Below are 56615 nucleotides of genomic sequence, written 5' to 3' on the forward strand. Positions count from 1 at the left end.
GGGCATTTCGACCGGGCTCAGGCCTATCAGTTGCGGATCAATTGGGCTGGCGCCGAGCAGACCAGCGAAGACCCCTACAGCTTTGGCCAACTGCTCGGCGAGATGGACCTTTACCTGTTCGCCGAAGGCAACCACCGCGACCTGAGCGCCTGCCTTGGCGCGCAATTGAAGACCGTGGACGGCGTCGACGGCGTGCGCTTTGCAGTGTGGGCACCGAATGCCCGGCGGGTGTCGGTGGTGGGTGACTTCAACGTCTGGGACGGTCGTCGGCATCCCATGCGCTTGCGCCATTCCTCAGGTGTGTGGGAATTGTTTATCCCGCGCCTGCAGGCAGGCGAGGCCTACAAGTACGAAATTCTTGGTGCGGACGGGATTCTGCCGCTCAAGGCCGACCCTATGGCGCTGGCGACTCAGCTGCCGCCGGACACCGCGTCGAAAGTCGCTTCCCCGCTGAAGATCGACTGGCAAGACAACGACTGGATGCAGGCCCGAGGCGAGCGCCAGCGACCGGATGCACCGCTGTCGATCTATGAGCTGCATGCCGGCTCCTGGCAGTGCGAAGTCGACGACCTGGGTGAGGTCTCGCGCCAATATAACTGGCATGAGCTGGCCGAACGTGTGATTCCTTATGTGAAGAGTCTTGGGTTCACCCATATCGAACTGATGCCGATCATGGAGCATCCGTTCGGTGGCTCCTGGGGCTATCAGCCGTTGTCGCAGTTTGCCCCGAGTGCTCGTTACGGCTCGGCAGATGATTTCGCCGCCTTCGTCAACGCCTGCCATCAGGCGGATATCGGCGTGATTCTCGATTGGGTGCCGGCGCATTTCCCTACCGACGCCCATGGTCTGGCGCAGTTCGACGGCACGGCGCTGTATGAGTATGGCAACCCGCTGGAAGGCTTCCATCAGGACTGGGACACGCTGATCTACAACCTGGGTCGCACCGAGGTTCACGGATTCATGCTGGCTTCGGCGCTGCACTGGCTCAAGCATTACCATGTCGACGGTCTGCGCGTGGATGCGGTGGCCTCGATGCTCTACCGCGACTACTCACGCAATGCGGGCGAGTGGGTGCCCAATCGTCATGGTGGTCGCGAGAACCTGGAAGCCATCGATTTTGTTCGCCACCTGAACGACGTGATTGCCCTGGAGGCACCGGGTGCACTGATGATTGCCGAGGAGTCCACGGCCTGGCCTGGTGTGAGTCAGGGCACTCAGCAGGGTGGGCTGGGTTTCGCGTACAAATGGAACATGGGCTGGATGCACGACTCGCTGCACTACATTCAGCAGGATCCGGTGTACCGCGCTCACCATCACAACGAGTTGAGCTTCGGCCTGGTTTACGCTTGGTCCGAGCGTTTCATCCTGCCGATTTCCCATGACGAAGTGGTGCACGGCAAGCATTCGCTGATCGACAAAATGCCCGGTGATCGCTGGCAGAAATTCGCCAACCTGCGGGCTTACCTGACGTTCATGTGGACGCATCCGGGCAAGAAGCTGCTGTTCATGGGGTGCGAGTTCGGCCAATGGCGGGAGTGGAATCACGATCAGCAGCTTGATTGGTATTTGCTGCAGTACCCGGAGCACAGAGGTGTGCAGAAACTGGTGACAGACCTCAACCGGCTGTACCGCGAGGAGCCGGCACTGCACGATCAGGACGATGCGCCGCAGGGTTTCCAGTGGTTGATCGGTGATGACGCGATCAACAGCGTCTACGCCTGGTTGCGCTGGAGCAAGCAAGGGCGCCCGGTGCTGGTGGTGGCCAACTTCACGCCGGTGCCTCGTCAGGCCTATCGGATCGGTGTGCCCTTTGCCGGGCGCTGGAGCGAGGTGCTCAACAGCGATGCCGACACCTATGCCGGCTCCAACTATGGCAACGGTGGCGGCGTTATCACCGAGGAGGAGCCCAGCCATGGTCAGGAGTTGTCGTTGGTGTTGAATCTGCCGCCGTTGGCGGTGTTGATCTTGCGGCCGGAGGGTTGAGCGGGCGATAGCGGCCGCTGTGTAATCATTCGCGGGCAATTGTGGCGAAGGGCAAGCCCCCTCGCCACAGGTTTGACGCTTGTCGCGGCAAACCCTCACCAACGCATCTGCACACCCAGGACGCCGATCAAGCCGTTGAGGGCATTGGTGTCGACGTCGCTGCTGTAATCGGCGCTCATATAAAGGTTCACAGTGGGCGAGACCTTGGCTATCAGGCCAAGGCCCAGTTCAACGGTGGAGGAGTTGCGGCTATTGCTGATCTTGTCGACCTGGCCGAGAGTCAGCGTGTCAGTGCTGTTTACCGTGTGCCACAAGTCGGTCCGCACGTAGGGTTCGATCGGCAGCCCGCTAATCTGGTAGTTACCTTTCAAGCGCGCACCAACCCGGCCACTCCAGGAGGTCAAGTCGCTGGACGAGTAGTTGCCACTTCCGGCATTCGGGGTGTCCAGGCTAATTCGTTGGTTGATCAACTGCGCCTGGGGTTCGACTACCCAGTTTTCGTTGATGCCGATGGGAAATCCGCCTTCGACCGACAGCGTCACCGCGCTACCTTCGGTCGCTTGCCGTGCGCCCTGATCGGTGCGGTTGTAGCCGTTGACCCGGCCACCGCTTGCGGTCAAATCCACATGCCAGCCCTGCGAACCGGTCAGGCTCCAGTAGGCGCCGAGGCTCGAGCCTTGTAGATCGAGGCTATCGTTACGGGGGGCGGCCATGGCGCGGGTAATCACAATGCCATTGCTGTTGGTCTGGAACTGGCTCTGACCACCCAGCAAGCCGACACGTTGGGTGTGCCCGCTATCGTTTTGCACGGTGTAGAGCGCTGGTCCCTTGAGAAGGCCATCGACGTTGCCGGAAGACTGGGAGGTGAGGTAGTCGGTTTCAGCCTGTCTGGAGGCTTGACCATACACGCGCTCCCATGCAGCGGGCGCGGCCTCGTAAACAGTCAACGGGTGAGTGTCGAGGGTGGGGTTTGTAGTGTAACGGCCAGTGAACATCGAGTCAGGTGTTGGCAAGGTAAACGCTGGAACGTCCTGGCGATACCAGGGGATCGACTCATCATCGGCGGAGGCTGCCTGAACCTCCATGGCAGAGCACAGCAGCAGTGAAGTCGAAACGGTGTAAATAGTGATTTTGATCTCTTGTGAGGTGATGGAAATTTTCATGGAGGTCTACCTTGCAATGGCATGCCTTATCTCGCTTTGGCGTCTCTCCTACCCCGAATGAGGGGCGACCGAATTTATTGGGGCAAAGCCCTGTCGGCCTGCTTGCGCGGGCGTTTGGAGGCTTGCCCCTGATGGTATTTCCGGGGGTAGTAAGGTGAAGCTAAGAAGACCCTTGACGTTGCGTCAAGAAATTGGACGATGGGCGGTATGGTTAATTTAGAGTCGTCAAATTATTGATATTTATACATTCTCTAAGCTCTTGTTTGTACGTCAAATCATTTTCCAGGACGCTGGCTAGAGCCTTTTGTCGGGTAGCTATTAGACTACCGGACTACCCTGACACCCGGATCGCCGACGGTGCCGACTCGGCTAAAATGATCGGCTTCGGGTTGTTAGAAGTGCACTTCAACTGCCAATGGCAAGTGATCGGAAAGATGTGTCCACGGCCTGTGACTGAGAATCTTCGGCTCGTGGCTGCTGGCGTTGCGCAAGTAAATACGGTCCAGACGCAGCAGTGGCCAGCGTGCCGGATAGGTCTTGGCCGGGCGCCCGAGATGGCGCTCGAAGGCTTCATGCAGATAGTCGCGCCGGGCGAGGGTGGCGTTGCCTTGCAACTGCCAATCGTTGAAGTCGCCAGCGATGATGACCGGCGCATCGTCGGGTAGCGATTCGAGCAGTTGGCAGAGCAGGGCCAGCTGCAACTGACGATGGCTTTCCAGCAAACTCAAATGCACGCAGATCGCATGAACTTCGTTATGCCCCGGCACTTCCAGCACACAATGCAGCAGCCCGCGACGTTCGGGGCCGGTGATGGATACGTCGAGATTGCGGTGTTGCCTGATTGGGTATTTCGACAACAGGGCGTTGCCGTGATGGCCGTCCGGATAGACCGCGTTGCGTCCATAGGCAAAGTCCTTCCACATGCTGTCAGCGAGAAACTCGTACTGTGACTGCTGCGGCCAATTGAAGTAGCGCGAGGCGTGGCGGTCGTGCTCGCCCAGCACCTCTTGCAAAAACACCAGGTCCGCCGAGGTGCTGCGAACCGCTTCGCGCAATTCTGGCAGGATGAAGCGCCGGTTGAAGGCCGTGAAGCCCTTGTGGGTGTTGACCGTCAGAACTCTCAGGCGATGAATCACCGATGGGTTGCTGGTTGATGCCGGGCTGACGGGGCGCCTGTCTGATTCGTTGCTCACGGTCGCTCCTCTGATTCAGGGCTGATGACTTATGCGACTGATGCTTTGCCCGACAGTTCAGCGTTTACCGGTGTATTGATCCGCGCTTGCATCGATTACACAAACACGATCTCGTATGGCAGGCGCATGCGCTCCAGGATGACCCGCGGCAGCATCGGTGCGATACCGATAGCGGGCTCGCCATCCAGTTGGCTGGCGTAGGCATGGGTCGCATGGCTTTTTCGGGCCACGGTCCAGGTGTTCAGACGAATCTTACGCGCCCGTTGCCAGGGAATCAGGCCTTGTTCGCGGACCGGCCAGTGCCAGGCCCAGACCGGTACTTCATGAAAGTGCGCGTCGACCATCGCCGCGGCCTTGGCGCTGGCCCGGCCAACGGTGTCATGGTCGACATCGCCATCTTCACGCCAGGTGCTGAAGACCACATCACCAGGTCGCAAATAGCGCGCTATGAACTGGGTCAGCTGATGCTCGCATTCGCCCAGGGCGTTGTCGGTGAAGCCGCCGCGGATCCACTTCAGGCTGTGCATCGGCAGCCCCAGACGCCGGAGGGCTTCGACGCTTTCCTGCGGGCGGAATACGCTCAGGCGCTTGGCCGACCATAGGTTCGAGCCCGGATGACTGGCACTGCCGTCGGTGATCGAGATCAGTTGCAAGGGGTGGCCCAGACTGGCCAATAGCTGTAACAGACCACCGCAGGTCACCACCTCGTCGCCGGGGTGAGGAGCGATCACGACCGCGCGAGCGCCTGGCGGGACCAGCATGCTGGTACTGATGACCGGGATATTTTCCAGCTCGAGCGCACTGTTCCATATCTGCGCAGGGAGGGTGCTGTCGGGGAGGGAGACAGGTTTCATCGGCGTCACGTCCTTGTTTTGATACCGCAGCCAGTCTTGAACGGTGGCTTGTGGTCAATCCTCTGCACGCCGGTGATGACGTGTCGATAGAGGTTTGCTGGCGCTCCGAGTCCTGGATCGCCGCGAGCTGAGTATTGCTCATACTCCGGGTTAAGTCTCCCTTGTATGAAGAACCGGTCGCAGTTTTTTTATACCGGCAGGATCAATGCCTTCAACGGAGATTTCAATCTTCTTCCTCATGCTGCAGCTCGAACAGCAGTAGCGAGCGGCCGGTTACCGAGTATTGGTGATCGAAGTCCAGGCGCTCCTGGCCTCGAATCGACGGTTGGTTGGTGTCCACCATACAGGTCCAGAAACCGCCGTCAGGCACTTGCGGGAGACGAAAATTGACCACGTCGTGATGGGCGTTGACCACCAGTAACAAGGTCGCGTCTGCGCCCGGGCGGCGAATGCCGGTCTCCTGGGCGCGGCCGTCGAGCAACATGCCCAGGCAGCGGCCGTGGCTCTCTTCCCATTGTTCGGTGGTCATTTCACCACCGTGCGGCGCGAGCCAGGTGACGTCCTTGACGCCGATGTCCTCGTTGTAATTGCCCACCAGAAAGCGTCCGCGACGCAGGACCGGATAGGCCAGGCGCAGCTTTATCAGGCGTTTGACGAACTTGAGCAACGACTTGCCGTCTTCGTCCAGGTCCCAGTTGACCCAGCCGATTTCGCTGTCCTGGCAGTAGGCGTTGTTGTTGCCGTGCTGGGTGCGGGCGAATTCGTCGCCGGCCACCAGCATCGGTGTGCCTTGGGACAGCAACAGGGTGGCAACCAAGTTGCGCATCTGGCGCGCGCGCAGAGCGTTGATTTCAGGGTCGTCAGTCGGGCCTTCCACGCCGTGGTTCCAGGACAGGTTGTTGTTGCTGCCGTCCTGATTGTTCTCGTCGTTGGCCTCGTTGTGTTTGTCGTTGTAGGACACCAGGTCGTACAGGGTGAAACCATCGTGGGCGGTGATGAAATTGAGCGACGTATAAGGCCGACGGCCGCGCTGATTGAACAATTCGCCGGAGGCGGTCATGCGTGCGGCGAAGTCTGCGAGCTGGCCGTCGTCGCCTTTCCAGAACGCCCGGACGGTATCGCGAAAGCGGTCGTTCCACTCGACCCAACCCGGAGGGAAACGACCGACCTGATAACCACCGGGACCGATGTCCCAAGGCTCGGCGATCATTTTTACCTGACGTAGCACCGGATCCTGGCGGCAGGCAACGAGGAAGCTGTGGCGTTCGTTGAAGCCATTGTGATAACGCCCGAGAATGGTCGCCAGGTCAAAACGAAAGCCGTCCACGTGCATCTCCGTGGCCCAGTAGCGCAGTGAGTCGGTGACCATCTGCAGCACGCAAGGGTGACTCAGGTCCAGGGTGTTGCCAGTCCCGGAATCATTGATGTAGAAGCGTTTGTCGTCCGGATTCAAGCGGTAGTAAGAGGCGTTGTCGATGCCACGCATGGACAGGGTCGGGCCTTGCTCGTTGCCTTCGGCCGTGTGGTTGTAGACTACGTCGAGAATCACTTCCAGATTGGCTTCGTGCAGGTGCGCAACCATTTCCTTGAGCTCGGCGATCTTGCCACTGGCCAGGTACCGCGGGTCCGGGGCGAAGAAAGCGATGCTGTTGTAGCCCCAGTAATTGGTCATGCCCTTGTGCAGCAGATGCTGGTCGTTGACGAAGGCATGGATCGGCATCAATTCGACCGACGACACACCGAGTTTGCGGATATGTTCCACAACGTCGTCGACCATCAGCCCGGCGAACGTGCCGCGCAGGTTCTCGGGGACGCCAGGGTGTCTCATGGTCATGCCGCGCACGTGAGCTTCGTAAATGATCGTCCGGTCCCACGGTACACTGATGCGATGATCGTGCCCCCAGGTGTGGGCCGGGTCGATGACCTTGCACTTGGGCACGAACGGCGCGCTGTCACGTTCGTCGAAACTCAGGTCAGCGTCAGGGTGGCCGATAGTAAAGCCGAATAATGCCTCGGACCATTTCAACCTGCCCACCAGTTGCTTGGCGTACGGGTCAATCAGCAGCTTGTTGTGGTTGAAACGATGACCGTTTTGCGGATCGTAGGCGCCGTAGACGCGGTAGCCGTAAATCAGGCCGGGATGGGCATCGGGCAGATAGCCGTGGAAAATTTCGTCGGTGTATTCCGGCAGCTCGATGCGTTCAAGCTCTACTTCGCCGGTGTCGTCGAACAGGCACAGTTCGACCCTGGTTGCGTTGGCGGAGAACAGCGCAAAGTTGACCCCAAGGCCATCCCAGGTGGCGCCCAGCGGAAAGGGCAAGCCTTCACGGATACGTGAAGCCACTGCGTGAAGCTCGGGCGCGGCTTTATGTGGCTTGGCCATAGGTGCTCCTGCAAATGAGTTCGATGTTCCGCTCTGGCGTTTTTTGCAGGGAGAACGAACCCATCGTGGCGAGCCAGCTCGCCACACAAAAATGCATGGATAGCATGGGCTGTTATGACGTCACTTGACTGCTGGTTTACGCGGTGCTCGTGGTTTTTTCACGGTAGCCGGTTTCTCACCCGCTGGCACCACTACCGGCGCAGCAGCGGAGGGCGTGGCTTTGGGTTTGGCCTTGGTCGTACTGGTTTTAGGTGGTTTGCTCGGGACCAGGGCTTCGGCTTCTGCCAGCTTGCACGCCATCTCCCAATGGCGGGCTTCCTGGCCATCAGGTTTACCTTCGGACTCCCAGATTTGATAGGCAAATTCACGGACGCGTTTTTCGTCGGTACTCATCGTAATGCTCCTGAACTGAACTCAAGTTTGTATAAAGAGATTGACCGGAAAGTCCCTCAGCGCGGCACTGATCATTAACTCCTTGTGGAGTGTGACTGCGCACGTTGAAAAAAGTCCTTTCAGGTTTTGCCCGGACGCGGCGACCGGAAGTCTTACCCGGGTATCGCCCCAAACCGGAGCGTCTAACAGCGGTTTGGCGCCAATTTCCAGCAAGTTGGCCGCAAGCCTTGGAACAATTACTACGGCCCGCTGACCATCGATTTCGCGCATGAACGCCAGCACGTGTCCGGCCTGGCTACCGAGCACTTCCAGTGCCTGATAGCGGCCCCGGCGAAACAGCTCCGGATGCTCGGCGCGCCGGGTCAGTGCCTGGGCAATCAACGCTTGTTTGACATGCCCGTCACGCCAGCTCACTAGTAGCTGCGAGATATCGCAAGACGTGTCCAAAGCGTGCTGCCGAAGGCTGAAATCCACGGGCCGTCGGTTGTCCGGATCCACCAGGCTGAAGTCCCAGAACTCATTGCCCTGATAGAGATCAGGGACGCCAGGTACGGTAAGACGCAGCAAGGTTTGAGCCAAACCATTCAAGGCGCCGGCAGGGGCGATCACGTGCGCGGCCTCGCCGATGGCAGAGCGCAACTCCAGCCCTTCGGGGGACAACAACAGGCGCTCAAGGAATCCATGAACGGCTTGTTCATATGCCTCGTTAGGTGCGCTCCAGCTGCTCTGGAGTTTGGCCTCGCGCAATGCTTTTTGCTGCCATTGCCAGAAACGTTGAGCGAAGTCCTGCAGGGCTGTTTCGTCGCTGCGCAGTTCCAGCGGCCAACTGCCGAGCAGTGTCTGATAGAGGATCAGCTCATCACCGGCTGAAGGCACTGCGGGATCGATTCGCAGCGGTGCGGCCAGCGCTCGCCAGTGCTCGACCTGCTCGACATACCAGGCGCTGCGTTCGCTGAGCACGGCCAGCCTGGCGCGGGTGTCTTCACCGCGTTTGTGGTCATGGGTGGCCGTCGTCAGCAGGTTGTCCGGGTAGGTTGCCAGGCGCTGGCTGCAGGCTTGGTGAAAGTCGGCGACAGGGGCGCTGAACTGCCCGGTATTGAAGCCGACATCGTTGCGTGACAGCAGCACCGCCGAGCGATAGAGCGCGGTGTCTTCCACGGCCTTGGCCGCCGTCGGGGACGTCAGCTGTTGAAAACGCACACAGGCATGCTTGAGGATCTTGCGATGCCTGCCCACGGGGCGCTTGCGCCATGGCTCGCCGCCGAGCCAGCGTTCGAGGTAGTCGAGCACCGGCCAGTCAGTTTCGCCCAGCGTGCTACGGGCACCGGTCATGGCTTGCTGAAAAAACATCTCGTCTTGCGCTGACCGGCCACAGGAACTGATGTAGGTGCGGTATACCGCAAAGTGCACGATCAGTGCCTGCAACGCCCGGCGAATTGCACCCAGGGTCAAGTCGCGGCTCATCAGGTCATCGCGGGCAATCTGTAACAGCGCCTGGGCGACGCTTTCGAAATCCCCCGCAAGAGAGCCGTTGAGCATCTGCTGACGGGCCAGCAGTGCCTCTTGAACGAAGTCGGCGGGGCGTTCGCTGTGAGTCGTCCACAGCCAGGCAAGGGTGTCGGCGCCTTGCGGGTCATGTTGCAACAGCGACACCTGATCCATGAACTCATAGCCGGTGCTGCCGTCCACCTGCCAGTCGCGGTGCAGCGTTTCGCCCTGGCCAAGAATTTTCTCGACGTAGATCGGGAAGTGCCGCGAAGGCGACAAGGCATCGACCCGACGTCGCAGTTTGCGGCAATACCCCCGCGGATCAGCAAGACCGTCGATATGGTCAATACGCAACCCGTCCACCAGGCCGTCGCGGATCAGCTGGAAAATTTTTGCGTGGGTGGCCTCGAACACTATTGGCCGTTCGATCCGCAGACCGGCGAGCTCATTGACGTCGAAGAAGCGCCGCCAATTGATATCGTCGGCCGCCGTGCGCCAACTGGCCAGGCGATAACTCTGCCGCTCCAGCAGGTTGTGCAGGCGGGCGAGGCCTTCAGGTTGGCGGGAATCGTACAGGCTCAGGGTGTGTTCAATGGCTTGTCGGATGACCGATTGCCGGGCCAGTTCGAGCAATTTCTGTTGCAGCGGCAACGCCAGGCAATGGGCATCAGGCAGGTAGCGAAGGGTGGTGAAACGATCAGCCAGGGACTTGAGCGGTTGCGCGTGTTCGGGATCCAGCTGATCGTCGGGTTTGAGCAGTTCACCGTAATCGGTGGGACAGATCGGGAAATGGTGCTCATAGTGCTCGACATAAAAGACCCCGCGTGCGGCATCGAAGCGCAAGGGAATCGTCCCGTCCTGTAATGCCACGCCATAGTCAGTGTCGAGAAATGGCAGCAGTAACTGGCCTTCAAGCAAAGGGTCGGGGGAGTGCCACTGGATATCGAAGAACTCACCGTAGGGGCTGAGCCGACCCCACTCCAGTAAATCCAGCCACCAGGGATTGTCGGCACCGCCTACAGCCATATGGTTGGAGACGATATCGAGGATCAGGCCCATGCGTTGTTGGCGCAGGGCGTGGACCAGATGATGCAAGGCTGCTTCGCCGCCCAGCTCGGGATTGACCGTGGTCGGGTCGACCACGTCATAACCGTGCATGGAGCCGGCACGGGCGCTGAGCAGTGGCGAAGCGTAGATGTGGCTGATGCCCAGGCTGGCGAAGTACGGCAGCAAAGGCACCGCGTCATTGAGCGTGAAGCCCTTGTGAAATTGCAGGCGCACGGTTGCCCGCAGCGGGTGGCTGAGTGTGGCATTCATCGGTCACGCTCAAAGGCCTGTTGTCGTGCGCAGGCGAGCATTTCCAGGCGCCGTGCGGCATCTGGGTCATCGAGCAGTGCTTCGCTGTCGCTGGCGAATCGACGGCGCCAGTTGGGGTGGCTGTCGGTGGTACCGGGCAAGTTGGCCTGTTCCTCGATACCCAAGGCGTCCTCAAGTGGCAGCAATACCAGTGGCGCGCGGGTGTGGCCGAGGAAGCGCACACTGGCATCGAGCACTTGATCGGTCTCGTGGGACTCTTCGCGAAAATTCTGCGGGTCCTGGCTCAAGGCCCGGCGCAACCCGTCACGTTCGCGCTGTCGATGTGCTCGCCAATGGGTCTGGGCGCTGGTGTCGGCCAGCCCGAGACGCGCGTTCCACTCGATGTCGCGGCCATGCCACCAGCCGTTGAGCGTTGGCAGGTCATGCGTGCTGGTGGTGGCCAAGGCGTTGTCCGGCCAGTCGAGGATCGGCTTGAAATGCGCGTTGTCTTGCTCAAAGAGCAGCACGCGCGTGCCCAGCATCGAGCGGGCGATGAGCTTTTCCCGCAGGCCGTCAGGCACGGTACCGAGGTCTTCGCCGAGCACGATGGTCTGATGCCGGAACGATTCCAGTGCCAGCAGCCGCAGCAGGTCGTCCACCGGGTAATACAGATAGGCACCATCGCTCGGTGGCGCGCCGAGCGGGATCACCCATAGACGCTGCAGGCCCATCACATGGTCGATTCGCAGCCCGCCGGCGTGGGCGAAGTTGGCCCTGAGCATTTCGATGAACGCCCGAAAGCCGTTGCGCACCAGCCCCTCAGGACTGAACGCCGAAATGCCCCAGCTTTGTCCGGTGCGATTGAGGATATCCGGTGGTGCACCGACCGTCAGAGCAGCGAGTAACTCGTCCTGGCGACTCCAGGCCTGGCTACCACCGCCGTCCGCCCCCACCGCCAGATCGGCGATCAGGCCGATGCCCATGCCGCTGCTGCGTGCCGCCGTTTGCACACGCTCCAGACAGCGGGCGATCAACCATTGGCAGAAGGCGAAGAAACCGATGTGTCCGGCGTTTTGCTCGGCGAATTCGGCCAGTGCCGCGCTGCGTGGGTCGCGCCATTGTTCTGGCCATTGGCGCCAGTCAAGGCTTTCGCCGCGGGATGCGCGCTCGGCTTGAACCGCCTCGAATCGGCAATGGTTCTCCAGCGCTTCGCCACCGCAATGACGAAAACTGCTGAAGTCCTCTTGCAGTGGATGATCACCGTGACAAAAGCCTTCATACAGCGCCCGTAACAGGCGCTGTTTGGCGTCTGCGGCGGCGGGCCAGTCGATCAGTGTTTGTTGCTCCAGTCGGTGCTGCACCTCGGCAAGGCCGGTGGCGTCTATCGCTGTGCGCAACGCACGCTCACCCAGAATCTCTCCAGGCGAGGCGTACAGGCTGTTGAGAAACAGGCGGCTGGAGGGCGAGTAGGGGCTGTAGCGCTGGGTGTCGCTGCTGAACATCGCGTGCAGCGGGCTGATGGCCAAGGCATCGGCACCGCGCTCGCCGGCGACCCTGGCGAGGTTCTCCAGCGCCTGGGTGTCGCCGAAGCCGCCATCGCCCGGGCGTCGCAGGGCATACAGCTGCACGCTCAGGCCCCAGGCGCGCGGTGTCGTGCTGTCGAGTGCATCGGCCATGCTATAGCAATGCTGGGGCGCCACCGCGAGAGTGAAGTGCTGCCCGGCGATACTGACACCTTGATAGCCGACCGGAATCAGCCCCGGAAGTACAGCCTCGGCGTCCAGTTTCAGGTTGAGGATGGCGCCGTCTTCCAGATGAATCTCACAGGGCGTTCCCGGGGCAAAGTAATGTGCCAGGTCCAGCCCTTTGCCGACGTCGGCAGTCAACAGCGGTGGCAGTTTTTTGTTCTGTTGGACGTGTTGCAGTTCGAGCAGGCTGGCATCGATTTCCTGTTTCGTGGAGGCGGGGTGACCCAGCCCGCTCAGTACGGCACGCAGCACGGCGGGGGTGACTTTTTGCGGCTGTCCGTTGGCATCGATCCAGTCGACCGCCAGCCCCGCACGTCTGGCGAGTGTTTCCAGTTGCGCATCGTTCATGGGCGCTCTCCAGTCAGGGGTGGCGCCGTCAGGCTGACAAGCGCGCAGTATGGGGCGAGTGTGCCCTGTTGCAGAAGGCTGAATGCCTCTTGCGGGTATTCGAAAAGCTGTTGTGCCTGAACCTGCGGTGCCGGGTCCGGTGATGAATGGGCCACCGGTTGCGCGCTGAGGTTCAGGTCAATTCGCAGCAGGCTGCCGTCACCCAGTCGCCAGCGCGCGCTGAGCGCACCCTCGGCCAGAACGTCGGCGCCCAATGCCTGGGCACCGGGCAAGCGCGCAGTGATCTTGCGGTGGCGGATCTCCAGCAGCTGCCGATACAGCTCCTGAGTCGCGCGTTGCGCATCCGTATTGGCTTGTGTCAGCACCGGTCGTGAGGCGTGAAAGGTTTCTGGTGCATTGGGGTCAGGAATCAGCTCACGTTTGCGCGGATCGGCGAAGGCGCTGAAGGCGGCAAACTCATTGCGCCGCCCCTCACGAACAGCGTCGGCCAGCTCACCGCGGTGACTGGTGAAAAACAGAAAAGGCTCGCTGACAGCACCTTCATCGCCCATGAACAATAAGGGGATCATCGGCGATAGCAGCAACAGCACGGTGGCGGCATGCAGCGCTTGAGGCGCAGCCAGGTGGTTCAGTCGTTCACCCAAGGCGCGGTTGCCGATCTGGTCGTGGTTCTGCAGGAACAGTATGAAAGCGCTGGGCGGCAAATGTCCGCTGGGTTCACCACGCGGTGTGCCGTGGCGGGTGGTATGGCCCTGGTAGGCAAAGCCCTGACTCAGGCAGCGGGCGAGTTTTGCGGTCGGCTGGTCAGCGAAGTCGGCGTAATAAGCGTCGGTTTCGCCCGTCAACAACACGTGCAACGCGTTATGGCCGTCATCGTTCCATTGTGCGTCGAAGCCTTGTTCCAGAAGGCTGGCCTGATTGAACTCGTTTTCCAGCGTGAGCCAGACATGCCTTGAGGCGGGGATTTGTTGTCGCACGCGGTGCGCCAGTTCTTGCAGGAAATCCGGATCATCGATGGCGTGCACGGCGTCCAGGCGAAGACCGTCGAAGCGATACTCTAGAATCCACATCAATGCATTGTCGATAAAGAAGTCGCGCACTTCGCGGTGGCGCAAGTCAATGGCGGCTCCCCAAGGGGTGTGTTTGTCTTCGCGAAAGAAGCTTTTAGCGTAGCGATGCAGGTAGTTGCCGTCCGGGCCGAAGTGGTTGTAGACCACGTCGAGAATCACCGCCAGACCATAACCGTGGGCACTGTCGATCAGCTGTTTGAGTTGCTCGGGCGAACCATAGGAGGCTTGCGGTGCATATGGAAAAACCCCGTCGTAACCCCAGTTGCGTTCGCCGGGGAATTGCCCGAGAGGCATCAGTTCGATCGCCGTGATGCCCAATGCGGCCAGGCGCGGCAAGTGTTTTACGACTTCGGCATAACCACCCAGTACGCCGACATGCAGCTCATAGATCACCGCTTCATGCCAGGGGCGGCCTTGCCAAGTGGTGTGTTGCCAGTGGTAGGCGAGAGGGTCGACTACCACGCTGTGAGCGTCCACGTCGCCATCCTGAGCCCTGGCGGCGGGATCAGGTACATCCAGTTCGCCATCGATGCTGTAGCGATAGCGGGTACCGGCGGGGCAGCGGGTTTGAATCACGAACCAGCCGTCGGTCTGCGGCAACAGCGGCAGCGACTGGCGGTTTTCCAGTTCGACACTCACATAAAACGCATCTGGCGCCCACAAGGCAAAGCGGGTGTGCTCCGCATCCAGCATGATTGCGCCGTGGGGCCAGGCTTCCAGAGTCCGTAAAGGCATCTATTATGAAGACCTCTTACTGTTTGCCCGATTTACCCGGCGCTTTAGCGACCAATTGCTCATAAAGCTCGGCGTAGGGTTCGACTGCCTTGCACCAGATGAAGGGCACCGCCATGGCCCTGCAGCGCATGGCGTGGAGCAGATCAGGGTAGGCGAATACCTTGAACGCCCGCTGCAGCGCTTCTTGATAGCTGGGCACTGTGGACTCATCGAACAGAAAGCCGGTTACGCCGTTTTCGATGGTGTCGGCCAGGCCGCCGGTATTACGGGCCACTGGCAACGAGCCATAACGCTGGGCATACATCTGGCTCAAGCCGCAGGGCTCGTACCTTGAAGGCATCAACAGGAAATCGCTGCCGGCGAACATGCGTCGGGCATCGGTTTCGTTAAAGCCGATATGTACACCAATCTGCCCGGGGAAACGCAGGGCCAGCGCGCGCATGGCTTGTTCTTCTTCCGGCTCGCCACGCCCGATGATCGCGATCTGACCGCCCGAGGCAACGATGAACTCGGCCACGCCTTCGGTCAGGTCCAGTCCTTTTTGATAGACCAGGCGCGAGACCACGGCGAACAACGGACCTTCAGACGCCCGCAGACCAAATAGCTCGCGTACATGAGCGGCGTTGACCGCTTTGCCTTGCCAGTCGCCGATGCTGAACGGGCAGACCAGATGCGGATCGGTAGCCGCTTCCCAGCTGTCATCGATGCCATTGGGGATGCCGCTGAGCAGACCTTGCTGGGTCTTGCTGGCCAAAAAGCCATCGAGACCACAGCCGAAAGCCGGTGTAGTGATTTCCTGCGCGTAGGTCGCGCTGACCGTGGTGATATGGCTCGAATACGCCATCCCGGCCTTGAGAAAAGACAGTTTTCCGTAAAACTCCATGCCTTCCTGTTGCAGGGCATGCACTGGAATGCCCAGCTCCGGACAGCAGGCCAGGCTGACCACGCCCTGATAGGCGAGGTTATGGATAGTGAACAGGGTTGGTGTGCGCTGACCGCGCCAATGCATATAGGCCGGTGCCAGGCCGGCAGGCCAGTCGTGGGCGTGCACCAGATCAGGGCACCAATGAATTTGCGCCAGATTGGCGGCGATGTCGGCAGCGGCCAGACCGAGGCGGGCGAAGCGGATATGGTTGTCCGGCCAGTCGCGACCGTTATTGGCGCCGTAGGGCGTGCCCTCGCGCTCGTACAGCTCAGGGCAGATCAATACATAAATGACCAGGCCGTCGGGCATGTCCATGCGGCCGATCTTGCAGGGCGGTAGCGCAGCATGGCCGCCCAGCTCGCCGATGATATGGATCGGATTTTCGCTGTTGAGTACTTGCCGATAGCCGGGAATCAACACCCGTACATCATGCAGTTGGGCCATCGCTCTGGGCAGCGCCGCAGAGACGTCGCCCAAACCGCCGGTTTTAACCAGGTCGGCCATTTCCGAGGTCACGAACAGGACTTTTTTTCGATTGGGGTTCTGCCTGGGCGCCGGTAGCACCGTCTTGTTCGCAGGAGCGAAAACCGCTATCGGCACCGTTTCGCCGACCTGCTGATGAGAAAGCTCTCCTTGGGTTTCTACAGCGGCACTGATCATCTGTTTTTCCCCTTTTATTGATCTGTTCCTGGCAAAACACCAGAGATAGGGTTGGTCAACTCCTGTGACCAGGCGCATGAGCGCTACGCAATCGAGAGAATGGCACTAAGTACGCTGAAGCAATAAAGAGTGGATTGGCCGTTGCAAGGAATGCACCAAACAATGCGGCCTTACCTTAAACCTGACCTTTCTCTTGGGTAGAAAGTTTCGACTTTTTTATGCTGTTGGCCGATCGTTTTTCACCCGCGAAACTGAGTCTAGGCCAGAAGTTAGAGGGGGAGAGGCAACTTGGCAAAATTGTCCGACAAAATGCCAAGGGAGGCGTTCGCCTAGCATGCAAGTGTTACAGGCGCACTGGCGAAGGGCAGATAAATTGAGCCCCAGGCGCGAAAAAGGTGAGGGGATTGCCAGATGCAAGTGCGCGAAGAAAATGCGCTTGCACCGTGATAGTGCGCATAACCTGTGGGATGTCGGGGGTTGTGTCAGGTCAACAGACGGATCGGCTGCCCGTTCGCCCAGGCCTGGATGTCGTCGATCATCTGCGAATAGAACTGCCGGTAGTTCTGTTCACTGACGTAGCCCACATGGGGTGTGGCCAGCACATTGCTCAAATGCCGGAACGGATGATCCACCGGCAAAGGTTCGCGCTCGAACACATCAAGCGCCGCACCGGCCAGACGCTGTTGCTGGAGCGCCTCGATCAACGCGCCTTCATCGACAATCGGCCCGCGGGCGGTGTTGATCAAGTGCGCAGTCGGCTTCATCCAGCCCAAAGCCTGTGCGTCCACCAGGCCACGGCTGCGCTCACTGAGTACCAGGTGGATCGACAGCACGTCAGCCTGTTCGAACAGTTCACGTTTGCTGACCCAGGTTACGCCGGACTGCGCCGCGCGCTCGGCGGTGAGGTTTTCGCTCCAGGCGATCACGCGCATGCCGAACACCTGACCAAACTGGGCAATGCGTTTGCCGATACTGCCAAGGCCCAGAATGCCCAGGGTCTTGCCGTAGAGATCGCCGCCCAGGCCTTGCTGCCAGTCACCGCTGCGCAGGGCGTTGGCTTCCTTTACCAGATTGCGGGTCAGGGCCATGATCAGCGCCCAGGTCAGTTCCGGAGCGGCGTGTTTGTAGCTGTCAGTGCCGGACACCTGAATGCCCAGCCCGGCCGCAGCCTTCAGATCAATCGCGGCATTGCGCATACCGCCGGTGACCAGCAACTTGAGCTTGGGCAAGCCGCGCAGCAGGGTTTCGTCGAACAGGGTGCGCTCACGCATGACGCAAATCACTTCGAACGCGCCCAGCCGTTCTTGCAGTGTTGCGCTGTCAGCCGGGTAGTCATGCAGGAAGCTGACCTCGCCGATCTGCTCCAGGGCTGACCAGTCCACCACACGGCTGGCGACGTTCTGCCAGTCATCGATTACCGCGATCTGTACACGCATGGACGCTACCTTGTTATCGAGTGGGGGGCACAGCAAACCCGTCGATGCTGTAACCCGCCGATTATGGCGACATTAATCAGCGGCAATCCGGTGAGTCAAAGGTTCACTGCATCCAGCCCAGGGTCAGCCAGGCCAACATCAGGTAGCGTGCGGACCTGGCGAAGGACACGACCAGCAAAAAACGCCAGAACGGTTCGCGCATCACCCCGGCGACCAACGTCAGAGGATCGCCGATGACCGGCACCCAACTCAGCAGCAATGACCAGTGACCATAACGTTGATAATGCCGCTGAGCCTTTGCCAATTGAAGTCCCGTCGGGCCTGATGTGCCGGGTTCGACGGGACTTTAATCAGCGCAGCCTGTCAGCTAACTGATAGGGGTATTACAGATTTGTCAGGCTCGAGATCCACGGGCCCGTTCGCAAGGGGATTGAACGGGCGTATGGACATCGCTACTACTTATTGAGCATTTGCATTACCGCTTCGGGGTAACGCAGACCTGCGGTGGCATCCGCCGGGAAGATCGCTTCCAGGGCCTGCAACTCGCCAGCGCTCAACTTGATGTCCAATGCCGCGACGTTTTCCTCCAGATATTTGCGCTGCTTGGTCCCGGGAATCGGAATCAGGTAATCACCCTGCGCCAACACCCAGGCCAGTGCCAGTTGCCCGGCGGTGACGCCCTTGTCGGCGGCCAGGGCCTGCACTTGCTCCACCAGCCGCAGGTTCCGGGCGAAATTTTCACCCTGAAAGCGTGGGCTGAAGCGCCGGTAGTCATCGGCGGCGAAGTCGTCCGGGCTTTTCAGGGCTCCAGTCAGAAAACCCCGACCGAGCGGGCTGTAAGGCACGAAAGCGACTCCCAGACGCTGGCAGGTCGCCAGGCAGCCGTTATCTTCCTGATCGCGGCTCCACAGTGAGTATTCACTTTGCAGCGCGCTGATGGGATGAACCTTGTGCGCCCGCTCCAGGGTGTTGGCCGATGCTTCGCTCAAACCGAGATAGCGCACCTTGCCTTCGTTGACCAGTTCGGCCATGGCACCCACGGTTTCTTCGATCGCGACATCGGGGTCGATGCGGTGTTGGTAATACAGATCCAGGGTTTCCACGCCCAGGCGTTTCAAGGTGCCGTCGATCGATGTGCGAATGTAGTCCGGACGACCATTGACCGAACGGCTGGCCGGGTTTGCCGTATCGCGGACGATGCCGAATTTGCTGGCCAGAAATACCTGATCCCGTTTACCCCGAATCGCCTTGCCGATCAGTTCCTCATTGCTGTGAGGGCCATAAATGTCAGCGGTGTCCAGCAGGTTGATGCCCAGCTCCAGGGCGCGGTGCAAGGTCGCGATCGCCTCTTGGGTATCTGTGCCGGTGGTGTAGAAGTCGGTCATGCCCATGCAGCCAAGACCGATGGCGGAAACCTGTGGGCCGTTTGTGCCTAGTTGACGAGTGTGCATAGGTTTGAAGCTCCTTATAGATGACCGGAGCTATTGTTCTCCTCGACAAAAACAAGATAAACCGGCTAAAACCGCTATCACTATTTGTAATTTCTAAATAATGGTCGGGCAGGGCAAAACAATGGATCGTTTTAACGCCATGCGTGTGTTTACGCGGATTGTTGAATTGGGTGGCTTTGCCAAGGCCGCCGACAGCCTGCAATTGCCTCGCGCCTCAGTGACTATTCTGATCAAGCAGCTGGAGGCGCACTTGGGTGTGCAGCTGTTGCAACGCACAACGCGGCAGGTCAGTCCGACTCTCGACGGAGCGGCCTATTACCAGCGCTGCATTCGTCTGTTGGCGGATCTTGAGGAAGCGGAGGCGGTATTTTCTGCCGCTCGCAACAACCCACGCGGCACGTTGCGGGTTGACATGCCTGCCGGTATCGGTCGTTTGATCGTGATTCCGGCACTCCCCGAGTTCACCACTCTTTATCCGTTGATCGAGCTGGAAATCGGCTTGAACGATCGGCCTGTGGACCTGATTCGTGAGGGTGTCGATTGCGTGCTGCGTGGCGGGCTGTCTCTGGATGACTCGCTGGTGGCCCGTCCATTGGCACTGATAGGTCAAGTGACCTGTGCCAGCCTCGAGTATTTGCAGCGCAACGGCAGGCCGCAATGTCTGGATGACCTGGCTGGACACCAAGTGGTCGAGTATTTTTCCAGCGCCACGGGCAAGCGCTATGGCCTGGAATTTCAGGTGGGTGATGAGGTGCGCTTGATCGACTTGCCCAGGCAGGTCTCGGTCAACAGTGCCGATGGTTATCTGGCGGCTTGTGAAGCGGGATATGGCCTGGTGCAGATGCCTCGTTACCACGTTGACCGACAGCTACGAGAGGGCAGCTTGTGCGAGGTCCTGAGGGATATACCGCCGCCAAGGCTGCCACTGACTGCGCTCTATCCCCCGCACCGCCAGTTGTCCCGGCGGGTGCGGGTATTTGTCGATTGGCTGGTTGAGCTGTGCTCCCGGGAGCAAAGTGGTTTCAAGCGCCCGGGAGGATGATCGTGGTTATGAGAAGGGGGGAGTCGAGAGGTTCACTGAAGGCTTTTTAGCGACGTTCATAATAACCATGGCCACCATCGTAATGGCGGTGCTCGTGCCAGCCACCTTCGCGAGGGAAAAACAGGCAGTCGCTCAGGGTCAGGATAATCAGCAGGGGAATCAGCATTGTGATTCGACGGAGCATTTCAAAATCCTCATGGTTAAAGCCGCGATGAAGCCAAAACTCTTCATCGGCTGTAACATGAGATCCCGTTTGTAGCTGCCCATCCCCGCACAAAGGTGGGGTCTTGGCATGCATCTGGATACAAACCGGATACACATTTTCAGGCTCAGGAACCCGCAATGACCCAGTCGCAACGTTTGAAATATTCGATTCTGATCTCCCTGGTGGTACTGGGGATCATGTTTGGCCTCTCTTACATGCAAAACGCCGGGATGATCACCGAAAAAATGTTCCAGTACATCGCCATTGGCGTGGCGGTGGTCGTGGTGGTGGTCAATGGCATCATGCGCCGCAAGGTCAAGCCCTGAGTCGGGGCTGCAAGGTTTCAGTCTTTGCCGTGCAGTAGCGCGATAGCCTGTTGATTCAGGCTGTAGCTCTTGTCCGGATTCAGCGTGATCACACCTTCGCTGCACAGGCGCTTGAGCACCTCGCGTACGCTGAGAAAGGACAAGGGGATGTCCAGCTCCAACAAATGGCTGTGCACACCGCGCACGCCAAGCGAGCGGTCGTTCTCGGCCGCCGTCAACAAGGCGTCGATGACCTTCAGGCGAATCAGGCTGGTGCGCAGGCCGAAGCTTTTGAGCAACAGCCTGATCCGGTCATTGTTGTGGCGCTCAGCGCTTTTGCCAAATACATCGGTCTCACCACCCAGTGTCGGGCTGTGCAGCGTTTTGTTGCCATCCATTGGCAATTGCTGGTTGTACATGCAAAAACTCCTTTTCAGAGCCTGATCAGGAAAATGATGGGTGCTCTCTGTTACTAAGACGAACGAGTACGCCAAATCATGAAGCGCCAGATGTAGAAAAATTGTCGGTATCAGGTTGCCGGCATGTCATCTACCCAAAATAGCTGACTCGACAACGCCGTCACCCTCGGCAGTGAACGCTCGTTCAACGGGCGCGGGATGCTGTAGGTCAATTCGCTGCCAAGGTTCAGTTCGACCTGGCTGCCATCGGCCAAGGTGATGTGACGCACATGGCTCTCGGCCTGGAAGTGTTCATAGGAACCTGGTAGCCAGCCCAGGGTCCAGCCGGTAAATGCCGCCAGCGGCAACGCCAGCAGACTGATTGCCGCGGCCAGGCCGTAAGCTCGCCATGGGTGGTGTGGCGCTGAAACGGGAGTGATTTGTGGCGTTTCTGTGCGCGGAAGTTGCTCCGAGACATCCCGGATTTTGCGCATTGCCTCGTACTCGAAGGCGTGCAATGGATGAATATCTCGCCATTGCTCAAACGCCAGGCGCTCGGCTGCCGTGCAGTCATGCGCGTGCAAACGCATGCACCAATGCGCGGCGGCATCCGTAACGGCATCGTATTCGGCTTCTGAGAGGGATTGTTCGCTCATTGACTCTTCCTGATTTCCTGCATTCTAACCTTCACGGGCAGTCGACGAGAATGGCGGTAATGGCAAATAGATATCAATGTGGAACCTGTTGTCCCGGAAAATACCCAAAAAACAGCACATCAATCAGCAATGCCCGGCAATGGAGTACGAAAATGATCAAGAAAATCTCGCGCTCTTGAGCGTCTGCTCGAGCGACAAAAGTTGACAGGGCGCTCGCTAAGCGTTGTTTAATCCGGGTGCCGGAATTTCATACGCTGTTGCCCCCTCCAATAATTAAACTGGAGCTTCAGATGTCTGCATCACCTTTGGTTGACGAAACCCCGTCAGAACGCATCACTTATGCTCAGTTGGTGGCGTTGTTAGAGAAAATTTTCCTGCGCCAGGGTACTTCCCTCGAAGTGGCTCGCGTCCTGTCCGAGAACTGCGCGGGCGCCGAGCGCGATGGTGCCCACAGTCACGGCGTATTCCGTATCCCCGGTTATGTATCGACGCTGGCGAGCGGCTGGGTCGATGGCAAGGCAGTGCCTGTCGTTGAAGACGTGGCATCAGGTTTTGTCAGGGTCGACGCGGCCAACGGCTTTGCTCAGCCGGCCCTGGCGGCGGCTCGGGCGCTTCTGGTCGAGAAAGCCCGAAGCGCCGGGATCGCAGTGTTGGCGATACGCAATTCTCATCACTTTGCGGCACTCTGGCCGGATGTCGAACCCTTCGCTTATGAAGGGCTGGTGGCATTAAGCGTGGTAAACAGCATGACCTGCGTCGTGCCCCATGGCGCCGATCGCCCGCTGTTTGGCACCAACCCGATTGCCTTTGCCGCACCGAGGGCCGACGGTGATCCGATTGTCTTCGATCTGGCCACCAGCGCCATTGCCCACGGTGATGTACAGATCGCTGCGCGCAAGGGCGAGCGCCTGCCAGCCGGCATGGGGGTGGACAGCCTGGGCCAGCCGACCCAGGACCCGAAGGCGATTCTCGAAGGCGGTGCGCTGTTGCCGTTTGGCGGTCACAAGGGGTCGGCGCTATCAATGATGGTCGAACTGCTGGCCGCGGCCTTGACCGGTGGAAACTTCTCGTTCGAGTTCGATTGGTCTAATCACCCTGGGGCGAAAACCCCTTGGACCGGTCAGTTGATCATCGTGATCGACCCCAGCAAAGCGGCCGGGCAGAGTTTCGCCGAGCGCAGTCAGGAATTGGTGCGGCAGATGCACGGGGTAGGGCTCAAGCGTTTACCGGGCGACCGTCGTCATCGTGAGCGAGCGAAGGCTGGCGAAGAAGGGATTCGGATTGCCAGCGCAGAGTTGACGCAGCTGCGCGAGTTGGCAGGACTTTGATGTGAAAAAGGCGAGCTGGCCACGGCTCGCCTTGTGAACTGACGTATTAACGACGGCCCACTAACAAGCCGAGCACCAGACCAAAACCGGCTGAGATCGCCACAGTCTGCCAAGGATGCCCGCCTATGTAGATTTGCGTGGCATCGACCACCGGCTTGCTGCGCTCACGTACGCTCGATACGGCGTTCAGTGCCTGCTTGAGTTTCAACGCGACTTGTTCGCGCAGGCTTTCGCCTTCCTCGCCCACCAGCGAGGCACTGCTTTTGAGTAATTTTTCCGACTCTTCGATCAGCGCCCGCAGCTCGCTGAAAGCTTGATCCTTGATTTGTTCGTCAGCCATTTGCGCGGCGTTTTTCCGGGCCATCGAGATACTCCTTGCAGGTGAGTGGGTAGTGAACCATGGAGTCAGCTGCACGTGTAAAAGTTGCAGCTATTTTGTGCCTGAGCCGAAAGTCGACAAGAAATCCAGGCAAAGACATTTCTTCCTACAGTGTAAGATGTTGCCAATTTTACGCAGCAGGTAACTCCCATGAGCTTCAATCTGGCTAACCAGCCCCTTGCCGAGCGCGCTGCGCTTGAAGATGAAAAGTCCCGTCTGTTCGACCTTTGGCAGAGCAATCTGGGTAAAGCCAAAGGCGAGGGCGCACGCTTGTTCGGCGAGCGCGCCAAGCGTAAGGGCAAATGGGCGGAATGGGTGCGCTCGGAGCTGGATCTCATGTCTCCGCCGGAATTCGCCAACATGGTGCGCAGTGAAGTCAATCGGTTGATGGCGGCGAAGTAACCGGGCTTTCTTGTCAGTGTGTAGCCAGCTGAGCACAGGGTTACCCCCAAAAGATCGCAGCCTGCGGCAGCTCCTACAAAAAGCACGCCACTATTGCTTCCCGTACTTTTAGCACCACCGGATCGAGCTGAGTACTGGTGCGCCAGCCCAGTTCGATCGGGTAGCGTGGCAGCGTCAGAGGGCAGGGCAACAGCGTCAGCCCGGTGAGCGTCGCAATGCTCTGCGCTGCGTGGGCCGGGATGGTCGCTACGGCCTGGCTACCATTGAGCAGATAAGGCAACGCCGCGAAGTGGGTGGTCGAGGCGCAGACTTGTCGGCTCAGTCCCAATCCCGCCAACCCCTCATCGGTGATCCCGATAAAACCACCCGAAGACACCAGGATATGCTCGCGGGTGACAAACTCCTCGAGGCTGATTTCATGCTGCCCGTCGGCCAGGCTGGCCGGGTCCACCAGGCACAGATAGCTTCCTTCACCGAGCACCTGGCGGCTGAGCATGCGCTCGGCAAAACCACCGGCGGTGATTGCCAGGTCGATACTGCGCTCCATCAATGCATGGGCAACAATCTGACTGTGGGTTTGACGAAAGATCAGCCGCAGTTTCGGCGCGCGTTGTGCAATCTCCTCGATCAGCCGCCGACCGTAGGCAATTTCGAAGTCATCCGATAAACCGATGGCGACCGAGCGACCTTCGTAGTGGCTGACATGAGGGTCGACCATCGCCAGGCTTTGCCGACACTTGTTCAGTGCTTCACTGATCACCGGTTTCAGTTGGTTGGCGCGAAGCGTCGGTGCCAGTCCGCGACCCGTGCGAACGAATAGTTGATCGCCATACACGTCTCGCAGCCGGCGCAACGCCGCACTCATGGCCGATTGTGTAACCCCCAGACGTAACGCCGCCCGGCTGGCGCTGGACTCGTCATGCAACGCTTCGAAAGCTTTGAGCAGGTTGAGGTCGATGTCGGTGATATTCATTTGGTTCATATCATTCAGCATTGAAATGGACTTTATTCATAGTCGATCGTGGCGGGAGAATGAGCAACACCTCATTGCTCATGGAGTTACCGCGATGCCCAAGTCCATCGTTGCTGCACTGCAAATCGGTTCGTTGCCCGGCGGCAAGGGCGAGACACTGGAACAGATCCTCTCTTACGAAAGTGCCATCGTCGAATCCGGTGCGAGCCTGGTGGTCATGCCTGAAGCCTTGCTTGGGGGTTATCCAAAAGGCGAAAGTTTTGGAACGCAATTGGGCTATCGCTTGCCGGAAGGCCGAGAGGCTTTTGCCCGCTATTTCGCCAACGCGATCGACGTTCCCGGTGTTGAAACCGAAGCCTTGGCTGGATTATCCACGCGTACAGGCGCCAGTCTGGTGCTGGGAGTCATCGAACGCTCTGGTAGCACGCTGTATTGCACCGTGCTGTATTTCGAGCCCCAGGACGGCCTGGTGGCCAGGCATCGCAAACTGATGCCTACCGGTACCGAGCGGCTGATCTGGGGCAAGGGCGACGGCTCGACATTGCCGGTGATCGACAGCAAGGTCGGGCGAATCGGCGCGGCGGTGTGCTGGGAAAACATGATGCCGCTGCTGCGTACCGCGATGTACGCCAAAGGCGTGGAGGTCTGGTGTGCACCGACGGTGGATGAGCGGGAGATGTGGCAGGTCAGCATGCGTCATATCGCTCACGAAGGGCGCTGCTTTGTGGTCAGCGCCTGTCAGGTTCAGGACTCACCGCAAGCCTTGGGCCTGGATATCGCCAACTGGCCGGCCGAGCGCCCGTTGATCGCCGGCGGCAGCGTGATCGTAGGTCCCATGGGCGATATTCTTGCCGGGCCGCTATTGGGCGGCGCCGGTCTGCTGAGCGCTGAAATCGACACGGATCAATTGGTCCGCGCTCGTTACGACTACGACGTGGTCGGGCACTATGCACGCCCGGACGTGTTCGAATTGACCGTGGATGAGCGGGCCAAACCGGGCGTGCGGTTTATCTGAGGCGTTGCCATTCTTCGCGGGTGATTTCCCAGGTATCGCACGGGAAGCGCCCGCTGACGAAGTTGCTTTCTTCGGTGTTGATCAGGCGCATACCGTCGCGCTCGGAGATACGCCGTGAGGCCAGATTCGGCGAGGCCTTGGGCACTCGCATCAGCGCGCGACCGAGGGTTTCGAACCAGTATTGGGTCACCGCCGCGCTGGCTTCACTCATCAGCCCCTGACCTTGCCATTGTGGTGCAAGCCAGAAGCCACGATTGTTGCCTGGCTCGTCCATCAGGCTGACATTGCCAATCAGTTGATTCGGTGCCGACTTCAAGCGGATCGACCAGTGCCATTCTTCGCATCGGGCAATTGCTGGCAGGGCCATGCTTTGCAAATAGCGAAGTGCTCCGTCCGCAGGATAAGGCCATGGGACCATGGCATTGAGATAACGCACCACTTCCCAGTGCGGGAACTGCTGCTGAATGGCTTCGGCGTCGGCCAGCTCCAGCGGGCGCAGAATCAGCCGTTCGGTGTACAGGATCGGGACGGGTTCCATGTGCGAGGTTTCCTCCTTGGAGTGTGCGATAAAACGGCTTTCACGGTTCAGAGTTCAGGGTTTTCCCAATACCAGCCGCTCGGCCAGAAAGTCGACAAACACTCGCAGTTTTGGCAGCAGGTGTCGACTGCTCGGCCACAGAATCGAGAATTTTCCGCTGTCGGTCTGGTAGTCATCCAGCACCGAGACCAACGTGCCGTCGGCCAATGCTTCGCGGACCACAAAATCCGGGATAAAGGCGATACCCAGCCCTTGGGTCGCGGCGAAGATCAGCGCTTCCAGGTTATTGCTGATCAGCGCGCTTCTGAGTAGCAACGGTGGTTCATCGGCTGCACTGCGCAGTTTCCATTCCTGCAACTGGGCGGTGCCTGGAAATTTGTAACGCAAGCAAGCGTGCTGCTCCAGTTCCCTCGGCGTCGTGGGTGTGCCATGACGAGCAAAGTAGTGGGGAGCGCTGATCAGCACGAAGCGAAACGGTCCTAGCGTGCGCGACTTGAGCTGAGAATCCATCAACTCGCCGCTACGAATCACCGCATCGACACCTTCGGCGATGACATCGATCAGCCGGTCATTGAAGTCCAGGTCCAGCTCGATGTCCGGGTAGCGTTCGGCGAACTCGGGGAGGATCGGCAGCAGCATGCGATAGCCGACGGCAGGCAGGCTGACGCGCAACTTGCCCCGGGGTTTGTCGGTGATTCGTGCGAGTTCCGCTTGCGCCTCCTCGACTTCGCTGACGATGCGTTGGCATCGCTCGAAAAACAGCGTGCCCTCGTCGGTCAGGCTAATACGTCGGGTGCTGCGGTTGAGCAGTCGTACGCCGAGTTTTTCTTCAAGCCGCGCCACGCTTTTTCCGACCGCCGAAGCGGAAATCCCCAATCGCTCTCCAGCGGCGACAAAGCTGCGCATTTGCGCCGCGCGGACGAAGGCAAGCAAGCCATTCAAATTGTCCAAAGTTAGTCTCGATTCGAGCGTTTTAGTCCTTTAAATAGGGACGTTCGCCCTATTTATCGCTGATTGAAGCGAATCTACCATCGAATCGACTTGAATGCCGCGTTGTCGGCCACAGACACCTGAGGTGCAAATGAGCCGCGAAGTCGATATTTCCAACACTGTAGATTTCCCGTCCAGCACCCGCGATCCCTACGTGGTGTTGGCGGCGGTTTGCCTGGCGGCGTTGATATTGCCGCTGACGTTTGTCGGGGTCGCCGTCGCCACTCCGGCAATTGGTCGTGAGCTGGGTGGCAGTGCCTTAGCCCTGAGCTGGATGACCAATGCCTTCATGCTGAGTTTCGGCAGCGCGCTGATGGCTGCCGGGACGCTGGCTGATGAATACGGTCGCAAGCGAGTATTCGGTATTGGCATCGCGCTATTCGCCGTGACATCTCTTGCGTTGGCGTTTGCACCTTCGGTGCTTTGGCTCGATCTACTGAGGGCCGTCCAGGGACTTGCCGGAGCCGCCGCGCTGGCCGGCGGTTCGGCTGCACTGGCGCAGGAGTTCGACGGTGTGGTGCGAACCCGGGCCTTCAGTCTGCTGGGCACGACGTTTGGCGTCGGCCTGGCCTTCGGCCCGATTCTGGCCGGAGTGTTAATTGAGCACTTCGGTTGGCGCGCTATTTTTTTGTCCGCGACGCTTATCGGTGGTATGTCGTTGCTGTTTGGTGTGCCACGGATGCACGAGTCTCGCGACCCTGACGCCGCTGGCGTCGATTGGCCGGGCACCCTGAGTTTTACCGCAGCGCTGGTGCTGTTTACCTGGGGGATTTTGCAGGCGCCGGAAAGTGGCTGGAGCAGTGGGCTGGTGTTGGGTCTGCTACTGGGAGCGCTGGCGTCGTTGCTGGGGTTTGTCGCGGTGGAGCTGCGGGTCTCGCGGCCGATGCTTGATTTGTCGTTGTTTCGTTACCCGCGTTTTGTCGGCGTTCAAGTGCTGCCGATTGCCACCTGTTACTGCTTCGTAGTGCTGTTAATTCTGCTACCGATACGCTTTATCGGTGTCGAAGGCTACAGCGAGGTCGACGCCGGCTTGATGATGATCGCTTTGTCTGCGCCCATGGTTGTTGTGCCGTTTCTCGCGGCGCTGCTGACCCGCTGGATTAACGCCGGGGTGGTTTCGGGTGTCGGATTACTGATCGCCGCAGCCGGTTTGTATGGGCTCAGTTGCGTCGCGCCAGGACAGCCCCCGGCAGAATATGTGCTGCCGATGTTGGTGATCGGGTTGGGTGCAGGCATGCCGTGGGGCTTGATGGACGGGTTGTCGGTGAGTGTGGTACTCAAGGAGCGCGCTGGCATGGCCACCGGAATTTTCAGTACGACCCGGGTCGCCGGGGAGGGCATTGCGTTGGCGCTGGTGATCGCTGTATTGGCCGGATTACTCAAGGTTTCGATCAGCGACGCAGTTGCGGACTCAGAACACATTTCCCTCGCGGCGCAACAGTTGGCCAACGGCAACCTGCAAGCCAGTGCAGCGCTGTTGCCGCACCTCAGTCGTGAGGCGTTGTTGCTGTTGTATGCCAACGCCTTCAGCCAACTGCTGTATGTGCTGATCGGGATTACTATCGTCTCGGCATTGGTGGTGTTTGTGGCTTTACGTGAACCGCGCAAAACATGACGGGCTCACCAGACTGCGGTCGAGCCTGGCAGGCTGAGATTGCCTCGGTCAACGAAACGCATGGTGCCGAACACACCCCCCGCGAGTTTTCCGTGCAGCACGTAAGGCAGGTTGTCCAGGCTTTGGGTCTGGCTCAGTCCCAGCGTTTGACGCAACACTGAGAATGCCGAGATGCTCACCGGCACCGTCAGGATCGCTTCGGAGAAACGCGGGATCGAGCCGTGTTGATCGCTCACGCCACTGGCCAGTGGCCGCCCGTTGACCTCAAGATTCAGGGCCACACCGTTGTAGTCGATCGGCGTTTCGTTGGGGTTTTGCAGACGAAGTTTCACCGCGAATCGTACTTCCAGACCCTGGCTCTGCAGCGGTTCGATGCCCACCACGTTGATGTTCAGCGGATCCCGGCTGGGGAACTGGGCGCAGGCGCTCAAGGTGAGCAGGAGCAGGGCGAGGGATAAACCGAAGAATCTGCGCATGGACGTGATCTCGAAAAGAAAAGGGCCGAACCGCCAGTGGCTGGGCCCTCGAGCCTCTCTAACGGTTCACCGCATGTTCAGCAAGATAGCGCAGAACGCGCCGACAGTGAGCTGGATCGATATTCCATCCTCACATCTTCTCCTTCGCAACGGGTACAGGTTTGGGCGTTAGCACTTTCACCACATCATCGATCACCGCCTTACTCATCTCCTGCAAATAGTGCGACGCCCAGGCATAACGGTCGGTATTTCGTTCCATCGCGGCATCTTCTGCCAGCATCTTCGCGACATGGAGCAAGTCGGACACGTGCGACAGCGCCTCTCGGATCGACACGCCACTGTTGACCCGGAACAGCGCCTGATCCGAATGGATGGAGAGCGGCGTGAGGCCGATGGTTTTGAGGTCTTGGTGATCGGTCATTGGGCACCTCCGAGGGTCTGGAGGTGGCGCAGGGGGGAGGTTTGAAACGTGGCCGAGGGTGTAGTGCGGTAAGCGCAAATGCGGATTTTGGACGGATTTATGCTGTACATGGTCTGGCTCCTCGATTCTAGGGGAACCACCACCGTCTGCCGCCAAGCAGATGAGGGTGGCGGATTGCGCAGGATTGGCGGACCGGGAATCAAGGAACCGGCGAACCCGAAGGTTCTCCCACGCAACCCGCCATAACGCAGATATGCGGGCGCAAAAAAAAGCGCCTGCAATGTGTGTGGGAGGCGCTGTCGCGCCTTGATTAACTCAGGCCGCCAAGCCCGGTCGCTGAATGTGCAACGACCGCCGAAGGATAGCGGGGGAGGTCGGGGGACTGCAACTCAAAATAACACCGGAAAAATCTCAACCCGACACATCCCCTGTAGTCACTGCCGAAGGCCTGCGATAAGACCGGAAACCTTTGGCATCTCCCGCCGAGGCTTATGCCAAATCTCGTTTTAGAGTGCGTTTTTTCTGTCAGCTCCAAGTGCAGCGAATTCAGCGCACTTCCCACAGACTATCAATCCGCAACTGGCATCCGGCCTTACCGTTTGGGGCGCATTTTTAGCTTGAAGCCTGCCATTGGGCTTCCGGCCCAAGGATGGGTCGACTGAACAAAGGATGCCGAATGAAAAATGAAGTCGATGGATACCATTGCGCCGTGTGCCGTGATCAGGCGCAGGCAACACAACGGGCGGAACGAACCAAGGAAAGAGCCTTCTGCGCCGAGACGGTGCAACAGCAGAACGCAGCCATGCTGGCCCGACAACAGGCCCATGAAGACGAATGCAATCGTCGATGGGAAGAGAAAGAGGCCGAAGAACAACGCCGACAAGTCACCGTCACCTTGCGCATCGGCGTGTTTTTCGATGGCACGGGCAACAACCCGTTCAACGTGGAGCTGGGCCAGCGTTGTGGCGCTCATCATCCGATCGCCCCGCAGGATCTGGGTGGGAGTTGCAAGCCGTACATGCAGGATCCGAGCGGGAGTTATGGGAATGAGGTGACGAGTGTGAAAAGGCTGCATGACCTGTACCTAGATTCCCGAAGTACCCGCGATATCAAAACGCAAAAGCTGGCGTTCAAGAAAGTTTACGTTGAGGGAATCGGTACCACGGCAGGCGAGCAAGACAGCTTGCTGGGCTCGGCTTTGGGTCGGGGTGAGACGGGTATCGAGGCCCGGGTGTTTCAAGCGTTTCGTGAGGTCAATAAACAAATTTGGCGTTTCCATGATGAAAATCCCGAGCTCCAGATCCACTCCCTTATCTTCGACATATTCGGCTTCAGCCGCGGCGCCGCCGCAGCGCGGCACTTCGCTTACCTGACGATGGCGAGAATCGGCAGTCCCTTGCACGAAACCCTGGCCTTGCCCAAAAAAAACTTCGCCAACGGTTTCAGCAAAATCTATGGCGAAAGCGTGCACACCGGGTTTATCGGGCTGTTCGACACCGTGGCCTCGGTGGGCGGCTGGAGCAACCTGGGTTATGTGCGCAGCCCGGCCGCGCCGGGGGTCAAGCTGCATCTGCACCCGAAGTTCTTTCGCCATGTGCTGCATCTGGTGGCGCGGGACGAACACCGTGCCAACTTCGCCCTGAACCGTTTGGGCCCTGACCACACGGAAATCAGCCTGCCCGGAGCCCATTCGGACCTCGGCGGCGGCTACCGGGACGAGGCCGAAGAACGGGTAATGCTCATCCCGCTGCAAGCGTTGGACGTGCCTGTGCACACCGATGTGAAAACCACCTCGATCTACCGCGACGCCCAACAAGCGCAAGCCACATGGCACGCCAAAGGCTGGCCCCTGGACATGTTGAGGCTTGTCACCCCCGAACCCGAACTACTACCGGCCGACTCACAGGACCGTATGGCCCCGAAACACAAAAGGGTTTTTGTCGGCTTATTGCTGCAGCGTAAGGTTAGCGCCGGATTGGCGAAGGTGTATTTGCGGGTGATGTACGAGGCGGCGAAAAAGCACGGTGTGCAGTTTGAAGAGATCAATGAAAGACCGGGGTTACGTCCGCCTTCTGAACTGCAAACGCTATGCGACCGTTTTATCTCGGGCGACTACAGCATGACGCCCGCCGAAGAGAAGCTGCTCAGGCACCGCTACATCCATAGGTCTGCCCACTGGACGCCGGGCCTGCTCGCCGGACCGCGCACCAGCAAGCTCGAGCTGATCTATGTCAACGCTCCGACGGCGGACGCCGTGCGGGTGCAACACCCTCATGTACCGGAATGGATGCTGTAACCATGAAACGCTTTTTATTCCTTCTAGCGCTGTTATCTCTGAGCGGTTGCCAGACACTGGACCCGCTCTCCGCCAAAAATGATTACAAGAGCCGCTGGTGGTACATCGGTTTTACCGAACCGGCCCATATGACCGTGTGGGTGGAAACTTCCTCAGTCGAAGATATTCAAGGCCGGCTGTTTCGCGACGTTGCTGCCGGCGCTGCAGCACAGACGCTGGGAGAACAATTTGACTCTGAAGTAGCCCGCGGCTGGGATGGAGTCGGCGGTTCAGGGATGCCGGTTGTCGGCGCCGACCTGCCCAAGCGCATCTATGTGCGCTGGCAGTCGATTGTCGAGCGAAAAACCTACAGCGGCTGGATCGATATCTCGGAGGAAACCCGGCAGATCATGCGCGACTCCACAGCGCAGCGCTGCCACAAGTACCCCGAATACAGTGCAAACCCTAGTGCGGCCTTGAGTCTGGGCCTGGCCCCCGGCGGAATCATTCAGGTCTGGGTGCAAGACGACTGCTTCCACGCCAACAAAGCCGACCGCGCTGTGGTCGGCATCGAGCCATTGGGGCCGGATCAAGGGATGTACGAAGGGTATTACGTCAGCATCAAAGCCGCCTCCAAGCGCTACATCGAACGCTTCGGCATCCCTTACGGAAGTTGGTGATGGAAACTCCTTTGATATCAACTCGAAGCTGGATCCCACTGACAGTGGGATTTCCACAACAGGCCCGAGCAATGCTGACGCAACCTCATGCCAGCCCCACGCGAAAATCCCCCGCAGCTGTCTAGGCCAGGGAAAACGCCGTCAACAAGTCCTCCTCGAATGCCCGCTGTGCATCCCCCGGCACCTGCGCCCGATGCCGGGCCAGGTGAAAGGCCACTTCAAAACTCAGGTCTTGTTGACGCACGGCCTTGAGTAAGCCTTTTTCCTCCCAGGATCGGGCGAAGTGGTTGGGTAGATAGCCGACATGTTTTCCGGAAAGGATAAAGGCGAGGGTGCCTTCGACCTGTTCCGAGCGGGCCGAACAGAGCTTGCCCTGGAAGGGTTCGGCGCTTCGCAGAAAGCGATAGGGGTGGTCGACCCGATCGGTGTTTTGCAGTGCTTCATCGTCCGGTGCATCGTTGGTGAATAGCGGATGACCTTTCGCGCAATACAGATGCTGGGTTTCAGTGAACAGTTCGCGGTAGTCGAATGCACTTTGTACCTGTGAGAAATAGCCGATCGCCAGGTCCAGCCGCTGTTGCAGCAATAGCCTTTCCATCTCGCCGGGCATGGCGCTGATCAGTTCGATGCGCACCGACTCGTCCCGCTCGCGAAAGCGCCGGATCGCTTCGGCGACCCGTTGCAGAATTGACTGATCGAGGGCCTCGGACAGGCCCAGGCGCACTTCACCGAGCAATCGACCGGCCACGCCGTTGGACTGATGGCGGAACGCTTCAATGGATTGGAACAGCTCGCGAGTCGAGCTGAGCAGTTGCTCGCCTTTGGGCGTCAGTTTGAAACCGCCTTTGCCGCGACTGCACAGCCGGTAGCCGAGACGGGTTTCGAGCTTGGCCATCTGCTGGCTGATGCTTGACTGGCTGAGACCGAGTTCACCTTGGGCGGCGCTGAAACCACCGCACTCCACCACGCTGACAAACAGGCGCAGCAGATGCAGGTCCAGATCGTGAATTTGTCCGAGCATCAAACATTACTCCCGGTGAAAGTCAGGATAATAAACTTAATATTTTTACAATGTATCCCTTGGCGCATCCTGCAGGCACTCCATTGCGGCAGGTGATTCCCATGTGTTCGGTTCTCAGACTCTGTTATCCCGCTCTGGCTTTGGCCATTGCACTGTCGGCGCAGGCCGAAGACAAAGTGGTCAATCTTTACAGTTGGGCCGATTACGTGGCGCCCGAGGCCTTGCAGCGTTTTGAACAGGAAACCGGCATCCACGTGCGCTACGACACGTTCGATACCTCGGAAGTCCTGGAAACCAAACTGCTCACCGGCGGCAGCGGTTATGACGTGGTGGTGCCGTCGTCCAGCGTATTGGCCCGTGGTCTGGCCGCCGGCGCCTTGAAGGAAATTCCCCACGACAACCTCAAAGGCTACGACAACCTTGATCCGGATTTGCTGAAAAAGCTTGCCGCTGTCGATCCGGGTAACCGTTATGGCGTGCCTTATACCTGGGGCACGCTGGGCCTGGGCATCAATGTCGAAGCAGTAAAGAAGCGCCTGCCGGGCGTACCTCTTAATAGCCTGGATCTGCTGTTCAAGCCCGAATACGCCAGCAAGTTGAAGGACTGTGGTATCGCCATTCTTGATTCGCCTCAGGAAGTGATCGGTCTGGCGCTGCATTACCTCGGTAAAGATCCCTACAGCACTGACAAGAATGATCTGGCCGCCGCCGAAGCCTTGTTGCATCAGTTGCAACCTTCGGTGCTGTACGTGGCCACCGGGCGACAGATCAGTGATCTGGCCAATGGCAGTGTGTGTCTGGCGCTGACCTATAACGGTGACGCAAGCATGGCTGCCGATCAGGCGCACAAGGCCAACAAACCGTTCGAGGTGACTTACCGGATACCCATGGAAGGCACACTGGTGTGGCAGGACAACCTGGCGATCCCCAAGGACGCACCGCACCCGGAAGCGGCGCGGGCCTTTATCGAATTCATGCTGCGCCCGGAGTCGGTGGCAGCGCTGACCAACACGCTGTTTTTCGCCACAGCCAACCAGGCAGCGACACCCTTGGTGGATACCGCCGTGCGTGAAGACGCCAACATCTACCCGCCTGCCGATGTGCGTGATCGTCTGTACGCCGACCGCAGCATGAGCCTCAAGGACATGCGTCAGCGCACCCGCGTGTGGACCACCTTCCGTAGCCACCAATAATAAGGAATTGTGTATGGATATCGCTGATTTGAACGACCAGGCCATGACCCGCGACAGCCTCTACGGGACTGCCGCTGAAAGCACCTACGCCGGCATCACCAGTTTCATGCGCCGCCGTTATAGCCGCGATTTGCGCGGTGTGGACGTGGTGGTCAGTGGCGTACCGTTCGACACCGCCACCAGCAACCGCCCGGGCGCGCGCTTCGGGCCACGGGGGATTCGCAGTGCCTCGACCGGGATCGCCTGGGAACGGCATTGGCCCTGGACCTTCGACCCCTTCGACCATCTGGCCGTGATCGACTACGGCGATTGCAACTTCGATTACGGCACGCCGCAGTCGATACCGGACAGTATCCAGGACCATGCCGAGAAAATCCTCGCGGCGGGTTGCGCAATGCTGACCTTTGGCGGTGACCACTTCATCAGCTATCCGCTGCTCAAGGCCCATGCCCGGCAGCACGGTCCGTTGTCGCTGATCCATTTTGACGCCCACAGCGACACCTGGCCCGATGAAGACGGTAAACGCATCGACCACGGCACCATGTTCTGGCACGCGGCGAAAGAGGGGCTGGTGGATCCGTCCCGTTCAGTACAAATCGGTTTGCGCACCACCAATAATGACCATCAGGGCTTTCAGGTGCTGGACGCGCGGCAAGTGCATCGGCGCGGCTGCGACGCGATCATCGAATCGATCCGTGAGCGGGTTGGCGATAACCCGGTGTACCTGACGTTCGACATCGATTGTCTGGATCCGGCATTCGCACCAGGGACTGGCACACCGGTATGTGGTGGCCTGAGCACGGTGCAGGCGCTGGAGATTCTCGGCGGTTTGCGCGGGATCAATCTGGTGGGCATGGACGTGGTGGAAGTCGCACCCGCCTATGACAGCGCGGACATCACGTCACTGGCGGCAGCAACCCTGGCGATGGAGATGCTGTGCTTGTATGCGGCGCGGCATAAGGTCGATCGCTAGGGCTGTATTCGCTACAAGTCTGTAGTGACCTCCAGGCCGTCTTCGCGGGCAAGCCTGGCTCCTGCAAGTATTTAGCCGAATCGTTAGCGTTTCGCCATCCCTGGCCATTCACGCTAGAAGTGAAACCGTCTCCTGCCCAGCCATTCAACACTCAGCTGGTCGCTGACTCAAACCGCCAGGCGATGACAGAAGTACACCACCAGCACACCCGCCACCAGGGTCACATAGGGCAGCATCCCGGCCCGCCTGGCGCCTTCATCGGTCTGGATATGCAAGTCGCTGAGCATCGCCACCGGGAAGCTGCCCCTGTCCTGCACGTAGTGCCGATAGACGAAGACCGGGATAATCAACAGCGCCAGCAGCACCCCGGTGAACAAGGTGCCGGCGCCCCAGATATCGGCGCCCAGGCCCATGCACGCCAGGTTGACGAAGCTCAGCACGCCACCCAATGCCAGCAGTACAGTCGGTGCCTTGTATGGGCGCACCCAGTCCGGGCGGTCGAGGCGATGGATCCAGCCGGCATTGAGGTTGAGGAAGTTGAAGATGATGTAACTGACGTTGGACGCCGCGAGGACGAACACGTAGTCGGACATCAGCAACAGCAGCAGATTGAACGACAGGTCGGTCCACATGGCTGCGGTGGGAGCGCCGTGTTCGTTGGTGTGGCCCAGGTATTTGGGCAACCAGCCATCCACCGAAGCCTGATACAAGGTGCGCGAGGAGCCGGACATCGAGGTCATGATCGCCAGCAGCGTGGCGAGGATCAGCATGATCAACACCACATTGGCCACGACTTTACCACCGCCGATGCTGTCGGCCATCGCCTGGCCAACACCCATGCCGCTGTAGATCGCCGGTGACAGCAAACCGCTGTAAACCGCTGGCGTCACGACGGTGCCGTTGGCATCCAGCACCGCGGCGCTGACCAGTTGACCGAGGCCGAGACTGCCCTGAAACGCCATCGGCACCAGGGTGAACACCAGAATGCACAGCAGGCCGGCATAGAAGATCGCCTTGAACGTGTCGCGCTTGGGGTCTTTGAACTCGCGGGTGTAGCACACGGCAGTCTCGAAACCGTAGGTCGACCATGCCGCCATGAACAGCCCGCCGGCCATCAACGACCAACCGGAAATGTCCCACACGCCATCGATGACCTGGCCGCCGGCGTCGTGAGCCAAGGGATACAGCGGCAGGAAGTTGGCCTGCAGCGCATCGCCGGTCAACAATGGCACCACGCCCACCAGCAGCAGCGGAATCAGCGAGGTGACACCGAGTATCAGGGTCAGGCGTGCCGAGCGCAGGATGCCGCCGTGCTGTATGACAAACACCCCGAGCAGAATCACCACGCCGACCACGAAGGTCGCATTCATGCGCAGGGACAGCCCGCTCTTGATCCAGCCAAGATCCAGCAAGGTCAATTGCCAGGTGTTGATCAGCGCGTCCGGCGCAAACATCGCGGTGAGGATGTAACCGGCGGCCAGCCCGGAGCCGATGGACAACACCGGTGACCAGGCCAGCCAGTTGCACCACACCGACACCGGCGCGATCAGCTTGCTGTAACGCACCCAGGCCACCGCACCGTAAACCGATGCACCGCCGGATTTATGCGGGAACAATCCGGCGATCTCGGCATAGGTGAAGGCCTGGATGAAACCGAACAGGATCGAAATGATCCAGACGATCCACGCCGGTTTGCCCACCGTCGCGGCAATCGCGCCAATGGAAAACAGCACCAGTGCTGGCACGCCGCTGGCAACCCAGAACGCACCTCTCCAGTCAATTTTGCGCTGCAGGCTGCCAACCGTCTGGCCAGCCTGCGGTACGGTCTCGAACGTAGTCGCTTCCATTTCTGTGATCCCATGTAAGAAGAATTGTCGGGGGCAGTCGGAAGGTCAGCCGATACCCTGGCACTCGGCCGGATGCGTTGGCATCCGGTTCGGCGGCAGGGCTTCGGTCAGCGAGTGTTTTTGGTCTTGTTGAAAGACTCTTTGTCTCGCTGGTGGGCAACGCAGTAGCGGTATTCGGTGCAGCAACAACTTGTCTGGCCGATCAGCTGCGCACCCGGCATTTCTGCGGGTCGTAGAAAATCGGCGCCATGACCTGGGCATCGATGCGCTTCTGCAAGCCATCGACCTTGCCTACTTGCAGCGCGGTACCTGCTTCGCTGCTGGCGACATCGACCCGGCACAAGGCGATATTGCTGCCCAGCAGCGGTGAACGGCAGGCACTGGTGACCACGCCGACCTGGGCGCGACCGCTGTACACGCCGTCGCCGTGATGGGCGCCTTCATTGCCGCTCAGTTGCAGGCCTACCAGTTTGTGCATGGGATTGGCACTGCGCCGCAGCAGTGCATCGCGGCCGATGAAATCGTCGGTCTTGCTCTTGAGCGGAACACTGAAGCCGATCCCGGCCTCGAACGGATCGGTCTGGTCGCTGAACTCATAGCCGGCAAAAACAAGTCCGGCTTCGATGCGCAGCATGTCCAGTGCTTCAAGGCCCAGCGGGACGATGCCCAGCGGCTCGCCCAGTTGCCAGATCCGGTCCCAGACCCGCTCGGCGTCCTGCGGCTGACACCAGACTTCGTAGCCCAGCTCGCCGGTGTAGCCGGTGCGGGAAATCATCAGCGGGCAGCCGTCGTAACCATCCAGGCGCCCCACCAGAAAGCGGAACCAACCCAAGGCTTCCACGCCGGGCTGGGTGGCCGGGGTCCAGACCATTTGCTTGAGCAGTTCGCGGCTCAGCGGCCCCTGTACCGAAAGGTTGTGAATCTGCTCGCTGGCGGACTTCACCCAGACTTTCATGCCCAGCTTCTGTGCCTGTTCGCGCAGCCAGACCCCGGCGTAATCCTCGCCGCAGATCCAGCGGAAGTTGTCCTGGCCCAGGCGCAGCAGGGTGCCGTCGTCGAGCATGCCGCCGTGTTCATGGCACATGGCCGAATAGACCACCTGACCGATCGCCAGCCGCCGCACGTCGCGCGTCAGGCAGTACTGGAGCAGGGCTTCGGCATCCGGGCCGATGATTTCGAATTTGCGCAGGGCGGTCAGGTCCATCACCGCCACTCGTTCGCGGCAGCCGTAATATTCATCGATGGCGCCGAAACCGTCGTAGCGCAGCGGCAACCACCAGTTGCGGTAGTCGGTGAAGCTGCCGGTCAGGGCGCTGGTGCGCGAGTGGAAGCCCGATTCGCGGGTCAGCGTCGGATCGGCATCGGCGGTTTTTCGAGTGGCCATGGCGATGGAAAAGCGCTCCTTGTCGGAATACACACGAATATGGATGTCGGTCGGGTTCCAGCCGTTGGCCGGGTCGATGTCGTCCGGGCACGACGAACTGGCGCAGACCAGATCGGTCATGGCCCGCAGCAACACGTAATCCCCCGGCCGGGACCAGGGTTCATCCAGGGTCATCTGCTGGTGGGCATCGATCCCGGTGTTGTAGAAAAAATTGATCGCCGGCCAGCCGCTGCGGGCCTGGACCCCAAACGGTTCCAACGCCCGACTGAGGTTGTCACTGCAGTTGTCGTGCCCGAAATAGCCCTGGCTTTCGTAGTAACGGGCAGCGCAGGCCAACGCGAAGGAATCATGGCGGCCGACGGTGTCACGCACCACCTCGAGCATCGGTTGCATCTGCCGGTCGAAGAACTTCGAGAACAGCCCCGGTGCCGGATAGGCGTTGCCATTGAGGGTGCGGGTGACCGTCTGGTCCAGGTCCAGTTCTTGCCCGCGATCCAGCGCCCGGCGATTCAGGGCGACGAAATCCGAACACTGGCGTCCGGCGACGTCCAGCACCTGCAGGTACTGACCTTTGCCCACGGTGTAGCTGTGGGCGGTTCCGGCGCGGATGGTGAATTCATCCAGCAGCTCGCCCAGCGGTTCGGGCAGCGGCGGGACCAGCAGTGGCGATGGATTGGCCCGCTGGACCACGACGCGCAATTCGCTGGCGGTGTATTGCAGGTCAACCGCACTCGGTCCGCTGGGCGCGGCGACGATGATCAGCAACGCTTCGCCGGCCACGAAGTTGCGGCTGTAGCCGGCGGGTGATTGCTCATCCCACAGCGTGGCCGCGCCGGGGAGTGGATGAGAGGCGATGCCGCGCTTGCTCAAGCCGTGTGCGATGCGGCGTGCCTGCATGCCGGGCTCGGACATCCGCGTGGCGATGAAACTGCAATCGGGTCTCGCAGCCAGACCCAGCGCCGCCAGCGCTGAGCGCCCAAGGGCGTCGAAGGCCAACAGCTCGCAGGTTTGCAGCCCTTCGACGTCGATCACTTGCAGGGTATCGCCGGCTTCCAGAGCGATCAGTGTCAGCCCGCCAGCGGCCACCCGATAACGCTCCAGAGCCGGTGCCCGGGCAAACAGCCCCGGTTCCCAGGGGGTCGAAACACGCGGTGCGTTCATGTGCAGGCTCCTGTGCTTTTAAGTGCTGTGGTCATCGGCACAGGCTCAACCGACCGACTTGATGGCATCGGGCTCTCCACTCAGATAGGCCGCCATGGAATCGTCCAGCGCTTTGAGCCATGGCGTGTGATGGGGCGGTGACTGGGTGCCGGTCATCAGCGAGCGGTAGGACTTGTCGCGGTAACCCATGATGTTGTGCGCCTTGTCGTGCTTCCAGTGCAGGAAGGTGTCGTTGACTGCGGCGATATCAAAGTTCGGGTAGTCGGTGGCGTCCACCAATTGCTGGATGTAGGCGCCCTGGTATTCGAACATTTGCTGGTTGGTTTCAAGCTGCTGTTCGCGGGCTTGCCACTCCAGGCTGTCGGCAATCATTTGCGGCTGATCGGGCAGGGCGATGCGTTGCAGGATCACGTCGCGGGCGTACCAGGCCTGGGCATCGAACATGTTGAACGAGTACCACTGGTCCTGCATGCCGAGGTAGATCAGCTGTGGGTTGGGTTCCCAGAAAATCCCCTTGTACAGGTTCATCGGCCACAACCGGTTGTCGGTCTTGAGGCACAGTTCGTCCGGCAGGAACGGGAAGTGATGCTTGTAGCCGGTGCACAGAATCACCGCGTCGATGTGTTTGTGAGTGCCGTCGATAAAATACGCGCGGTTCTTTTCCAGGCGCTGCAGCAGCGGTTTTTCTTCCCAGTTGGCGGGCCAGTCATAGCCCATGGGCGCGGTGCGGTAGCAACTGGTGATGCTGCGGGCGCCGTACTTGTAGCACTGCGAACCGATGTCTTCGGCGGAATAACTGCTGCCGACGATCAACAAGTCCTTGCCCTTGAACTCCAGCGCTTCGCGAAAATCATGGGCGTGCAGGATGCGCCCGCCGAAATGTTCGAACCCGGGGAAATACGGCATCTTCGGCGTCGAAAAGTGCCCGCAGGCATTGATCACGTAGTCGAACTCTTCCCAGGTCTGGGTATCGCTGCCATGGTCGTGTGCGACCACGGTGAAGCGCCGGGTCTGTTGGTCATAGGTGACCTGGCGCACTACGTTGTTGAAACGGATGTAGTCACGAACCCCGGCTTTTTCGACGCGGCCCTTGATGTAATCCCACAGTACTTCCCGGGGCGGATAGGAGCCGATGGGGCGACCGAAGTGCTCTTCGAAGGTGTAGTCGGCGAACTCCAGGCATTCTTTCGGGCCGTTGGACCACAAATAGCGGTACATGCTGCCGTGGACCGGTTCACCGTTTTCATCCAGGCCGGTGCGCCAGGTGTAATTCCACATGCCACCCCAGTCTTGCTGTTTTTCGTAGCAGACCAGTTCCGGGATGGGGGTTCCCTTGTCCCTGGCCGATTGAAATGCCCGCAGTTGAGCCATGCCGCAAGGGCCGGCGCCGATGATTGCAACGCGTGTGGTCATGGTCGTGTCTCGTGCCTGTCGGTCGGAATGGGTTCGAGGTGGTGGCTCGCTCAGCGAAAGATCACTGTCTTGTCCTGGTTGATGAACACCCGGTGTTCCAGGTGGTATTTCAGGGCTTTGGAAAGTGCGACGGTTTCGGTGTCGCGGCCGATGGCGACCAGCGCATCGGGCAGGTAGGTGTGATCGACGCGCTGGATTTCCTGTTCGATGATCGGGCCTTCGTCGAGGTCCGAGGTGACATAGTGGGCGGTGGCGCCGATCAGTTTCACGCCGCGCTCGTAGGCCTGGTGATAGGGCTTGGCACCCTTGAAACCGGGGAGAAACGAGTGATGGATGTTGATCGCTCGCCCGGACAGCTGTTTGCACAAGTCATCGGAAAGGATCTGCATGTAGCGGGCGAGCACCACCAGATCGGTCTCGGTCTCTTCGACGATGCGCAGCAGTTCGGCTTCCTGCCGGGACTTGCTCTCTTTGCTCACCGGCAGGTAAATGAAGCGGATCCCTTCACGTTCGGCCATCGGCCGCAGGTCCAGGTGGTTGGAGACGATGGCGGTGATCTGCATGTCCATTTCGCCTTTGCGATGGCGATACAGCAGGTCGGTCAGGCAGTGGTCGAACTTGCTGACCATCAGCAGCACGCGGGTCGGCTGAGCCGAACTGAACAGCTGCCATTGCATGTCGAAACCGCCGGCCAACTCGCTCAAGCCCAGGCGCAGCGGGGCGATGTCGCCGACCACACCTTTGTTGAAACGAAACACCGCGCGCATGAAAAAGCGCCCGGTGAATTCATCGTCGAATTGCGACAGCTCGCTGATGTAGCACGCTTGCCCGGCCAGCCAGGAGGTGACTGCGGCAACAATGCCGGAGGCGGCGGGGCAGCTGATCTTGAGGATGTAATGTTCGTGTGGCGTGTCCATCGAGGTCTCCCTTGGAATGCGTGGTTGGCGTTCGATCAGCCTTTTGCGGTGCGTTTGGTCTTTTCCGGATCATCGAACGGCAAGGCGTGGGTGATGGCCTCGACCTCGAGGCTGCCGCGCACCTGCAGGGCGAAACCCGGTGCGGCGCAGTCGGCGTCCATGCGGGCGATGGCCATGGAGCGTTTGCTCAGGCGCGAATACATGCCGCAGGTGATGACGCCGACTTTCTTGCCGGCCTGCCACAGAGTGTCTCCGGCTTCAGCGGCGCGGGCGCCTTCGAGCAACACGCCGGCGATCTTGAAGCGTTCTTTACCGCGCAGGCGCCGGTGCTCGTCGGCACCGCGAAAGTCCTGTTTTTCCGGCGATACGGTGAAATCCAGGCCGAGCTCCCACAGGGTGTCGCCGGCTTTTTGATCGGCGAAGGGGTACATCTGCGAGTTGTCGTAGGGGAAGAACATCAGCGAGCTTTCGACCCGCAACCAGTCCAGGGCGGTGAAGGCGCACGGGATGATGCCCATGCCCGCACCCTGTTCGAGGATTTCGTCCCACAGGGTCGGGGCGTCGGTGGCCTTGCAGAAGATTTCGTAACCGCGCTCGCCGGTGTAGCCGGTGCGGGAGATCATCACCGGACGGCCGAACAGTTTGGTTTGCAGGTGATGGAAGTACGGCAGCTGACGAATGCCCGGAACGTGTTCGGCGAGAAAGTCCACCGCCAACGGCCCTTGTAACGACAGGTCGTGCAGGTCGTCATCGAACAGCACCGCAACCTGACGGCCCTGAGCCGAGCGCACCAGCATCTCGTAACCGGTGCCCGCGCCGTGCACCACCATGAAGGCATTGGGGCCGGTGCGGTAGACGATGCAGTCATCGATGAACTTGCCGTCCTCATCGAGCATCGAGGCATAGACCGACTTGCCGGGATAGAGCTTGGCGATGTCACGGGTGGTCGCCCATTGCAGCAGGCTTTCGGCGTGGGGCCCGACGTAGTGGACTTTTTTCAGCCCCGAGACATCCATCAAACCGGCGCGGGTACGGATCGCCTGATGATGCTCGGCCAGGTCCGAGCTGTAGGTCCAGGCAGTGCCCATGCCGTTCCAGTCTTCAAGCTGTGAGCCGAGCGCGCGGTGACGTTCGGCCAGTGCGGAAATGCGCCAGGAGTTGGCCATATCGTGATTCCTTGTCTGAATGGGGTTGGGTCAAGGTGTTTCAGGCCTGGTCGAACTGGCTCAGCCAGTCCACCAGCGTCTGCCGATAACGGGTCATGCCTTTGTATTCGGCGATCGGGTCGGGCAAGTCACGCAGCACCCGGTGCAGGCGCCGGCCCCAGCCGGGATGGCTGACCAGTTCGTTCATGCTGATCAGGTAGGTGCGGATGCTGAACATCAGGCCGTTGCTGCGGGGCAGGCGGGCCATGAATTGCAGCTCCACGCGCAGGTGGACGAGCTGGCCGACGTTTTCATCGGTGATGCTGCCGCGCTCGGCGCCCCATTCGTGGTAAGTCTCGGGGGACGAATCCAGGCGCGGATTGATTGTCAGCGTCCAGTTGAGCCGGCGCACCGGTTGATCGACCTGGACGTTGAGCAGGTACTTCAGTGCCCGGTCGAACACGCCCATCTGGTTGGCCATGGGCACCGGCGAATGCCATTGCTTGAAGCTCATCCCGGCATCGAAGGCCAGCGACCAGTCGGCGGGGCTGGTGACCATCCCGGCGTCCATGAACAGATCGCCATCGCGCTGGTCGAGCAGCGCGATGTCGCCCTGGACCTGACGGGTGATGAACTCCAGCGGTTCGCAGGGCAGGGTCGAGGCATCGCCGAAGACAAACGCCTGATCGATACCCAGCGCCTTGTTGCGCCAGTGCCAGCGGTTAGCGTCGCAGCTCAGCTCGAACCACTGCGGATAGTCGGCGGCCAGATGTTCCATGAACATCTGCAAGGCATCCCACGACGCTTCCTGCATATGCGGCATCACCAGGTAGCGGCGCGGGTCCTTGTCCAGTACCAGTGCACGCTCGGCCATTTCCGACAGGTAATGCTCGTCGATATCGAACCAGTGCTGGTACACCGAGCCCGGTTCTTTGGCGCGCGCCGGCTCGATGTTCACCGAGTACATGTAGCTGTCTTCGGTGAACGGAAACGGAAAACGCTCGATGGCCGATGCACTGTTGTGGAAGCTGAAGGTGTCCCGGTAGCTTTCCAGGGGGCTGAATTGAACGGTCATGGTCGACTCCTAAAGGTCCAGCAAAACGCAAGAGCCGCAGCCGCGTGATACGCAGGGCATGAGAAATTCGGCCTGCTCGGTGCTGCTCAGAATGCTGTCGCGGTGATCGATATCGCCTTTGAGATGGCGCGTGATGCACTGCCCGCAGACCCCGCCGCGGCACAGGCTGGGGACTTCCAGACCGGCCGATTCCAGTGCTTCGAGCAGGCTTTGCTCGGCGCTCACCTGAATCCGCCGTCCGCTGCGCGCCAGTTCCAGGCTGAACGGCAAGCCCGGTTCTGCGCCGCTGAAGGCTTCCCAATGGACCCGGCCGGTTGGCCAGCCGAGGGCTTTGGCCTGTTCCCGAACACCCATCAACAGCCGCTGCGGGCCGCAGACGTAGACATGACTGCCCAAGGGCCGGTCGCTGAGAATCGCCGTTAGGTCCAGGGCTGCGCCAGTGCTGGCGTCATAGCGATGCAGGCGTGATCCCAGGCGTTGCTGCAGTTCGTCGGCATAGGCATCGGTCAGGTTTTTGCGGTAGGCGTAATGCAATTCGAAGTCGGCGTTGCGCAGTTCCAGCGCACTGATGTACGCCATGAACGGCGTGATACCGATGCCGCCGGCAATCAGGATGTGCTGGCGAGCGGTCGAATGCAGGGCGAACAGATTCGCCGGGGGCGACAGGTGCAAGGTATCGCCGACATTCACTCGTTGATGCAGGTGGCGCGAACCACCCCGGGAGTCGTCCTGCAAGCGCACGGCGATGCGATAGTGGCGAGTGTCAGCCGGATCGCTGATCAATGAATAAGCGTTGCGCACGCTGCGCTCGGCCAATGACAAATGGACCTGTACATGACTGCCCGAGGAAAACCCCGGCAACCGGCCAGAGCGACTGACGAAGGTGAATTCGCGAATCACCGGTGTCAGCATTTTTGCGTCGGCGACCTGTACCTCCAGCGCCGTGCTCATGATTGAGCCTGCGCATAAGGCTGATCGGGGTTTTCGCAGACGCCCAGATAAGCACCCAGGCGCTGGGAAAAGTGCTCGCGCACGCCCAGGCGGAGCTGGCAATTGGAGCAGCACACTTGTGCCTGTGGGCCGCTGTCCTGAACATGGCGGCAGTGCACGCAAAACACCCTGCGCAGCACCGGTCCGGATTCGATCAGGTCGATCTCTTCGCTGTGCATTCCGGCAGTGCGGGCCACGCCGTGGATGCGCCAAAGAAAGGCTTCGTCGCCGAGAACGTACAGCTGGGTGCCGACCGCAGTGGCGTCGAGCAACGCTTTCAGCTGTCGCTCGAACCCGTCTACCGCGGCGCAAAGTACGCGGGGAGTGGGCAGCGCCGGCTGATCGAAGTTCTTGAGCAGACGCCCAAGCGCTTCGGCTGTCGCCGTTTGCGTCACCAGAATGTGATGCAGCGCGTGAGAGCGCAGAGTCGGTTCACGGTACACCGGCACACTCTGGGGTCTGTACGGCGCAGCGCTTTGTGTCTCAGTCATTGCAACCCTCCTGGCTGTCCAGCGTTTCAACAGCGCCTGGCGAATAAATGTCCCGATCTGGTGCGCAAGCCAGGCGTCAAAGCCTCGGTCTGGTGCGCTGTCTTTCGGCGTTTGGCCGTGCTCAGAATCGGCGTCGTTATTTCTTGGTGGGGAAGATAGTTTCCCGAAAGGAATTACCGTTCAATCCGGAAAAAGAGATATCTCTTTGGGGGTAGTCCGTCGGCGATAGCGGGCAGGCATGGAAGTTGCTCGACCAATCGCCACGGTTTTCCAAAGGGCAGACGGATGTCATTGAAAGCTCGAATGCGACCTGGCGGGTGGGCGCAATGGTTCTTGTGTTCGCGGCCGCGTCAGGTGGACAGCGTGCGGGCATTGCTCGCCCAATTGCCGCTGCGCCTGGTCGACGCGGACGATGCCTTGCCACATTTTCTCGATCGATTCGAAGCACTGAACCCTGGCAGCAAATTGGGGTTGTTGTTGACTGGCGAGGACTTCGGCCCCGGCCGTCGGGCCATGCTCAGCTCCTGCGATGAGACGCCGGGCTGCCCGTGGCGCACCGGTGCCGCGACAGCGGTACCGCAGCAGTGCATGGCCTGCCGGCATCGGGGTCGTTATCGCCTGCTGAGTGTTCTGCCCGGCATCGCGCCCGATAGGCGCGGGGTATTGCTGCTGGACACGCCGCGCGCGGCCAGTCGCGGGTTTCATGGGTTGCTTGGGGAAACGGCGCGGGTGCTGGGAGTGACGGTGCAGCTACTGCGGCACAAGCGTGAACAGCAATGCAGGGAGGCAACGTTCCAGCACGGTGCACTGGCCCGTGAACTTCACGATTCGGTGGCACAGCAATTGGGCTATCTGTCGTTTCAGGCCAGCCTGATGCAGGCCAAGCTGCGTGAGCCGGAGCAGGCCGCCCCCCTGCTGGCCGAGTTGCGCGGCGGGTTGAGTCATTTGCAGCGCCAGGTACGCGAATTGATCACCAGCGCACGGTTGACCATGGACGGGCGTTCACTGCGCCAGGCGCTGGCGGACTCGGTGGCCGAGTTTTCCCGACGCTGCATCATCGTTTTCGAGCTGGACAACCGTTTGGCCGAGGATGCGCTGTACCCGGAAACCGAACTGCAGATTCTGCAGATCATCCGCGAGGCGCTTGCCAATGTGGTGCGACATTCCCACGCCCGGCACGTGCGGATCGAACTGCGCCAGACCCGGCACGGCGAGATTACGGTGACCGTCGAAGATGACGGCATCGGTCTGAGTCCGGCCTCGGTTGAGGAGAACCACTATGGGCTGGCGATCATTCGTGAACGTGCATCGACCATCGGTGCGCAGCTGTCCATCGAAACCATTCGCCCCCATGGCGCTCGCGTGCACCTGAGCCTTATCCAGAACAATGACGACCCGCAGAGGCACTTCGATGAACAGCACGACCTTATTGTTGATCGATGATCATCCCTTGTTCCGCAAAGGTCTGGCGCAACTGTTTGCCGCCAGCGATGACTTCGATGTGGTTGGCCAGGCGGCCAGCGGCAGAGAAGGGATCAACCTGGCGGTGCAGCTGATGCCCAGGCAGGTGTTGCTGGACTTGCACATGCCGGGTTTGAGCGGCTTGCAGGTACTCGACGAGATGAAACAGCTGGGGCTCGAATGCCAGATTGTCGTATTGACCGCTTCGATGGATCGCGGCGAGTTGCTGACGGCCTTACGCCTGGGAGCCAGTGGTTATGTCCTGAAGGAGACCGAGCCCGAAGCGCTGCTGTCGTACATGCGCAATTGCAGCAAAGGCGCGATTGTTCTGGATGATTGCCTGGTGTCGCTGCTGGCCGGGCATGGCGAAACCGAGGCGCCGCAGGAAAAAATCGAAGACGGCAGCCTGACTGATCGTGAAGGGCAAACCCTGGCGCTGATCGCTTCGGGCATGAGCAACAAACAGATAGGCCGGGAGCTGGGCATCAGCGACGGCACGGTGAAGATCTACGTGAAGAACCTGCTGCAAAAGCTCAATTTGCGTTCGCGACTGGAGCTGGCAGCCTGGGTCCACAAGGTCGGGTCATTGAGAACAAAGGAGCGTCATTGATGGCGGACGAATGTGCTTCACCCGTTGAGTCGGTGTTTGGCCGGCCGGCGTCGCAACCCCTGGACGTGTTTCCTATCGCCTTGCTTGAACTCAAGGACAACGGCGAGATTGTCCATTTCAATACGGCCTGGGCGGACTTGATGGAGTCGCCTGGCGATGAGCGCAACATCGTTGAGTATGTGCATCAGGAAGACCGTTCCCTGTGGCGTCAGGCACTGTATGAATTGCGCCATCGGCCGGATATTTCCTTCAGTCAGCGCCTGCGTTTCGTCCATCCTCAGGGAGATCTGCGCTGGTTCGATATCAGCCTCAAGCGCCGGGACTTACGGTTCTATCTGGTGGTCAACGACATCACCCAGCACAAGCGTCGCGAAATCGCTTTGCAGGCCAGTCAACGCAGCGCCCTGAGCCTGCTCGATAGCATGCCCGGGCTGATCTATCGTGGGCGCAACAACCACGACTGGACCATGGAATTCGTCAGCGCCGGCTGCCTGCAACTGACGGGCTATGCCGCCGAACGGCTGATGGACAGTCACGACTGCACCTATAACAGCCTGATCCATCCGGACGATGCCGATTACGTCTGGCGCGAGGTTCAGCACGCTTTGTCCCGACACCAGCCTTACGAACTTCGCTACCGGATTCGCTGTGCGGACAACACCATCAAGAACGTCTGGGAAAAGGGCGTCGGCATCTATTCGGACAGCCGCGAAGTGCTGGGTATCGAGGGCGCGATTTTTGAAATCGTCAATCTGCCTGCGGGGCGCATATGACAAAGCCGCGATAGAAAGTGTGATGCTCATCCCGCGGCGCAGCCGCCGTTGATTGGTTAAGTGCTTTGGCAAACCAGACATTCAGGTACAGCTCGGATCAGGACCTGGCCTGCTGCAACGAACGCTGCTATCTCAGGCGATGCTTGAAGTACTAAACTCGGAAAGTGTTCTGTTAAGCGCGCTATCGTACCGAAGCTGTGTTCATTCACTGCGATGATCCAGGTGTCCCCTCCAGCCCCAGGAGGATGCTCAATGAGCCCGCTTTCAATGTGGAATCTGGTGCGAGCACTCGGCAGTGCTGAGCCTGACACTGCTCATGCCAGCAGTGTTCGCTCGCCTCTGGGAGTACTGGCTGTGACTCATGCACAGGTGATGCCTGCAAGACGCGGCAGCAGGGCGAAGATCAGCTTCTACGGATGTACCAGGCTGCTTTGGATGGTCTTGCTCTGTACGCTGGTCGGCATGCCGCTGGTACATGCGCAGGATGCGCAAACGCTTAAGGCACGCTACGTTGCCTTGCATGAGCAAATGCTCAGCAACTCGTTTCACCGTCCGCTCTACCTTGAATCCAGTGAAACCTCAGGGAGCCTGAAAGGCGACATCTATTCCTTGGTTGAGCAGCCCTATGCGGTGCTCAGTCCGGCATTGCAGGGCATCGACCGCTGGTGTGACATCCTGATCCTGCATCTGAACGTAAAGAGTTGTCGTTCCTCATCCGGCGGCGACACATTGACCGTCTATATTGGGCGCAAGTTCGATCAGCCGCTGGCTGATGCCTACCGGTTCGACTTTCTCTATCAGGTAGTGGTGGCCGGTCCCGACTATCTGCAGATCACACTGAACGCCGCGCAAGGACCGCTTGGAACGAATCGCTACCGTGTCGAACTCGAGGTGGTGATGCTCGACTCCCAACACAGCTTCCTTCATTTGTCGTATTCATACGGCTATGGCATTGCGGCCCGCCTGACCATGCAGAGCTACCTGGCAACGACGGGGCGCAACAAGGCAGGTTTCAGTATCGTTGGCACAAAGGTCGACGGACAGCCAGCCTATATTGGCGGCATGCGCGGTATCGTCGAGCGCAATGCGATGCGCTACTACCTGGCGATCGAAGCCTACCTGGGTGCGCTGTCGACGCCTGCGCCGGAGCAGCTCGAAAAACGCCTGAGCGATTGGTACGCGGGGACCGAGCGTTATCCGCGGCAGCTTCATGAGTTGGAGAGAAGCGAGTATCTGAACATGAAGCGCCTGGAGGTCCAGCGCCAGCGCGCCGCCGACTCTGCATCACCGGTGAAATAGGTGCTGCGCCACCCGGTCTTTCAACAAAGACAATACTGATTCCACCAGGCAGGGCAACCCGTAACTGGACGCTGTCAACTGGCAACGTGCTAAGGAATGTAAGGTAGCAAACGATCGTTTTTTTTCCTGGTCACCGAGTAACACTCGCAACAAAGCCTTTCACGCCTGGATCGGTCCAACATCGTAATAGGCCCACGGCTGTACTCGATCACGCCGAGCATCTGCAACTTGCCCGCAGCATCGCTAACGACTTCCATGAACATGGATACCTCAATTCGCGACTGTTTGAGCCTTGAACGACATTCGTTGAAATTTCACGTTGAACGACTGTTCAGTTTCATTTATGTTGGCTGCACCCCCCCGGCTGGTTACATGCGGGCTTGCGCTTTTTCTATCTGAACGAGAGGCTCTGGCATGCGGTTTTCACCCTTTGTTGAGCGAATTTCAGGGCAGGGTGTTGCTGCCTGGGACATCCACCAGGCTGCGTTCAACGCTCAGCGCAAGGGCGAAGATGTGATTATCCTCAGCGTGGGTGATCCGGATTTCCCCCCACCGAATTTGATTACCGGCACCGCCATCGACGCCTTGCGGCAAGACGACACCTCCCACACTGAAATCGCCGACTGCACAGCGTTGCGCGAGGCCATCGTCGCCCGTTACAGCCAATCCCTCGGCCGACCCTTGCAAACACAAAATGTCCTCGCCGTGGCCGGAGCGCAGAACGCCTTGTTCGTCACCTCGATGTGTCTGTTGCAGGCCGGCGATGAGGTCGTTGTTCTCGATCCGATGTATGTCGCCTATGAGGCGACGCTCAAGGAGAGCGGCGCGACCCCGGTACGGGTGCCGTGCGCGGCAGACTCGGGTTTTCGCCTCGACGCCGCGCTGTTGGCAAAGGCCATCACCCCGCGGACCCGGGCGATTTTTTTCTCCAGTCCGAACAACCCCACCGGCGTCGTGCTCAGTCGCGAAGAGCTGCAGGGCATCGCCGACCTGGCGATTGCCCATGACCTGTGGGTGGTGGTGGACCAAGCGTATGAAAGCCTGGTGTTCGAGTGCGAATACATCAGCCTCGCGGCCTTGCCCGGCATGGCTGAACGCTGCGTGGTGATTGGCAGCCTGGCGAAATCCCACGCTGTGACGGGTCGGCGCATCGGCTGGATCATCGCCGAGCCGACCCTGATCGCCCACGCCGAAACCCTGGTTCTGAGCATGCGTTACAGTTTGCCCGGTTTTGTCATGGAGGCGGCGCTGGCCGCGGTATTGGCCCATGACGAGGTCTCCCGGAGCCTGCGCGAATCCTACCGCCGTCGGCGCGATCTGCTGGTCGATGGCCTGAGTCATTGCCCGGGTATTGGCGTGCTCAAACCGCAAGCGGGAATGTTCGTATTAGTGGATGTGCGCGATACCGGGCTCAGCTCGCTGGATTTCGCCTGGCGCCTGTTTCGTGAAGCCGGCGTGTCGGTGCTCGACGCGGCGGTGTTCGGCAAACCCGCCGAGGGCTTCGTTCGGTTGTCATTGACGTTGGCTGAAGAACGCCTGTTGCAGGCCTGTGAACGAATCACGGCCTTCGTCCGGGCCCTGCAGGCCCAAGTGCCGACCAGAGTCAGAATCACCGCCGCTGCGGCTAAAACACCCGCTGAGCCCGCAGCGGCAAAAAAGATGATCGAGATCGACACACTGCACAAACGCTTCGGCAATATCGAGGTGCTCAAGGGTATTTCCCTGACCGCTCACGAAGGCGAGGTGATCTCCCTGATCGGTGCCAGTGGCTCGGGTAAAAGCACACTGCTGCGCTGCATCAACATGCTCGAAGTGCCGGACCAGGGCAGCATTCATGTCGACGGCGAAAGCATCAAACTCAATTACGACCGCCCCGGCAGCCCGCTGGTGGCCGACGCGAAACAATTGGTGCGCATCCGCTCCAGCCTCGGCATGGTCTTCCAGAATTTCAATCTGTGGCCCCATCGCACGGTGCTGGAAAACCTCATCGAAGCACCGATCCAGGTGCTGCGCGAAAGCCGGGCCGAATCCATCGAGCGCGCCGAAGCGCTGCTTGAACGGGTCGGGTTGGCGGCCAAGCGTAATGAATACCCGGCCTTTTTGTCCGGTGGACAGCAACAGCGGGTGGCCATCGCCCGCGCTTTGGCCATGCGGCCCAAGGTCATGCTGTTCGATGAACCTACCTCGGCGCTGGACCCGGAGCTGGTCGGGGAAGTGCTGAGGGTGATCCGCTCACTCGCCGAAGAAGGCCGGACCATGATCCTGGTGACTCATGAAATGGCCTTCGCCCGCGATGTCTCTTCCAAAGTGGCCTTTCTCCATCAAGGGCTGATCGAGGAAACCGGTTCGCCGGATGAGGTGTTTTTAGATCCACGCAGTGAACGTTGTCGTCAATTCGTCAATGCACATCAAACTCGCTAACTCCAACACACAATAAAAAGACGGGGCAACATCATGGGACAAAAGCGTTTGGCAAACTGGTTGGGCAGTGCAGTGCTTATGCTTGCGGCAAGCTCTGGCCTGGCTCAGGCAAAACCCATTGTATTTGCGGTCGCGGCGGAACCCTATCCGCCGTTCACGTTGAAACAGGCCAATGGGCAATGGTCCGGGTTTGAGGTCGACCTGATTCACAAGCTGTGCGATGAAATAAAGGCACAATGTGAAATCAAGGAAGTGGCCTGGGACGGGATCATCCCATCGCTGCTGGCGAAGAAGATCGATGTGATTTTCTCGTCGATGTCGATCACTGAAGAGCGTGAAAAACAGATTGCCTTCAGCAAGGCCTATTACGATACGCCAGTAGCGATTGCCGGCCCCAAAGGGACCAAAGTGGACATTTCCCCGGCCGGGCTCAAGGGCAAGGTTATCGGTGTGCAGATCTCCACGGTCAGCGCCAACTACCTGAAGAAATACTACGAAAACATCGCTGACCTGCGTTATTACGATACTCAGGATTCAGCCAATGCCGACCTCATCGCCGGACGCATCGACATGATGATGGCCGATGGCACCGCGGTTTCCAGCTTCGTCAAATCCCCCGACGCCAATGGACTGGACAACCTCGGCACCGTGCCATACGACCCGGTGTTCGGTCGCGGTGTCGGCGCGGGTCTGCGCAAGGACGACACGGATCTTAAAACCCATCTGGATTCAGCCATCCAGTCCCTATTGGTGAGCAAGGACTACGACGCCATCTCCCGGAAATATTTCGATATCAGCGTCAAGCCTGCTCAATAACGCAGGCAACCCGAACCCGTAGGAGCCGAGCTTGCTCGCGATGGACGTGAAGCTGACGCGTTTCGTCAGCAAGCACGCATAATCGTTAACGACCATCGCGAGCAAGCTCGGCTCCTACGGTAGATCTTTGATACAGGGGAGACAGTCGATAAATCCGTGGAGGGCTGAAATGCCAGCGATATTCGATTTGATCGATTTCAGTGAGCAGGGATGGGGAAGTGCACTGTTGCAAGGGTTATGGATGACCCTGCAAATTTCGGCCGGGGCCTTTGTAGTTGGCCTGTTTATCGGCCTGGTGGTGGCCTGCGCCAAACTCGGCGCGCCGCGACCGGTGGCGACACTGATGCGTGGTTACACCACATTGTTTCGGGCGATCCCGGAACTGTTGCTGATTTTACTCCTGTATTACGTCGGCTCCATGGGCCTCAACGCGCTGATGGTGTGGGCCGGCTACGCCGAAGTGAACGTCAGTGGGCCGCTGGTGGCGATTCTGGTATTGGGCCTGGTGCAGGGTGCTTACGCCTCGGAAATTTTCCGCGCGGCGATTCTGGCCATTCCCCATGGGCAGATCGAAGCGGCGCGTGCTTTCGGTTTGCACGGCTTCGGGCTGTTTCGTAGGGTCACGTTGCCGATCATGGCGCCGTATGCGTTGGCCGGCATGGCCAACTTGTGGATCAACCTGATCAAGGACAGCGCATTGATCAGCGTGGTCGGGACCAACGAGCTGCTGTACACCGCCAAGCAGGCGGCCGGTTCGACCCGTCACTACCTGCTGTTCTACCTCACGGCGGCCGCGCTGTATTACGTGGTGACACTGACCTCCAACTACCTATCGGGACGCCTCGAGCGACGAATCCGTCGCTGGATGCCTTTGGCTGAGTGAACGCGATGATTCCAGTGTGGATGTTCGATTATGCGGCGTTGATAGGCCGAGGCTTGCAGACGACAATCTCGATTTTGTTGATTTCCAGCGTGTTGGGTTTTGGGCTGGCGGTGCTTACGGCGCTGGCCCGATTGTCGCGGCGCAAACTGATTGCCAGATGCAGCCTGGCCTACACCAGTGTGATTCGCGGTACGCCGTTGCTGATCCAGATTTACATCTTCTACTACGGGCTAGGCAGCCTTTTCGCACAGTTTCCGGCGCTGCGCGGTAGCGTTCTCTGGCCGTTTCTGCGGGAGGGTTACTGGTACATCGTGTTTGCGTTGGTGCTGTCGGTCGGCGCTTATGTCGGTGAAGTCATTCGCGGCGGGCTGATGGCGGTGCCCAAGGGGGAAATGGAAGCGGCTTCGGCGTTCGGTATGACCGCGCGTCAGGCGTTGCTTCGGGTCCGCCTGCCGCGCGCGATGCGCCTGTTATTGCCAACCCTGGCGGGTGAAAGCGTGATGTTGATGAAGTCGACCGCATTGGCCTCGACCATTGCAGTGGTCGATTTATTGGGCGCGGCCAATGTGGTCCGGGCCCAGACCTTTCAGGTATTTCAGCCATTACTGTTGGTGGCGGGTGTTTATGTCTGCCTGACCTTCCTGATCGAGGCCGTGTTCACCATCGCCGAGCGGCGGGGCACACCATTGCGCAGGTCAATGGGATGAGTTCGTCGAAGGTCGACCGTTCGCTGCAAGGCATCAGCAAAGGAGGGGAGTGTATGGCGCAAGATGTTTCCTTGAGCGTTCAGGGTGATTCCGGTGAAACGCTGCGCATTGGCGCATGGCGTTTCGACGGTGATGGCAGCGGGCCGAAGGTACACCTCCAGGCCGGGGTGCATGCCGACGAAATCGCCGGCATGCTGGTGCTGCACCTGTTGTTGCCCCGGCTACGGTCGGCCCAGGATCAGGGGCTGCTCAAGGGCAGCGTGACGGTGGTGCCGCAGGCCAATCCGTTCGGCATCGGGCAATTTCGTCAGGGCCGGATTCTCGGCCGTATTCATGAGGCCACCGGGCAGAATTTCAATCGGCTGTTTGATCGATCGCTGGCCCTGACTCGACCCGCGACCAATCTGGGGCATTGGCAAAAATGCCTGGCGCAATTGGCGGCCGATGCCGACCTGATGCTCGACCTGCACACCGATGATGAAGCGCTGCCTTACCTCTATATCCACCGCAGTTTCTGGCCCCGAGGTCGTGAGCTGGCGGCAGCGCTGAAGGTCGACGTGGCAATTCTCTGGGACGAAGGTGGCGACGGCTCCTTCGAAGAAACCATTATCTCGCCCTGGCTGCGAGGGGCCGGAGGCGCTCAGCAGCTGGCCGCGACCATCGAGCTGCGGGGGCAGGCCGACGTCAACGATCTGTTGGCAGAGCAAGACGCTGCCGGGCTCTACGCCTGGCTCTGTGCTTGCGGCGTCATTGATGAGCATGTGCCGCTGGAGGAGTGGCAGGGCGAGGCGGTGGATATCGGCTGCATGGAGTCGATCTTCGCTCCGCAGGCCGGCGTACTGATTTTCGAGAGGGCGCTGGGCGATTACCTTGAAGAAGGTGAACGCTTCGCCAGGATCCTCGGCAGGCCAGGCGACCCGGCGTCGGAGGTGGTGCTGCAGGCTGCCCAGTCAGGGCGGATGGTGACTCGCTATCGCGATCGATTGATCCCCCAAGGCGCGGTGGTCGCCAAGTTCACGGGGAGTCGGCAGTCGCAGAACTGGGCCGGTGGGTTACTGGACCCTTAAAATTCGCGACAGGCTGTGGTCGATGGTGCGGAGGTTGCCGTGGCCGGTTTTCATATCGCAGCTTGGGTATCAGAATGCTCAATGATGTCGACGCAGGTGACGTATCAGGCCAAGTACCAATGCCACGCCGATGATCAGCAGTAG

49 protein-coding genes and 3 pseudogenes (2 of these 52 only partly in view) are annotated in these 56615 nt (G+C 59.7%); 20 read left to right on the top strand and 32 right to left on the bottom strand.

The window, feature by feature from the left end; genetic code table 11:
* Window positions 1-1983: the 3' portion of a 1,4-alpha-glucan branching protein GlgB gene (gene glgB, locus AC07UI_RS05375; RefSeq protein ID WP_494991510.1), read on the top strand. 249 nt of this gene lie to the left of the window's left edge; the window shows 1983 of its 2232 coding nt (coding positions 250-2232); the start codon falls outside the window, past its left edge; it ends in the stop codon at window positions 1981-1983.
* Window positions 1984-2078: 95 nt separating this feature from the next.
* On the opposite strand, the gene AC07UI_RS05380 is transcribed toward glgB, so the two are convergent.
* The 12 genes and pseudogenes from AC07UI_RS05380 to AC07UI_RS05435 all read right to left on the bottom strand — a co-directional run bounded on the left by AC07UI_RS05380 (window position 2079) and on the right by AC07UI_RS05435 (window position 19126).
* Window positions 2079-3146, bottom strand: coding sequence for an autotransporter domain-containing protein (locus tag AC07UI_RS05380; protein WP_494991511.1), 1068 nt, complete (start codon window positions 3144-3146; stop codon window positions 2079-2081).
* A 392-nt stretch (window positions 3147-3538) separates the two neighbouring features.
* Window positions 3539-4339 carry an endonuclease/exonuclease/phosphatase family protein gene (locus AC07UI_RS05385; RefSeq protein WP_494991512.1) on the bottom strand — a complete coding sequence of 267 codons (801 nt, stop codon included), beginning with the start codon at window positions 4337-4339 and terminating at the stop codon, window positions 3539-3541.
* A 95-nt stretch (window positions 4340-4434) separates the two neighbouring features.
* Window positions 4435-5193: a PIG-L deacetylase family protein gene (locus AC07UI_RS05390; protein WP_494991513.1), complete on the bottom strand. Its 759-nt coding sequence runs from the start codon at window positions 5191-5193 to the stop codon at window positions 4435-4437.
* Between the two features lie 223 nt (window positions 5194-5416).
* The gene (glgX, locus tag AC07UI_RS05395; RefSeq protein WP_494991514.1) at window positions 5417-7576 is read right to left on the bottom strand and encodes a glycogen debranching protein GlgX; all 2160 of its coding nucleotides are present in this window, start codon (window positions 7574-7576) and stop codon (window positions 5417-5419) included.
* A 120-nt stretch (window positions 7577-7696) separates the two neighbouring features.
* Entirely contained in the window at window positions 7697-7969 is a 273-nt protein-coding gene (locus tag AC07UI_RS05400) for a DUF2934 domain-containing protein (protein WP_494991515.1), read from the bottom strand.
* Between the two features lie 21 nt (window positions 7970-7990).
* Entirely contained in the window at window positions 7991-10774 is a 2784-nt protein-coding gene (locus tag AC07UI_RS05405) for a malto-oligosyltrehalose synthase (protein ID WP_494991516.1), read from the bottom strand.
* Window positions 10771-12849 (bottom strand): 4-alpha-glucanotransferase, encoded by a 2079-nt coding sequence (gene malQ, locus AC07UI_RS05410; RefSeq protein WP_494991517.1) that lies wholly within the window; start codon window positions 12847-12849, stop codon window positions 10771-10773. Before malQ ends, AC07UI_RS05405 begins: the two co-directional genes overlap by 4 nt.
* A complete protein-coding gene (treZ, locus tag AC07UI_RS05415) occupies window positions 12846-14654 on the bottom strand; it encodes a malto-oligosyltrehalose trehalohydrolase (protein WP_494991518.1) in 1809 nt (602 codons plus the stop codon). Before treZ ends, malQ begins: the two co-directional genes overlap by 4 nt.
* A gap of 16 nt (window positions 14655-14670) precedes the next feature.
* Window positions 14671-16239 (bottom strand): glycogen synthase GlgA, encoded by a 1569-nt coding sequence (glgA, locus tag AC07UI_RS05420; RefSeq protein ID WP_494991519.1) that lies wholly within the window; start codon window positions 16237-16239, stop codon window positions 14671-14673.
* Window positions 16240-16721: 482 nt separating this feature from the next.
* Window positions 16722-17675, bottom strand: coding sequence for a D-2-hydroxyacid dehydrogenase family protein (locus AC07UI_RS05425; RefSeq protein WP_494991520.1), 954 nt, complete (start codon window positions 17673-17675; stop codon window positions 16722-16724).
* 103 nt (window positions 17676-17778) lie between these two features.
* Window positions 17779-17982: pseudogene (locus AC07UI_RS05430) on the bottom strand (YqaA family protein); the annotation flags it as partial.
* Window positions 17983-18130: 148 nt separating this feature from the next.
* The gene (locus tag AC07UI_RS05435; protein WP_494991521.1) at window positions 18131-19126 is read right to left on the bottom strand and encodes an aldo/keto reductase; all 996 of its coding nucleotides are present in this window, start codon (window positions 19124-19126) and stop codon (window positions 18131-18133) included.
* Between the two features lie 121 nt (window positions 19127-19247).
* Between AC07UI_RS05435 and AC07UI_RS05440 the strand changes: the two genes are divergently transcribed.
* The gene (locus AC07UI_RS05440; protein WP_494991522.1) at window positions 19248-20168 is read left to right on the top strand and encodes a LysR family transcriptional regulator; all 921 of its coding nucleotides are present in this window, start codon (window positions 19248-19250) and stop codon (window positions 20166-20168) included.
* A 46-nt stretch (window positions 20169-20214) separates the two neighbouring features.
* On the opposite strand, the gene AC07UI_RS05445 is transcribed toward AC07UI_RS05440, so the two are convergent.
* A complete protein-coding gene (locus tag AC07UI_RS05445; protein WP_494991523.1) occupies window positions 20215-20466 on the bottom strand; it encodes a hypothetical protein in 252 nt (83 codons plus the stop codon).
* Window positions 20467-20510: 44 nt separating this feature from the next.
* Between AC07UI_RS05445 and AC07UI_RS05450 the strand changes: the two genes are divergently transcribed.
* Window positions 20511-20699, top strand: a complete 189-nt coding sequence (locus AC07UI_RS05450; protein ID WP_494991524.1) for a hypothetical protein — start codon at window positions 20511-20513, stop codon at window positions 20697-20699.
* Window positions 20700-20716: 17 nt separating this feature from the next.
* On the opposite strand, the gene AC07UI_RS05455 is transcribed toward AC07UI_RS05450, so the two are convergent.
* Window positions 20717-21097 carry a fe2+ zn2+ uptake regulation protein gene (locus tag AC07UI_RS05455; protein WP_494991525.1) on the bottom strand — a complete coding sequence of 127 codons (381 nt, stop codon included), beginning with the start codon at window positions 21095-21097 and terminating at the stop codon, window positions 20717-20719.
* Between the two features lie 134 nt (window positions 21098-21231).
* Window positions 21232-21732 (bottom strand): annotated as a pseudogene (locus AC07UI_RS05460) (FecR/PupR family sigma factor regulator); the annotation flags it as partial.
* Between the two features lie 290 nt (window positions 21733-22022).
* Between AC07UI_RS05460 and AC07UI_RS05465 the strand changes: the two are divergent.
* Window positions 22023-23060 carry an Ldh family oxidoreductase gene (locus AC07UI_RS05465; RefSeq protein ID WP_494991526.1) on the top strand — a complete coding sequence of 346 codons (1038 nt, stop codon included), beginning with the start codon at window positions 22023-22025 and terminating at the stop codon, window positions 23058-23060.
* Window positions 23061-23106: 46 nt separating this feature from the next.
* Here the strand turns inward: AC07UI_RS05465 and AC07UI_RS05470 are convergent, their stop codons facing one another.
* Window positions 23107-23424: an ElaB/YgaM/YqjD family protein gene (locus AC07UI_RS05470; RefSeq protein WP_494991527.1), complete on the bottom strand. Its 318-nt coding sequence runs from the start codon at window positions 23422-23424 to the stop codon at window positions 23107-23109.
* Window positions 23425-23589: 165 nt separating this feature from the next.
* Here AC07UI_RS05470 and AC07UI_RS05475 point away from each other — a divergent pair, with 165 nt between their 5' ends.
* Window positions 23590-23841: a hypothetical protein gene (locus AC07UI_RS05475; protein ID WP_494991528.1), complete on the top strand. Its 252-nt coding sequence runs from the start codon at window positions 23590-23592 to the stop codon at window positions 23839-23841.
* A 73-nt stretch (window positions 23842-23914) separates the two neighbouring features.
* On the opposite strand, the gene AC07UI_RS05480 is transcribed toward AC07UI_RS05475, so the two are convergent.
* Window positions 23915-24823, bottom strand: a complete 909-nt coding sequence (locus AC07UI_RS05480; protein ID WP_494991529.1) for a LysR family transcriptional regulator — start codon at window positions 24821-24823, stop codon at window positions 23915-23917.
* Between the two features lie 85 nt (window positions 24824-24908).
* On the opposite strand from AC07UI_RS05480, the gene AC07UI_RS05485 reads away from it, so the two are divergent.
* Window positions 24909-25829: a carbon-nitrogen hydrolase family protein gene (locus AC07UI_RS05485; RefSeq protein WP_494991530.1), complete on the top strand. Its 921-nt coding sequence runs from the start codon at window positions 24909-24911 to the stop codon at window positions 25827-25829.
* On the opposite strand, the gene AC07UI_RS05490 is transcribed toward AC07UI_RS05485, so the two are convergent.
* The gene (locus AC07UI_RS05490; protein WP_494991531.1) at window positions 25822-26367 is read right to left on the bottom strand and encodes a GNAT family N-acetyltransferase; all 546 of its coding nucleotides are present in this window, start codon (window positions 26365-26367) and stop codon (window positions 25822-25824) included. The genes AC07UI_RS05485 and AC07UI_RS05490 overlap by 8 nt on opposite strands.
* Before the next feature lie 54 nt (window positions 26368-26421).
* Window positions 26422-27318, bottom strand: coding sequence for a LysR family transcriptional regulator (locus AC07UI_RS05495; protein ID WP_494991532.1), 897 nt, complete (start codon window positions 27316-27318; stop codon window positions 26422-26424).
* A 130-nt stretch (window positions 27319-27448) separates the two neighbouring features.
* Between AC07UI_RS05495 and AC07UI_RS05500 the strand changes: the two genes are divergently transcribed.
* Window positions 27449-28972, top strand: a complete 1524-nt coding sequence (locus AC07UI_RS05500) for an MFS transporter (RefSeq protein WP_494991533.1) — start codon at window positions 27449-27451, stop codon at window positions 28970-28972.
* Window positions 28973-28977: 5 nt separating this feature from the next.
* Here AC07UI_RS05500 and AC07UI_RS05505 read toward each other — a convergent pair whose 3' ends face one another.
* Both AC07UI_RS05505 and AC07UI_RS05510 read right to left on the bottom strand, forming a co-directional pair.
* Window positions 28978-29448 carry an LEA/WHy family protein gene (locus AC07UI_RS05505; RefSeq protein ID WP_494991534.1) on the bottom strand — a complete coding sequence of 157 codons (471 nt, stop codon included), beginning with the start codon at window positions 29446-29448 and terminating at the stop codon, window positions 28978-28980.
* A gap of 130 nt (window positions 29449-29578) precedes the next feature.
* On the bottom strand, window positions 29579-29869 hold the full coding sequence (locus AC07UI_RS05510; protein ID WP_494991535.1) for a DUF3077 domain-containing protein: 291 nt from the start codon (window positions 29867-29869) through the stop codon (window positions 29579-29581).
* A 676-nt stretch (window positions 29870-30545) separates the two neighbouring features.
* Between AC07UI_RS05510 and AC07UI_RS05515 the strand changes: the two genes are divergently transcribed.
* Together AC07UI_RS05515 and AC07UI_RS05520 are read left to right on the top strand one after the other, a co-directional pair.
* Window positions 30546-32165, top strand: a complete 1620-nt coding sequence (locus tag AC07UI_RS05515) for a T6SS phospholipase effector Tle1-like catalytic domain-containing protein (RefSeq protein WP_494991536.1) — start codon at window positions 30546-30548, stop codon at window positions 32163-32165.
* A gap of 2 nt (window positions 32166-32167) precedes the next feature.
* Complete coding sequence (locus tag AC07UI_RS05520) at window positions 32168-32824, top strand: DUF2931 family protein (RefSeq protein ID WP_494991537.1); 657 nt, start codon at window positions 32168-32170, stop codon at window positions 32822-32824.
* 121 nt (window positions 32825-32945) lie between these two features.
* Here the strand turns inward: AC07UI_RS05520 and AC07UI_RS05525 are convergent, their stop codons facing one another.
* Window positions 32946-33845: a LysR family transcriptional regulator gene (locus AC07UI_RS05525; protein WP_494991538.1), complete on the bottom strand. Its 900-nt coding sequence runs from the start codon at window positions 33843-33845 to the stop codon at window positions 32946-32948.
* Window positions 33846-33946: 101 nt separating this feature from the next.
* On the opposite strand from AC07UI_RS05525, the gene AC07UI_RS05530 reads away from it, so the two are divergent.
* Together AC07UI_RS05530 and speB are read left to right on the top strand one after the other, a co-directional pair.
* Entirely contained in the window at window positions 33947-35038 is a 1092-nt protein-coding gene (locus AC07UI_RS05530) for a polyamine ABC transporter substrate-binding protein (protein WP_494991539.1), read from the top strand.
* A gap of 13 nt (window positions 35039-35051) precedes the next feature.
* The gene (gene speB / locus AC07UI_RS05535; protein WP_494991540.1) at window positions 35052-36011 is read left to right on the top strand and encodes an agmatinase; all 960 of its coding nucleotides are present in this window, start codon (window positions 35052-35054) and stop codon (window positions 36009-36011) included.
* 167 nt (window positions 36012-36178) lie between these two features.
* On the opposite strand, the gene AC07UI_RS05540 is transcribed toward speB, so the two are convergent.
* The 8 genes from AC07UI_RS05540 to AC07UI_RS05575 all read right to left on the bottom strand — a co-directional run bounded on the left by AC07UI_RS05540 (window position 36179) and on the right by AC07UI_RS05575 (window position 46434).
* Window positions 36179-37858 carry an APC family permease gene (locus AC07UI_RS05540; RefSeq protein WP_494991541.1) on the bottom strand — a complete coding sequence of 560 codons (1680 nt, stop codon included), beginning with the start codon at window positions 37856-37858 and terminating at the stop codon, window positions 36179-36181.
* Between the two features lie 202 nt (window positions 37859-38060).
* Window positions 38061-40403 (bottom strand): trimethylamine N-oxide demethylase, encoded by a 2343-nt coding sequence (locus AC07UI_RS05545; RefSeq protein ID WP_494991542.1) that lies wholly within the window; start codon window positions 40401-40403, stop codon window positions 38061-38063.
* A gap of 45 nt (window positions 40404-40448) precedes the next feature.
* On the bottom strand, window positions 40449-41816 hold the full coding sequence (locus AC07UI_RS05550) for a trimethylamine monooxygenase (protein WP_494991543.1): 1368 nt from the start codon (window positions 41814-41816) through the stop codon (window positions 40449-40451).
* Window positions 41817-41866: 50 nt separating this feature from the next.
* Complete coding sequence (gene purU / locus AC07UI_RS05555) at window positions 41867-42733, bottom strand: formyltetrahydrofolate deformylase (RefSeq protein WP_494991544.1); 867 nt, start codon at window positions 42731-42733, stop codon at window positions 41867-41869.
* A 35-nt stretch (window positions 42734-42768) separates the two neighbouring features.
* Complete coding sequence (locus AC07UI_RS05560) at window positions 42769-43899, bottom strand: aminomethyl transferase family protein (protein WP_494991545.1); 1131 nt, start codon at window positions 43897-43899, stop codon at window positions 42769-42771.
* Between the two features lie 40 nt (window positions 43900-43939).
* On the bottom strand, window positions 43940-44953 hold the full coding sequence (locus AC07UI_RS05565; RefSeq protein WP_494991546.1) for a heme-dependent oxidative N-demethylase family protein: 1014 nt from the start codon (window positions 44951-44953) through the stop codon (window positions 43940-43942).
* 9 nt (window positions 44954-44962) lie between these two features.
* Entirely contained in the window at window positions 44963-45904 is a 942-nt protein-coding gene (locus tag AC07UI_RS05570) for a PDR/VanB family oxidoreductase (protein WP_494991547.1), read from the bottom strand.
* Window positions 45901-46434 (bottom strand): dimethylamine monooxygenase subunit DmmA family protein, encoded by a 534-nt coding sequence (locus tag AC07UI_RS05575; RefSeq protein WP_494991548.1) that lies wholly within the window; start codon window positions 46432-46434, stop codon window positions 45901-45903. Before AC07UI_RS05575 ends, AC07UI_RS05570 begins: the two co-directional genes overlap by 4 nt.
* Before the next feature lie 363 nt (window positions 46435-46797).
* On the opposite strand from AC07UI_RS05575, the gene AC07UI_RS05580 reads away from it, so the two are divergent.
* The 4 genes from AC07UI_RS05580 (at window position 46798) to AC07UI_RS05595 (ending at window position 50577) form a co-directional block, all read left to right on the top strand.
* Entirely contained in the window at window positions 46798-47877 is a 1080-nt protein-coding gene (locus tag AC07UI_RS05580) for a sensor histidine kinase (RefSeq protein WP_494991549.1), read from the top strand.
* Window positions 47846-48505 carry a response regulator gene (locus AC07UI_RS05585; protein WP_494991550.1) on the top strand — a complete coding sequence of 220 codons (660 nt, stop codon included), beginning with the start codon at window positions 47846-47848 and terminating at the stop codon, window positions 48503-48505. Before AC07UI_RS05580 ends, AC07UI_RS05585 begins: the two co-directional genes overlap by 32 nt.
* Window positions 48505-49278, top strand: coding sequence for a PAS domain-containing protein (locus AC07UI_RS05590; RefSeq protein WP_494991551.1), 774 nt, complete (start codon window positions 48505-48507; stop codon window positions 49276-49278). The genes AC07UI_RS05585 and AC07UI_RS05590 overlap by 1 nt, the downstream gene beginning before the upstream one ends.
* Before the next feature lie 252 nt (window positions 49279-49530).
* Window positions 49531-50577, top strand: coding sequence for a hypothetical protein (locus AC07UI_RS05595; RefSeq protein ID WP_494991552.1), 1047 nt, complete (start codon window positions 49531-49533; stop codon window positions 50575-50577).
* Between the two features lie 89 nt (window positions 50578-50666).
* Here the strand turns inward: AC07UI_RS05595 and AC07UI_RS05600 are convergent.
* Window positions 50667-50831 (bottom strand): annotated as a pseudogene (locus AC07UI_RS05600) (Crp/Fnr family transcriptional regulator); the annotation flags it as partial.
* A gap of 160 nt (window positions 50832-50991) precedes the next feature.
* Between AC07UI_RS05600 and AC07UI_RS05605 the strand changes: the two are divergent.
* The 5 genes from AC07UI_RS05605 to AC07UI_RS05625 all read left to right on the top strand — a co-directional run bounded on the left by AC07UI_RS05605 (window position 50992) and on the right by AC07UI_RS05625 (window position 56471).
* Window positions 50992-52998, top strand: coding sequence for an aminotransferase class I/II-fold pyridoxal phosphate-dependent enzyme (locus AC07UI_RS05605; protein WP_494991553.1), 2007 nt, complete (start codon window positions 50992-50994; stop codon window positions 52996-52998).
* 33 nt (window positions 52999-53031) lie between these two features.
* A complete protein-coding gene (locus AC07UI_RS05610) occupies window positions 53032-53814 on the top strand; it encodes a transporter substrate-binding domain-containing protein (RefSeq protein WP_494991554.1) in 783 nt (260 codons plus the stop codon).
* Window positions 53815-53983: 169 nt separating this feature from the next.
* Entirely contained in the window at window positions 53984-54697 is a 714-nt protein-coding gene (locus AC07UI_RS05615; protein WP_494991555.1) for an ABC transporter permease, read from the top strand.
* Window positions 54698-54702: 5 nt separating this feature from the next.
* Entirely contained in the window at window positions 54703-55404 is a 702-nt protein-coding gene (locus AC07UI_RS05620) for an ABC transporter permease (protein WP_494991727.1), read from the top strand.
* A 53-nt stretch (window positions 55405-55457) separates the two neighbouring features.
* Window positions 55458-56471: a M14 family metallopeptidase gene (locus AC07UI_RS05625; protein ID WP_494991556.1), complete on the top strand. Its 1014-nt coding sequence runs from the start codon at window positions 55458-55460 to the stop codon at window positions 56469-56471.
* Window positions 56472-56549: 78 nt separating this feature from the next.
* On the opposite strand, the gene AC07UI_RS05630 is transcribed toward AC07UI_RS05625, so the two are convergent.
* Window positions 56550-56615 carry the end of a DedA family protein gene (locus AC07UI_RS05630; RefSeq protein ID WP_494991557.1) on the bottom strand. The gene runs 489 nt beyond the window's last position, so only the last 66 of its 555 coding nucleotides appear in the window; the start codon falls outside the window, past its right edge — the gene reads right to left on this strand; its stop codon occupies window positions 56550-56552.

The sequence above is a fragment of the Pseudomonas sp. GW821-FHT04C07 genome, from assembly GCF_059420325.1.

Excerpts from the sequence above, each read along its gene's own strand:
- AC07UI_RS05380 (WP_494991511.1), bottom strand. The coding sequence starts at position 3,146 with ATGAAAATTTCCATCACCTCACAAGAGATCAAAATCACTATTTACACC.
- AC07UI_RS05390 (WP_494991513.1), bottom strand. The coding sequence starts at position 5,193 with ATGAAACCTGTCTCCCTCCCCGACAGCACCCTCCCTGCGCAGATATGG.
- glgX (WP_494991514.1), bottom strand. The coding sequence starts at position 7,576 with ATGGCCAAGCCACATAAAGCCGCGCCCGAGCTTCACGCAGTGGCTTCA.
- AC07UI_RS05400 (WP_494991515.1), bottom strand. The coding sequence starts at position 7,969 with ATGAGTACCGACGAAAAACGCGTCCGTGAATTTGCCTATCAAATCTGG.
- AC07UI_RS05405 (WP_494991516.1), bottom strand. The coding sequence starts at position 10,774 with ATGAATGCCACACTCAGCCACCCGCTGCGGGCAACCGTGCGCCTGCAA.
- malQ (WP_494991517.1), bottom strand. The coding sequence starts at position 12,849 with ATGAACGATGCGCAACTGGAAACACTCGCCAGACGTGCGGGGCTGGCG.
- treZ (WP_494991518.1), bottom strand. The coding sequence starts at position 14,654 with ATGCCTTTACGGACTCTGGAAGCCTGGCCCCACGGCGCAATCATGCTG.
- glgA (WP_494991519.1), bottom strand. The coding sequence starts at position 16,239 with ATGATCAGTGCCGCTGTAGAAACCCAAGGAGAGCTTTCTCATCAGCAG.
- AC07UI_RS05425 (WP_494991520.1), bottom strand. The coding sequence starts at position 17,675 with ATGCGTGTACAGATCGCGGTAATCGATGACTGGCAGAACGTCGCCAGC.
- AC07UI_RS05435 (WP_494991521.1), bottom strand. The coding sequence starts at position 19,126 with ATGCACACTCGTCAACTAGGCACAAACGGCCCACAGGTTTCCGCCATC.
- AC07UI_RS05440 (WP_494991522.1), top strand. The coding sequence starts at position 19,248 with ATGGATCGTTTTAACGCCATGCGTGTGTTTACGCGGATTGTTGAATTG.
- AC07UI_RS05445 (WP_494991523.1), bottom strand. The coding sequence starts at position 20,466 with ATGCATGCCAAGACCCCACCTTTGTGCGGGGATGGGCAGCTACAAACG.
- AC07UI_RS05450 (WP_494991524.1), top strand. The coding sequence starts at position 20,511 with ATGACCCAGTCGCAACGTTTGAAATATTCGATTCTGATCTCCCTGGTG.
- AC07UI_RS05455 (WP_494991525.1), bottom strand. The coding sequence starts at position 21,097 with ATGTACAACCAGCAATTGCCAATGGATGGCAACAAAACGCTGCACAGC.
- AC07UI_RS05465 (WP_494991526.1), top strand. The coding sequence starts at position 22,023 with ATGTCTGCATCACCTTTGGTTGACGAAACCCCGTCAGAACGCATCACT.
- AC07UI_RS05470 (WP_494991527.1), bottom strand. The coding sequence starts at position 23,424 with ATGGCCCGGAAAAACGCCGCGCAAATGGCTGACGAACAAATCAAGGAT.
- AC07UI_RS05475 (WP_494991528.1), top strand. The coding sequence starts at position 23,590 with ATGAGCTTCAATCTGGCTAACCAGCCCCTTGCCGAGCGCGCTGCGCTT.
- AC07UI_RS05480 (WP_494991529.1), bottom strand. The coding sequence starts at position 24,823 with ATGAACCAAATGAATATCACCGACATCGACCTCAACCTGCTCAAAGCT.
- AC07UI_RS05485 (WP_494991530.1), top strand. The coding sequence starts at position 24,909 with ATGCCCAAGTCCATCGTTGCTGCACTGCAAATCGGTTCGTTGCCCGGC.
- AC07UI_RS05490 (WP_494991531.1), bottom strand. The coding sequence starts at position 26,367 with ATGGAACCCGTCCCGATCCTGTACACCGAACGGCTGATTCTGCGCCCG.
- AC07UI_RS05500 (WP_494991533.1), top strand. The coding sequence starts at position 27,449 with ATGAGCCGCGAAGTCGATATTTCCAACACTGTAGATTTCCCGTCCAGC.
- AC07UI_RS05505 (WP_494991534.1), bottom strand. The coding sequence starts at position 29,448 with ATGCGCAGATTCTTCGGTTTATCCCTCGCCCTGCTCCTGCTCACCTTG.
- AC07UI_RS05510 (WP_494991535.1), bottom strand. The coding sequence starts at position 29,869 with ATGACCGATCACCAAGACCTCAAAACCATCGGCCTCACGCCGCTCTCC.
- AC07UI_RS05515 (WP_494991536.1), top strand. The coding sequence starts at position 30,546 with ATGAAAAATGAAGTCGATGGATACCATTGCGCCGTGTGCCGTGATCAG.
- AC07UI_RS05520 (WP_494991537.1), top strand. The coding sequence starts at position 32,168 with ATGAAACGCTTTTTATTCCTTCTAGCGCTGTTATCTCTGAGCGGTTGC.
- AC07UI_RS05525 (WP_494991538.1), bottom strand. The coding sequence starts at position 33,845 with ATGCTCGGACAAATTCACGATCTGGACCTGCATCTGCTGCGCCTGTTT.
- AC07UI_RS05530 (WP_494991539.1), top strand. The coding sequence starts at position 33,947 with ATGTGTTCGGTTCTCAGACTCTGTTATCCCGCTCTGGCTTTGGCCATT.
- speB (WP_494991540.1), top strand. The coding sequence starts at position 35,052 with ATGGATATCGCTGATTTGAACGACCAGGCCATGACCCGCGACAGCCTC.
- AC07UI_RS05540 (WP_494991541.1), bottom strand. The coding sequence starts at position 37,858 with ATGGAAGCGACTACGTTCGAGACCGTACCGCAGGCTGGCCAGACGGTT.
- AC07UI_RS05545 (WP_494991542.1), bottom strand. The coding sequence starts at position 40,403 with ATGAACGCACCGCGTGTTTCGACCCCCTGGGAACCGGGGCTGTTTGCC.
- AC07UI_RS05550 (WP_494991543.1), bottom strand. The coding sequence starts at position 41,816 with ATGACCACACGCGTTGCAATCATCGGCGCCGGCCCTTGCGGCATGGCT.
- purU (WP_494991544.1), bottom strand. The coding sequence starts at position 42,733 with ATGGACACGCCACACGAACATTACATCCTCAAGATCAGCTGCCCCGCC.
- AC07UI_RS05560 (WP_494991545.1), bottom strand. The coding sequence starts at position 43,899 with ATGGCCAACTCCTGGCGCATTTCCGCACTGGCCGAACGTCACCGCGCG.
- AC07UI_RS05565 (WP_494991546.1), bottom strand. The coding sequence starts at position 44,953 with ATGACCGTTCAATTCAGCCCCCTGGAAAGCTACCGGGACACCTTCAGC.
- AC07UI_RS05570 (WP_494991547.1), bottom strand. The coding sequence starts at position 45,904 with ATGAGCACGGCGCTGGAGGTACAGGTCGCCGACGCAAAAATGCTGACA.
- AC07UI_RS05575 (WP_494991548.1), bottom strand. The coding sequence starts at position 46,434 with ATGACTGAGACACAAAGCGCTGCGCCGTACAGACCCCAGAGTGTGCCG.
- AC07UI_RS05585 (WP_494991550.1), top strand. The coding sequence starts at position 47,846 with ATGAACAGCACGACCTTATTGTTGATCGATGATCATCCCTTGTTCCGC.
- AC07UI_RS05590 (WP_494991551.1), top strand. The coding sequence starts at position 48,505 with ATGGCGGACGAATGTGCTTCACCCGTTGAGTCGGTGTTTGGCCGGCCG.
- AC07UI_RS05595 (WP_494991552.1), top strand. The coding sequence starts at position 49,531 with ATGAGCCCGCTTTCAATGTGGAATCTGGTGCGAGCACTCGGCAGTGCT.
- AC07UI_RS05605 (WP_494991553.1), top strand. The coding sequence starts at position 50,992 with ATGCGGTTTTCACCCTTTGTTGAGCGAATTTCAGGGCAGGGTGTTGCT.
- AC07UI_RS05610 (WP_494991554.1), top strand. The coding sequence starts at position 53,032 with ATGGGACAAAAGCGTTTGGCAAACTGGTTGGGCAGTGCAGTGCTTATG.
- AC07UI_RS05615 (WP_494991555.1), top strand. The coding sequence starts at position 53,984 with ATGCCAGCGATATTCGATTTGATCGATTTCAGTGAGCAGGGATGGGGA.
- AC07UI_RS05620 (WP_494991727.1), top strand. The coding sequence starts at position 54,703 with ATGATTCCAGTGTGGATGTTCGATTATGCGGCGTTGATAGGCCGAGGC.
- AC07UI_RS05625 (WP_494991556.1), top strand. The coding sequence starts at position 55,458 with ATGGCGCAAGATGTTTCCTTGAGCGTTCAGGGTGATTCCGGTGAAACG.